Here is a 57,318-nt window from a genome sequence, read left to right on the forward strand (position 1 = left end):
GGCAGCAACGACTACTTCGCTCCGAAACCGAAGAACCCACTGAGCTACATCTTCAACAAGGACAAGCGCATCACCGGGGATCCCCTCCCCTGGGGCGATCTGCGGGCCGCGTTCACCGAACGTGGATGGCTGGACATGACCCACGTGCGCCGTGAACTCGAAGTGGCCGGTATTCGCATCGCAGCCGCCGGAGTCGACGATCCGCACCTGAAGCGTGATCGCTACGACACCGTCGCCGGAACACCCAATCCCGTCGCCCAGCTCAAGCTCGGTCTGACGCACTCGCCCGAACCTCGAGTTCTCGATCGGTTCGCCGACGACGGTTACGACCTTGTGCTCGCCGGCCACACGCACGGTGGTCAGCTGTGCCTTCCGTTCTACGGCGCGTTGGTCACCAACTGCCAGATCGATCGATCCCGGGTCAAGGGGCCGTCGAAGTGGGGCGCGCACACCCAGCTGCACGTCTCAGCAGGCATCGGCACTTCGCCGTGGGCTCCGGCGCGCTTCTGCTGCCGCCCCGAGGCAACTCTGTTGACTCTGGTTCCGGCCACCAGGCGCGAACCGGAGCACGTCTCCGCACACAGTTCCGCAGAGTCTCCAGCGTCGGTTCTACGCAACTGACCTGCGGATTTAATGTCAGTCGACTCGGTAATGTAAGCTAACCGAGGTTCGACACGGGGTGTGGCGCAGCTTGGTAGCGCGCTTCGTTCGGGACGAAGAGGTCGTGGGTTCAAATCCCGCCACCCCGACAGTGAAGAACAGTAATCGAGGCCCTTCCGCTCACGCGGGAGGGCCTCGATTGCGTTGACGATAAGGTGAAGCCGTGGCATCCCAACCAGACTTTGCGCACAACGACATGGCGAGCCGTAGCCGACGCGAGAAAGCCGTCGGCCTGGCCAAGTTCGCCTGGGATCGCGATATCAGTAGCACCGAGTTGCTAGAGATGCCCGACGATCGACTGCGCAAACTCGCACGTGCGGCCGGCGCCAATCCGCCGAGCACGCGGGAGACCTGGACCATCGCGGCCGGACTGCTCGACGAGAAAGCTGTGTGGGCAGCCGCTAACCCTGACCGTCCCGAAGCTCGGCGTGAGCATCCGGGCGAGAAGATCATGTGGGTGAAGAAGCCGATCGAGCCCTGGCTGTGACAGCCGAATTGAGCGCAGCTGTGACAGCCGAATTCAGCACAGTTGTGACAGCCGAATTCAGCGGAGCTGTGAAGCGGTGATCGGGCAGGTTGATGAGGTGGTCGTCGACTGCTCGTCTCCTATCGCACTGGCGAAATTCTGGGCCGGAATCCTCGGCGGACAACCAGTGGAGCGAAACACCGCGTGGGCGTTTGTCGACCCTCCAGGATGGACCCGCCTCGCGTTCCAGCGCGTACCGGAATCCAAGCTGACGAAGAATCGTCTACACATCGACGTCAGCGTGGATGACGTCGTCGCTGCAACCGAGGCCGCCGAGCGCCTCGGCGCAACTCGGGTCGGTACTGTCCAGCAGGACCCGGCCGGTACCTTTCAGGTGCTGCTGGATCCAGAGGGAAACGAGTGGTGCGTCGTCCGAAGTATCGGAAGGTGATTCACACTCCCGCTACGGTTTCGCGAGCCCAACGGTAGTCGGCCTTCCCACTGGGTGAGCGGAGGATGCTGGGTACCAGCACGATCGACCGGGGGATCTTGTACCCAGCCACGTGGGTGCGGCAGTGCTCCGACAATGATTCCGTCGCAACATCTTCGAACCCCGGCCGAACCTGCACGACAGCGGCAACCTTCTCACCGAATCGTGCGTCGGGCGCGCCCGCTACCAAGGCGTCGAAAACTGCCGGGTGAGTTTTGAGCGCCTGCTCCACTTCTTCGGGGTAGACCTTCTCGCCGCCGGAGTTGATGCACATCGAACCGCGCCCGAGCAGCACGATGGTTCCGTCGGCTTCCATCGTGCCCATGTCCCCGAGTACCGCCAGCCGCACCCCGTCGACGACAGGAAAAGTTGCAGCAGTCTTGGCGGGGTCGTCGAAGTAGGCCACGGGGACATGGCCGGCCCTGGCGATGAACCCGGTTGTGCCCGAGCCTGGTTCGATGCGACGAAATTCGTCGTCGACAAGAATCATGTTGGGGTTGGATCGAATTCGCTTTGAACCGTCCTCACCGAATTCGACGACGCCGTCGTTGCCGGATTCCGAAGCACCGAAGGCATCCTTGATCACCAGTCCCGGTAATCGGGTTGTCAGTTCTGCCTTCAGGTTCGGGGAGAACAATGCGCCACCCGACCCGATCAGCTTGAGAGTCGAAAGGTCGTAGCGGCCTTCGCTTGCGGCGATGGCGTCGGCGATCGGCCGAGCAATCGCATCGCCGACGACCGTGATTCCGGTGATCTTCTCGGCCTCGACCAGTCGCAACACTTCCATCGGATCGAAGCTGCGGGTCAGTACTCGGGGCGCTCCCATGAGGAAAGCCGTGAGCAGTGAATAGATCGCGGCTCCATGCATGAGCGGCGGGATGAGTAGCAGCACAGTTGGATTGGTGTTCGCCACGGCCGCATCCACAACCTCTTCGAGGCTCCGACGCGGCGGCCCGCTGAGGTTCGCTCCGGACAGCGCGGCGAAGAAGAAGTCCTCGTGCCGCCACACCACGCCCTTGGGCATTCCGGTTGTACCGCCGGTGTAGATGATGAAATGGTCGTCGTTGCTTCGCGGGCCGAAGTCGCGAGCATCAGTCTGCGCGGCAAGGGCGTTCTCATAGTCGTCGCCGACGATCAGCACGTGGGAGATCTCCGGACACTGCGGAACCACGGCCAATGCCGTCGGCGCGAATTCCTCTTCGACGAGTAATGCCACCATTTGAGAGTTGGTGTAGATGTACAGGAGTTCTGCATCGGTATAGCGGAAGTTGACGTTGATCGGCACCGCTCTGATCTTCAAGCAAGCCAGGAGCGCTTCGACGTACTCGACGCAGTTACGCATGTGAATACCGACGTGCTGCCCCGGCTCGACGCCGACGGACTGCAGATGATGTGCGAGTCGGTTCGATCGCAGTTCGAGTTCGGCGTAGCTCAACCGCGAATCTTCCAGAATCAAGGGAACCCGATCGGGGATCGCATCGGCAACGGCCTCGAACAGATCGGCAATGTTCAGGGTCATCGAAATCCTCACTACACGCGTCTTCGCTTACCAGTACAGGTCTTTCGCGAAGCTAACACGTTGGTCGCACCCTGTAGTCCGAATTGCGTAGCGGTCCCGCTGAGCGAGACCTGACGCGCTGCTCACCTGATATCAACGGTGCGGATACCTCTCTGACCAAGCCCGATAGCCGGAAGGTAGGGTAGCCTAATGCATTCACGCACCACTCTCCGGAGCCGCACGTCGGTCCGGGTCGCCATGGTTGCCCTGGCGACTGTTTTTGCCGCTACGGCCTGCGGTTCTTCCGACGCCGGCGGCAACGCAAACGGCAACACCGATGTCGCAACCGGCGGCAAGCTGTTCAGCACCGCCGACACGGAAACCGCGAAGCTCGGCAGCGATGCTGCGCCCGGCGAGTTCCCACGCACCATCACCCATGCTCTGGGCGAGACCACCCTCGAGGCCAAGCCGACCCGTGTCGTCGTCCTCGACAGCGGCGAACTCGACGAGGTCCTCTCGCTCGGGATCACCCCGGTCGGCATCGCCAGCCCGGAAAGTGCCGCCGGTCAGCCGTCGTACCTGGCTGACAAATTGGTCGGCGTCCCCGATGTCGGCACGACCAACAACCTCAACCTCGAGGCGATCACCGCACTGCAGCCAGATCTGATCCTCGGCAGCAAGTTGCGCCAGGACAAGCTTTACCCGCAGCTCGCGGCAATCGCGCCGACGGTCTTCAGCATCCGCCCCGGCTTCCCGTGGAAGGAGAACTTCCTCCTTGCCGGTGACGCACTCGGCGAGGAGACCAAGGCCGAGCAGGTTCTCAACGACTACCAGGCGCACGCGGATCAGGTCCGTGAGTCGATCGACGGTTCGCCGACTATCTCGCTGGTTCGCTTCATGTCCGGGAAGCTGCGCCTGTACGGCAACCTGTCGTTCATCGGCGTCATCTTGAAGGATGTCGGCCTGCCACGCCCGGCGATCCAGGACATCAACGAGTTGGCCGTCGAGGTCAGCCCGGAAACGATCACCGAGGCAGAGGGTGACCGAATCTTCTACTCCAGCTACGGAAATCCCGCAGACACCGGTCAGACCACCGTTGTCGCCGGTCCGCTGTGGGCAAGCATGGACGCAGTCAAGGAAGGCCGCGCCACCGAGGTGAGTGACGAGACCTGGTTCCTGGGCCTCGGCCCGACAGGCGCAGGCCTGGTTCTCGACGACCTGCAGGCCAAGCTCGGCAAGTAGCCGTCACCGACACAAAAAAGCCGCCCGACTCTCCGGAGTCGGGCGGCTTTTTTGTTCAGCGGTTGTCTTGCTCGAGGTGTTCGTTCATCGTCGAGTGCAGGTCGACGAGAAATTCCTCGAATCGACTGAGCAGTTCGGGCGGGTATTTCTCCATCATGGCGTCGAGTCGCACGGCAAGTGGACCGAAGAACTCGTCCGCGAGGTCCTGCACATGCGCACTGCTGTGCAGCGTGACCACGCGACGGTCTGCATTCTCACGGGTCCGGACGATATGTCCCGCCTTCTCCAGGCGGTTGAGCAACGCGGTGGTTGCGCCCGACGTCAGCGAGATCCGCTCTCCGAGGCGGGCGGGCGAGAGCGGCGTCCCCTTCTCCTCGGCAGCTGTGATTTCCATCAAGGCAGTCGCGTCGGTGGAATGCAGGCCGAGCCACGACGCGAATCGATGACTGAATTCGGTGAACGTCCCACCGTACGCGCGGAATTCGTCCATCAGCCGCTCCCGCTCCACGGAGATGTCGCGCGGTGCTTCCACCCCGTGATCCCACCTTTCCTGTGCCAGACGGCGGCCGGTCGAGCCCAGCGCGCACGTTGACAACTTACCGCCTCAAATATACCTTCACTGTGAAGTTACTTCACAATGGAGGTTTATTCGTGAACATCTCACCCACCACTCGCAAGTGGTTGGGCCTGATCGCCATCGCACTCGGCGTGGCACTGATCGTCGTCGACACCACTATCGTCAACGTCATAGTTCCCTCGATCATCGAAGATCTCGGGATCAACTCCGTTCAGGCTCAATGGATCCAAGAGTCCTACGCAATCGTGTTCGCGGCGCTCCTGCTATTGGTCGGCAGAGTTGCGGACCTGGTCGGCGCCCGTCGCATCTTCATCGCCGGTGTCGTCGTGTTCGGCGCAACGAGCCTACTGGCCGGACTGGCACCGAACGGCGGCCTGCTCATCCTGGCGCGATTCCTGCAGGGCGCCGGCGCGGCCATGATCCTGCCCACCTCACTGTCACTTCTGAACGCGATGTTCACCGGCAAAGCCCGCGGCCAGGCCTTCGCAGTCTGGGGTTCCACCATCGGTGCAGCCTCCGCTCTCGGCCCATTGCTCGGCGGCTGGCTTGCCGAACATGCCTCATGGCGTTGGGCATTCGGCATCAATATTCCGCTTGCTGCGCTCATTCTGATCGGCGCAGTGCTGTTCATCGCGCCCTCACCCCGCACCGCTGGACGCATCGACGCCACCGGAGCGGCACTGTCCATCGCCGGCCTGGGCCTGCTCGCCTTCGGCCTCGTCGAGGGACGTACGTATGGGTGGCTGACGACGAAGGAACCCTTCGATCTGTTCGGCCTGTCATGGTCCAGCGGACCGTCGCCGGTTCTGGTGGCATTGGTTCTCGCCGTTCTGTCGCTCGGTGCGTTCGCCTACCGCCAAACCATGCTCACCCGCAGCGACGATCCGTCGCGGGCGCTGATGGACGTACGACTGTTCTCCATCTCGTCGTTCCGCAACGGCAACATCGCGACGCTGATCATCGGACTCGGTGAGTTCGGAATCGTTGCGGTGCTTCCTCTCTGGCTTCAGTTCACGCTCGGGTACAGCGCACTCCAGGCAGGGCTCGCGCTGGTTCCCATTGCCATCGGCAGCTTCGTCGCCAGTGGTGCGAGCTTCGGAATGGCGTCGAAGGTCTCGCCGTTGGGCTTGGTCCGTATCGGTTTGGCCCTCGAAGCGCTCGGTCTCGCCGGTCTCGGATTCATCGCGGCGACAGACAGCCCCTGGTGGACTATCGCCGCAGTGCTCTTCTTCTACGGCATCGGTGTCGGTTTTGCGACTGCGCAGGTGACCAACGTCGTGCTCGAGGAGATTCCCGAGCAGAGCGCCGGTCAAGGCTCCGGCATTCAGAGTGCGTTCCGCCAACTCGGATCCGCACTGGGCATCGCTGTCCTCACCACGGTCTTCTTCAGCACTCTCAATTCCACGCTGAACAACGACCTCACCGAATCCGGTGTCGACCAAGCTCAGGCTGATCAGTTGACGCGTGCTGTCACCGACAGCGCGGGCGCCGCCATCGACTCGCTGGCCGGGTCACCGAGCACCGCTTTCGTCGCCGACGCTGCACAGTCTGCAATGACTCACGGGATCACACTCGGCGGATACCTTGCGGCCGGATTTGTCGTGGTCGGCCTGATCGCCACCGCGCTCATCCCGAACAAGCCTGCCCCGTCGACCGAGGAGGAAACAAAGGCAGCAGCCGACGCCTGACGGCCGGATCGGTGCAGTACGGTGCCGGTATGCGATTGCCCTGGTCACGGTCAGCACAGTCACGTCGGTCAGCACGGTCACGTCAGCCTGCAACGGTGCTCAGCGCGGCCGACATCGTGGCCGTCCGTGAGCAAGCACGCGAATTGGTAGTCCCCGGGTTCGCGACGTTCGACGCAATCTGCGAAGCCGCCCGAGACTGTGTCGAGGGCGGTTTCGAGAACGATGAACTCGGCAGACAGATCGACGCAGTAGTGCGTGAGGTCTGGGACCGAAGGCTCGGGGAGCAGACCCAGTGGACGGGTCCCGGCGACTTCGAGCGCGTATCCGCCGCCTTCGCAGAACTCGAGCGCAGCGGCATCGTGGCCCGCATGAACTTCACCTGCTGCATGCAGTGCGGCACTACCGAAATCGACGACGAACGCACGCCGTCCGAACCGGACGAGAACGGGTATCCCTTTGCTCAGTGGGCGTACACGTTCTTCCACATGCAAGATGCGGAGCGTCTCGGCGACGAGCCGTCCGATCTCTACTTGTCCTACAGTGCGTTTCGTCCGGCCCACGATCTCGATCCCGCGCTGGTCTCCGCCGCGTTCGGCGGCGACGAAACCGCCAAGGCACAGATGATCGCGCACACCGATCAGACCGTCGGGCGCCAGGTAGCCGACGCACTCCGAGCCCAGGGACTGAGCGTCGACTGGAACGGTGACAACAATCAGCGCATCCGCATCTCCGACGTGCGCTGGCGCAAACCACTACCGCAGTAGGAGATTCAGCTGGGTGGCAAGACGCGGTCGATGAACGTATTGCTGAAGACGCGGTGCGGGTCGTGTTCGTCCAGAGTGGCGAGAGCGAAGTCCCAGTTCCCGTCGCCACCGGCACGGAAGGTGGCAGGCACTGTGCTGGTGAGGAATTCGTCGTCCTGGTACGCAGCTTGATCGGTGAATGCCCATCCCTTGGACCACTCCGGACGGAAAGTCGCGTAATCGCCGGAGTAGTTCGCGACCATCCACCGTTCCATCTCGCGAAGGAACGCGGGCAATCCCGCGGTGCCGGGAATCGAGACCACGTTCATCCAGATCGCCGTATCCCAGTCCTGACGATCCGCCCGGGGCCGCACCGCTGACAGATCCGGCACGCCGGCGCTGTCGACAAGGACTTCGCCACTGTCATCGACACCACAGAGACGCACTTCGAACGGCATGTTGACGGGATACTGCCCCCGCGACGCGTAGTGCGTCATTCGCTCGTTCAACCAACTCGTCATCTCGTGGACGACTCGGCCGATGTTGGACCGCTTGGTGATCACCGCGCCGCCGCCCGCTACTACGCGCAACGTCGTGTGCCGCAGGTAGAACAGAACATCTTTTGACCAGCCCCACAGATCGTCGGTGTCGGTCAGCGCCAATCCTGCTGCTACAGCTCCGAACTGAGAGGCGCCGAACAGCGGTGTCGCAGCTTGAAGGCCCTGCGCCACCATCCCCAACGGGGTGGTGACTTCTTCGGGAATCGCGTCGGAGAAGAAGTAGTTGTACGGCCCGCTCACCTCTCGGGACTCCGGTGGTTTGACCGGGGTCGGCGTCCAGACCTTGAGCCACGGTGTTTGCGTGAACGGGAACCAGATCGCCTCCACCCGTCCGGATTTCTCGACAAAACTCTCGTAGGTACGCCCTGGCGAACCGGGAGCAGCAAAGAGTTCTTGCCACGGAATGTCGGTGAAACTCTGGCACCGCAGCCGATAATTCTCCCCGGCTTGCAGCGTCACGGAGGTGACGAAGGTTCGGCCCAGGTGAGTCAGGAAAGCCGTGATCTCGTCATCTGATCGGTGAAAAGTCTTCAGCCCGTATCGATTGCGGCCTTCGTCCCACGCCACCACCGTGATCTCGGTGATCAGATTGCTCAGCGAACCATACGATTGACCAGGGGTGATCGTCTCCCCCACCGCCGGATAGGTTGCCCCGTGAGCGCCGATCGCCAGCGCGCCGGCGATGGACAGCTCACCGATCGCCGGAGCGTTGGCCCAGCCGAGCCCCTCGCGCTCGAGCGCTGTCAGAATCGCTTCGATACTGGCGCCGGCGCCCGCCGTGACTGTTGCGGGCGTGCCGTGCTGCACCACAACCGAATTCAAGTTCGCCATCGTATCGACCAGCAGAACTCGATCCGAAGGCGCGCCGGGCACCACCGTCAACGGACTCCACCCGTGCATCGTTCCCTTCGCACGCACTGTGTACCCGTTGTCGAACGCCCAGTTGGCGAGGGTGACGACGTCGTCGCTATGACGTGCCGTCGCCGTCCACACACTCTCGAGCATGATTTCTCGCGACCAGTTCGCGTATGCCTGCTGCGACAACGGAATGTCCGACGGAAATCCGGGCGGTGGCGCGATGGTCGATGCCGAGCCCCAGGGAACAGCTCCCGCCGGTGCCCAGGAAATACCCGCGAGAGCAGCTGCGCCGACACTCGCTGCGAGAAATCCGCGCCGGCTCACACCGTCTTCTCTCGAGCTGTGCTCCGCCTTGCGCTCTGCTTGATGCACCACTGCTCACTCCGTCAGCCGACTCGGTTCATGTCAGGGACGAACGTAGAACAAATATGATTACGATGCCAGTGGTTCCGTAATAAAAGATTTAGATGCTCACTGCACCATCGGAGCGAAGACGGCGTAGATCGCTTCCGGGGCGCCGTCGAAAGCACTGATGATCAACCAGGCAGTCAGGACCGTCAGCGCCGGCCCGATTAGAATCTTCTCGAGGTTCCCACCTGCGCGGATGGACAGAAATGACGGCAGCCGTTGTTCCCACCACCGCTTGCCGCCGAGCGGAATCAGGGGCGCGAGAAACGGCACCCCTTCCTTGGTGATCGCATCGCCGAGACAGTGTGTGGCGCAGCCCAGTGCCACTGCAACACCTAGCCCGGTGGATCCGGCCTCACTCGGATACCACTGCCAGGTGAGGGCCGAGAGCACCAACGCAACGGCGGAGACGGCGAGCCAACCCTTCTCCTTGGCCAATTCACCCGCCAATCCTCGGATCGCCAACCCGAGGCAGAAGAACAGCGTGATGATGATGGCGGGCTTCCCGAACTGAACAACCAGCGCCGAGACCCCGGCACCAAGACCGGCGGCAAACAGTGCGGTGTGCGTGAGCGTCCGATGCCCACCACGACGCTTGCCGTCCTTCTTGCCTCTGGTGATGCGGTAGAAGGTCACCGAAATTGCGTCGATACCTTTGGCCAGCGCTTTGCTGAGCGGACCGAATGATCGGGAAACCGTCGACTGACCGGTATCGAGGTCGGGAAGCAAGGCGGCTCCCGCGCACACACCGGCAAAGGTCAAGGTTTCAGCGGTGGATGTGGGCCCTCCCCAATCGAGAGGCAACAACTCTGCAACCACCAACCCCACAGCAGCACCGGACATCGCGTGGGTGGGGCCCATGACCATGAAACACAACACCTTTCGAAACGCGCCCCGCATCAGGCCGTACCGCACCCTCTGCAAGACACCACACACATGACGCCGTCGGCGACGGTCTCGGCATGCTCGCCGAGACCGCCCCGAACGTAGCAAGTGCTACCGACAGGGTTGACCAACCTCCGGACCTGGTTGAGTACGGCCGTACCGTTCCAGGTCAAAGCGGTTCATGCGGAGCTTTTTTCGCTCGTCAGCCCGCAGCAACCGCGCATGACAGGGCAACGCCTTCCTCCAGCGGAGCGACGCCTGCCATGTTGAGCACCTCTGCCGGAACACCCTCGATCGCCGGAGCCCATTCGACGGTCGGCAACGCCGGCACCCCTTCACGCGCAATGAATGTCGCGGCGTCGCCAGGGACTTCGATCGTGATTGCGGCTGTGCCCGCCTCCTCGGCGCGCACAACCTTGCCCTCGTCGATGAGCTTCTGCAGCTCCTCGTCGGAAATCGGCGTCGCGGCACCACACGCTACTTCCGGAGCCACACCCGCCTCTGACGGAGCGGTCGCGATCGATCGCACCGCCACCGGCGACCCGTCGGAAATCGGGTTGGAAGCCCAGGCGATTCCCGGCGCCACGGCCATACCGAGGACCGCCACCGACGCCACCACCACACCGGTCCGGCTGGCCCGCTTGCCGTTCACTTTCAATCGCGTCATCGTTGTTCTCCTTGATCGAACGTTCTCGAATTCTCGGCGCGGTCGCATCCGAGAAACCCGAGGTTATGAAGCCAACACTGCAGATCTGTTGTCGGTTTCTTAGGAGTTGATGAGAATGCGGCGGCCCTCGCTCCGAGCGAGGCCCCAGGTCGCAATCCGATGGCACCATGGCTGGAGTGAGTACACGCGAGCGCATCCTGATCGTTGACGACGACGCGAAGGTTCTGAATTCGCTCGAACGTGGACTCCGATTGTCGGGCTTCGACACGGCAACTGCCGTCGACGGACGATCGGCTTTGTCATCGGTGAACAAGCAATGCCCGGCCGCACTCGTTCTCGACGTCAACATGCCCGGCCTCGACGGCGTCGGAGTGGTAACCGCCCTGCGCGCGATCGGCAACGAGGTTCCGATCTGCGTACTCAGCGCCCGAAGTTCCGTGGGTGACCGCATCGCGGGGCTGGAGGCGGGCGCCGACGACTACCTCACCAAGCCCTTCGAATTGGCCGAGCTCGTCGCCAGACTGCGCGCATTGCTACGACGCACGACGCGAGCCACTCCGTCGGTCGACCATCCGATCACGGTGGGACCGCTGACGGTCGATCTCCGTGGCCATCGAGCACACATCGACGGTAGGCGAATCGAACTCACCAAAAGAGAATTCGACCTGTTGTCGGTACTCGCCGAGCATGCCGGTGTCGTACTCAGTCGCGCACAACTCCTGCGACTCGTCTGGGGTTACGACTTCGCTGCCGACACCAATGTCGTCGACGTCTTCGTCACCTACCTACGCAAGAAACTCGAAGTCGACGGGGCGCCCCGCGTGATCCACACGGTGCGCGGAGTGGGCTTCGTCCTGAGGGCCGAACGATGAAGCGGCCGCTGTCACTTCAGACCCGGGTAGCCATCGCGTCGGGCCTGGCCGCCGGAATCGTGATTGCCGCGATCGGAATTGCGTTCGCGGTCTTCCTGCGCGTCAACGGATCCGAACAACTCGAACGCACTCTCGATTCCGTCACCCTGGGCGTCGCAGCGAGTGCGCCGAGCCCCCTATTCATCGAAACACCAACTGCAACCACAGAACCATTCGTGGTCAGCCCTGGATTCAACGCCACGACCGTCAGCGCCTTGGCTACCACCGATGTTCGCAGTCGGGATGTTCTCGTGCCCGGCGACAGCGGCGCCGCACTGGCCGTCAGCATCCCCGAAGACCCACTGACCCAGGCAATCCGTGAGCAGCAGTTCCAAGTGGCCGCTGCGGCAGTGGTCGCCATCCTTGCCGCGGCCGGGCTCGGCTGGTTCCTCACAGGCCGAGCCGTCCGGCCTCTACAGCAATTGACCGAGACCACCAGTTCGATCGGCAACAACCTCGACGTCGAAGGACTCTCGCGCCGGGCACCGTCGGTTCGTGGAACGCGCGAAGCCGAAGAACTGTCGGAGGCAATCCACAGCATGCTCAGTCGCATCGAAACCGATAGAAGCCGCACCGAAGAGGCGTTGGAGTCGGCACGCGATTTCGCTCGCGTCTCCGCCCACGAACTACGCACACCTCTCACGTCGATGCGTACCGATCTCGAAGTTCTCGCAACACTGGATCTCACGGAAAGCCAACGCCGCGAACTGTCCGGCGAGTTGTTGGAGGCGCAGCGCCAGATCGAGCGCACCCTGACCGATCTCGAGACGCTCGCCCTGGGTGAAGTGGCCGATCCGGAGGATTGTGCCGACGTCGATCTCGTGGAGGTTGCCGATCGCGCCGTCGCTGACGCCGGCCGTCTGCACCCTCAGGTCGACGTTCGTTTGAAAGCACCGGAAGAACTTTCGGTTCAGGCCTTTCCCGCGGGCATCCGTCTGGTGTTGACCAACGCCGTCACCAACTCCGTTCGGCACGGCAATGCCGACGAAGTCGAGATCACCGTCCGATCAGGGGCTGCCACCGGTTCGGCGACGGTATTCGTCGACGACAACGGCACCGTGATCGCGCCGTCGGAACGCGAAGCGATGTTCGAACGATTTGTTCGTGGTACCGGCGCCGGCGACGCCGGAAGCGGTTTGGGGTTGGCCCTCGTCGCGCAGCAGGCGCGACTGCACGGCGGTAGCGCGCGACTCGACGCGAGCCCACTAGGCGGAACTCGATTGATATTCTCGATCAACCCAATTCGACATGCAGAGCCTCGAGCAGCGGCTTGGCTGCCTCGTCGAAGAATCGGTCTTGGGTATCTCCACCGATCTGTACCAGCGCCACATCGGTGAACCCGGCATCCGTGTACGCCTTGACTGCCTCCACGATGACATCGAGATCAGGGCCACACGGAATACTTTCCGCCACATCCTCTTTGCGCACGAACTGAGTCGCACCTGCGAAACTCGCCGGTGTGGGTAGTTCGGAGTTCACAGACCACCCTCCACCGAACCACCGGAACTGCTGATGAGCGCGAGCGATCGCCGTGTCGCGATCAGGATCCCACGAGATCGGAATCTGACCGATGGTCCGGCCTGCTGGAGCCAACCCGTACGCCCGGCCGTGAACATGCTTCCACTGGTGCACCAGATCCGAATCCGGTTGCACGGCAATCAGGTCATCGGCCATCGGACCGAAACGCTCGACGGACTTGTCGCCGGACATGGCCAGCGCCAGGGGAACCGGGTTCTCCGGGAGATCCCAGATCCGCGCGGACTGAACGTCGAAGTACTCCCCCTTCCAGCTCACCAGATCCCCGGCAAGCAGTGCACGAATGATGCTCACTGCCTCCTGCAGCATGTCGTGCCGGGTGTCGACGGACGGCCACCCCTCGCCGACCACATGCTCGTTCAGGCTCTCGCCACTTCCCAATCCCAGTGTGAAGCGCCCGTCCGCGAGGATCTGGATCGTCGCGGCTTTCTGCGCGACCACGGCAGGGTGGTACCTGACGGTCGGACAAGTCACATACGTCATCAACCCGACTCGCTCGGTGGCATGGGCAACTGCTCCCAGCACCGACCAGGCGTAAGGCGCATGCCCCTGCTCGGTCAGCCACGGCGAGTAATGATCACTCATCACTTCGAAGTCGAAGCCGACTTCTTCGGCCCGAACTGCATGGCGGACCAGTTCTTTCGGGCCGGCCTGTTCGGTCATCAAGGTATAGCCGAATCGTGCCATCACTGATCAACTCCCGGTATCTTGGCCTGAAACGAGTTCGGAAATCACACTGCCGTCGAGGTGGTCGAGAAGGTCGCGGGCGTCGTCGTACACCTCCGCCGCACCCGCGCCGTCGAGTTCGTCGGTCGACATGCCGCCGCTGCGCACTCCCACAGCCACAACGCCTGCCGATGTCGCCGCCTTCATGTCCCAGACGGCGTCTCCGACCATGACCGCATCGCCCGCGTCGACACCTGCCTTCGCGAGCGCGATTTCGATCAGGTCCGGATCAGGCTTGGCCTCGTCGACGGATTCCGAAGAGGTCGCGGCGTAGATCATTTCGTCGATGTCGAGCGTCTGGCGCAACAACTCCAGTTCGTCGTCGGGCGCCGAGGTAGCGAGCACGACGTGCAGTCCGAGCGAGTGAACTCGGCGGATCAACTCTCGCGCTCCCGGCAGTACTCGGAGACGGTCAGCCGACTGCCGGTAGTACTTGGTGTGAAGTTCCTTGGCCCGAGGCCCGCACCCGTCGATGTCTTCGCCGAGCAACGTCTCCAGTAGTTGGTCTCCGTCCATGCCGATGCAGCGGTGCACCCGCCACGCGTCAACCGGGCGACCCACCTCGAAGAAGGCTCGCGACCACGCTTCTACATGCAGATAGTTGGAATCGACGAGCGTTCCGTCGATGTCGAAGAGAACTGCACCTGTTGCCATGGGAATTGACTGCCCAACACCTCGGTTCGCGAAACTTGTGCCCCGAGCATTCTCCGCTCGAGAAGCGGATCATGGAGAGTGCGGACAGCAGAAGTGCACGTCGAACAGGGGTGTCGTCATGGAGTCAGTGGTTGTGTTCCTTCTCGCATGCTTCGTCTACTGGTTCGCACTGCTGTAGTTGGGCAGACAAAAACGGACCGCTGCCGGGAAGTGATTTCCCTTGCAGCGGTCCGCATTCGGTAAACCTAGGCGATGCTCATGTCAGCGGGTCACTGACCTGCGCGTACACCTTCTTCGACGCGCTTGCCCAAATCTGCGTCGACGTTCTTCCAGTACTCGAAGACACGCAGTAGAACTTCTTCGCTGACGCCGGCAAGGGCGTGGCCGACGATGTTGCTCACCAGGCGCTCACGAGCTGCGTCGTCGAGAACTTCACGGACCAGCGTTCCGGCCTGCGTGAAGTCGCCGTCCTCGGCGTGCTCGATGTATCCGGCGCGCACTGCCTTGCCGTCGAACGACCACAGGCCTTCGTCACCGGCAACAGACGGATCGGCGTGAGGTCCGCCGTACGAGTTGGGTGCGTACACCGGCGTCGACGGGGAATTGAAGCTGTAACGCATGGCGCCCTCCTTGGAGTAGGAGTTCACCTCGTTCTTCGGCGCGTTGACCGGCAGGTCGGCGTAGTTGGTGCCGATGCGGTAACGATGTGCGTCGGCGTAGGAGAAGACGCGGCCCAGAAGCATCTTGTCCGGGCTGAATCCGATGCCGGGCACCACGTTCGACGGCTCGAAGGATGCCTGCTCGATCTGCGCGAAGAAGTTCTCCGGATTACGGTTCAGCGTCCACTTGCCGACCTCGATCAGCGGGTAGTCCTTCTGGGACCAGACCTTGGTGAGGTCGAACGGGTTGAAGCGGTAGCCTTCGGCCTCGTCGACCGGCATGATCTGAACCTTGAGGGTCCAGCTCGGGAAATTACCGGCTTCGATGGCGTTGTACAGATCCGCGCGGTGGTAGTCGGGATCGCTACCGGCGAGGCTGTCTGCTTCTGCCTGCGTCAGGAACTCGATGCCCTGATCGGTCTTGAAGTGGTACTTCACCCAGAAGCGTTCACCCGCAGCGTTGACCCACTGGTAGGTGTGCGATCCGAAGCCGTCCATGTTGCGCCAGGTCTTCGGGATACCGCGGTCACCCATCAACCAGGTCACCTGGTGAGCCGTTTCGGGACGCAGAGTCCAGAAGTCCCACTGCATGTCGTGGTCACGAAGACCGGAGCCTGGCAGTCGCTTCTGCGAACGGATGAAGTCGGGGAACTTGATGGCGTCCTTGATGAAGAACACCGGGGTGTTGTTGCCGACGAGGTCGTAGTTTCCCTCTTCGGTGTAGAACTTCATCGCGAAACCGCGCGGATCGCGCCAGGTGTCCGGGCTGCCCTGCTCACCGGCGACGGTGGAGAAGCGGACGAGCGACTCGGTCTTCTTACCCGGCTGCAGGAACGCGGCCTTGGTGTACTTGCTGACGTCGTGTGTGATGACGAGTTCACCGAAAGCGCCGCCGCCCTTGGCGTGGACGATGCGCTCCGGGACACGCTCGCGGTTGAACTGCGCGAGCTTCTCGATCAGGTAGTGGTCGTGAAGGAGCACCGGCCCCTGAATACCCGCGGTCAGCGATTCGTCATCACTTGCGACCGCGATACCGAAATTGTTGGTGGTGGGCTTGGTCATGGCGAAGCCTCCTAGCGTTGTGGGCTGGGCGTCAGAGGAGCGGGGCTGCATCCGAGCCGAACGCATGGGCTGCATGCGAAGGGGCTGGCTCGGAGGTTCTGGACGCATCAATTCGATTCTGCGAGACCGTGTCCGACGCGATGTCGGATTCGGCAGAATTCTTCAGGCAATCTTCGCAACGGCCCCAGAACACGACCTCGGCTTCGTCGATTTCGAAGCCGTGATTATCGGAAGGTTCGAGGCAGGGAGCTTGGCCGACAACACAATCGACGTCGACGACCTTGCCGCAGCCGCGACAGACGAGATGATGGTGGTTGTCACCAGTTCTCGTCTCGAACCGTGCGGGTGAACCCGCCGGCTCGATGCGTCGCAGCAATCCTGCGTTCACGCATGCCTTGAGCACGTCGTAAACGGCCTGTGTGGATACCGATCCGAGCTGCTGCCGCACGAGCGCTGCAACAGAATCGGCGTCTGAATGCGGTTGGGCTGTAACCGCATCCAGCACGGCGAGGCGCGGAGCAGTGATCCTCAACCCGACGGCGCGCAGTTGCGCTCGGGGGTCGAAGTCATGCTCTCCGTCTCGCATGTTTCCCAGTATGCCGCTTTTCTGGAATTAGTCAAGAAAAGGATTGCCTAAGTTGAATCGAGACCGGCGTCACACCCGGTGACATCACATCCAATACGTCGCACGCAGCGACTCACCCCAGGACGAACCAGATCGCCTTGACCGTCTGATCTGTCTCGTTGCGCAATCGGTGAGGAACATTCCCGACCAGGTGGATCGCTTCGCCCGACTTGAGCAGCCGACGCATTCCGTCGATGTCGATAGTCAGAGTCCCTTCCAGCACGTACCCGTAGTCGTCACCCGAGTGGGTCTGCGGTGCGTCGCCCGGCGCAGAGTCGGCGCCGGGCTCGTACTCCGTGAGGAGGAACTGGACGTGATGGTTCTCAGGAGTATTCGCCAACCGTTGCCAGCGGACACCCGATCGGAATGTGAGGCAGTCGGAAATGCGCGGCTCGTGGGTCTTCGATTCGGACTCGGATTCACGTTCCGGATCGACGCTGTTGCCGAGCAATACGTCCAACGACAGGTTGAGTTCGGTCGCGATCGCAAAAAGCGTGTTGACCGCCGCCTGACTCTGTCCCAGTTCGAACTGGGACAGGAACGACGGTGATACGCCGAGTCGCCTCGCCAGTTCGCGAACCGGGATTCCCTGTCGCGTGCGTTCGGCACGAACCGTCTTACCTACCGACGTCCCCAAACCGTTGTCCTCCGCCTTCTGTTTGCGCGCCGCCGCCTTGGTCGGCGCCGTCTTCTTCTGGGCCGTCGTCTTTTGGGGAGTCGTCTTGCGCGGTTGCGATTTCTTCGATGCAGCCGCTGTCGACTCAGCCGCCTTACGAGGTGGCTTTGCGCCGGTTGCCGTCATGTCCGAACTCGCTTCCGTAGGTCTCGGGGACCGCCTGTGCGGAGCCCAAGCCTAACGCTCGACGCAGGAGAAACTTCTGAACCTTCCCACTCTCCGTCCGAGGAAGCGACGCAACGGTCTCGACTCTCTCCGGAGCCTTCTGAACAGCAAATCCTTCGGACAGCAGGAAGATCCGCAGGTCTCGAACGCTTGGTGGTTCACCGTGCGGAACGACAAAGGCGCACGCGCGCTCCCCCAGTTCCTCGTCCGGATACCCGACCACTGCCACCTCTGCCACATTCGGATGAGCCTCGAGGACCCACTCGATGTCGGCAGCACTGAATTTCTCCCCTCCCCGGTTGATGATGTCCTTGATCCGCGAAGTGATCCGGATCTGACCTGGCCCGTCCACGGTGGCAACGTCGCCAGTCCGGAAATAGCCGTCCTCGGTAAATGATTCCGCGTTGATCGAGCTGTCGACGTAGCCGACGAACAGTTCCGGACCACGCACCAACAGCTCGTCGTCTTCGCCGAGCCGGAACTCGTTTCCGCCGATCACAGCTCCTTCGTCCTCGGCCTGCAGACCGATGTCACCGAAAGGATCACCCATCACGAGGGTCGGAAGTTCCGTCGATCCGTAGGTACGAACAACCGCTGTCCCCATCACGCGGTGGGCTCGACGTACCAGCTCGGGCGGAATCCCGGCCCCACCACACACGAATCGAGTCAGATGGGATCGTCGATATCCGTCCTCCCCGTAGGCGTCGGCAAGACCGCGGAGAAACGGTGTCGCGCTCACGGTGAACGTGCATTGTTCGCGCTCGATCAACGCAACTGCCTCCGCGGGATTCCAGCGTTGCATCAGAACCGTCGAGCAGGCTGCCGCTGCGGGAAGAACGACCGCATACGACATTCCGGTGATGTGGGGCAACGGCGAAGGCATGAAGATTCGGTCCTGCGAATCCACGCCGCAATGCGCGATCATGCTCGAACTCTCGGCCATCAGGGTCCGATGAGTGTGCAGAACGCCTTTCGGAGCCGAAGTGGTTCCCGACGTGTAGAGAACGAGGGCGACGTCGTCGGGATCCGCGCGGTGGTCGGGCCGGTTCGCCTCCATCCCGAAGTCCAGAAAGTCGTCGAACGTGGTGCGCCGCAACCCACCTTCGCCTCGAGCCTCCACCAGAAGAACCTCTCGGCCCAGATCACGGAGCACAGTCCCGAGTTGCTCGACGTGACGATATCCGCGGTATTCCTGCGGGGCGACGATCACCGACGGCTCAGCTTGCTCGATGATGAAGGACAGCTCGTGTGCGCGGTAAATCGGGACCACCGGCAGGAGAATGCCGCCGGCAAGCCACGTGCCCCAGGCCGCAACCACGGATTCCCACCAGTTCGGCAGCTGAACGAGTACCACTTCTCCAGGCTCGAATCCCGATTTATGCAGTGCGCCTGCAAAGCTCGTTGCAGCGTCCACCAATTCCTGGTAAGTCCACCGCACACTCTCGTCGACAAGGGCCAGTGCTTCGGGATCTCGACGCAGTGCGTCGAGAAGCATCTCGGGCAGCACCCCGCCACCGGTCATTGCCCGCGGACGGGTAGCGCTCAGCACGACATCACCCGCCGAACGGCTGCAACGATGTCGTCAGGTCCGACTTCCCACTCACGTTCGAGCACCGGCGCATAGGGCGCGGGCGCGTACCGTGCTCCCACCCGCACCACCGGCGCGTCCAGAGAATAGAAACCGGAATCCACCGCCATGGCTGCGATCTCGGCTCCGACACCGAAGTCCACCACCGCTTCCTGGGCGACGACCATCCTGTTGGTCCGACCGAAGGATTCGAGAATCGTCTCCCGATCGAGCGGAGCAATCGTTCGTAGATCGATGACCTCCGCATCGATCCCTTCCTCTGTCAACGTCTGCGCCGCAACCAAAGCGTGCATTGCCATACGCGACCACGAGACGATGGTGACGTCCGAACCTGGTCTCGTCACCGCTGCCTTTCCGATCGGAACCCGAAAATCCTTGCTCGGCAACGAACTTTTCTTCTCGTACAGCAGTCGATGCTCGATGAACATGACCGGGTTGTCGTCCTCGATCGCTGCCCGCAACAACCCGTATGCATCCGCGCCCGAACTCGGCATGAGCACAGTCAGTCCCGGTATGTGCGCCAACAGCGCCTCGAGACTCTGCGAATGCTGCCCACCCGACGATCTGCCGGAACCGAACTGCGTCCGCACCACCAACGGCAGACTCACTGCGCCGCCCGTCATGAACCGAAGTTTTGCCGCCTGATTCATCAACTGATCCAGGCACACCCCGAGGAAGTCGAGGTACATCAGTTCCACGACGGGCCTACGGCCCGCCATCGCGGAGCCGACGGCAAGACCCATGATTGCCGATTCGGAGATCGGCGTATCGAGCACTCGACCCGGATACTCCGCGGCCAATCCCCTGGTCAGACCGAAAACATTTCCGCCGGCAACGTCGATGCCAGCAAGAAACACATCCGGATCGGCTGCCAGAGAGTCGTCGAGCGCCGCTTTGATGATCTTGGACTGGGACACCGCCGCACCACCCGCGTCGACACTCACGTCGAGGTGGCCCGGCGGATAGACACGTCGCGGTGAATAGATGTACTCCATCACGCTCGACGCCTCCGGTTGCGGCGACGCCCGCGCGAAACGCTCCGCCTCGTCGACCACCGCCCTCACCCGCTTGTCCACCAGATCGAGGACATCGTCCCCGATGCCTCGCTCCCGGAGTCGGCCCCGCGTCACCGTCAGTGGATCGGCCGCGAGAATGTCTCGGGTCATCTCGTCCTTGTCGCGGTACACCTGCGGATCGCCCTCGTAGTGCCCGTGCACCCGCAGGGTCGTGACCTCGACGAACACCGGACCACTGCCGCCTCGCACCTGCGCGTACACCGGCCGAATACCGTCGGCGACTGCCTCGACGTCGTTGCCTGCCAGCGTGATCGATTCCATTCCGTATCCCGCTGCGCGCGCAGAGATCGGAACCGGATGCTGATCCACCGTCGAGGAGAACTCCGAGAATCCGTTGTTCTCGCACAGGAAAATGATCGGAAGTTTCCACAGCGCAGCCAAGTTCATCGCCTCGTGGAACGCGCCGGTCGCGATCGCCCCGTCACCGAAGAACGCCACCACCAGATCGCCCTCACCGCGATCCTTGGCAGCGAAGGCAGCACCGACGGCGATCGGCAACCCCGCGCCCACGATCCCGTTCGCGCCGAAGATCCCCAGGCGGGGATCGGCGACGTGCATCGAACCACCCCGGCCGTTGTTGGCCCCGGTAACCTTGCCCATCAACTCGGCCATCATCCGATCGGGCTCGAGGCCTTTGGCGAGAACGTGGCCGTGCCCGCGGTGCGTCGAGGTGATGACGTCACTGACCCGCGCATGAGTGAGAGCCCCCACCGCGCATGCCTCTTGACCTATCGAGGTGTGAACGAATCCGGGAATGATGTCGCCCTTGTAGAGCGCCGAGATGCGCTCCTCCATCACACGGATCAACAACATCTTTTCGTAGGCACACAGAACTTCTTCGCCGTTCACGAGCCGGAACACCTCCAATAATGCTGCGCTCGTTACGAATACATGCGCAGTGGGTGAGCAGGACTATACCGACGGATTTTCCTTGCTGTCCAGTGACACTTGACAAAGGCTGTGAGGTGACTCACGATTACGGGGTACTTCGGATCCGCGACGATCCGCTCGGGGCAGTTGACACGAGCGAACCGCGTCGATGCCGTAATACGCACGGCGACAAGACCGTCCGTTTTCTTTCGCACCTACTTCCATTCAGCTTTCACTCGTTACATGAGGAGTCGCGCAATGCGCCGTGAAGATGTCGAATTCTCCAGCGACGGAGTCACCGTCCGCGGTTGGCTGTACCGACCCGACACCGACGAAGACGTACCGGCCGTCGTACTGGCAGGCGGTTGGTGCTACGTCCGTGAGTTGGTCATGCCCTATTACGCCGAGGCCTTCGTAACGGCCGGTATGGCTGCGCTGGTCTTCGACTACCGCAACCTGGGCGTGTCGGACGGTGAACCCCGTCAACACCTGGACCCGAAGCAACAGATTCGTGATTATCAGAACGCGCTCAGCTTTCTCGAGCGCACTCCCGGCATCGACAACGACCGTCTCGGAGCCTGGGGCATCTCCTACTCCGGCGGCCACGTAATGATTCTCGCCGCGACCGATCCTCGGGTGAAGGCCATCGTGTCTCAGATTCCGGTGATCGACGGGTTCCGCAACATGCGTCGGATCCACGGGACCATGGGTTATCGAAAGCTGTGGGACGCGATCCTCGAAGATCGCCGACTCCGCTTCGACGATCCGGATCAGCGACTGCACATCGCTCACGCCAGTGAGAATCCCGAGGAAGAACTGTCTTCCTGGCCGTTCCCCGAGACGAAGACGACCTTCGCAGCTCTTCAAGCCACCGAAGCTCCTCTCTACCAAAACAGTTCGACTATGGAATCCGTCGATCTCCTGCTCGACTACGACGTCAACTATTTCGTGCCCAGGATCCTCGACACACCGTCGATGATGATCGTCGCCGAAGGTGACGACCTCACGTTGTGGGACTTGGAGATCGAGAGTTACAACAGCATCCCGACTCCGAAGAAAGAACTTGTCGTCCTGCCGCACACGTCGCACATGACGCTCTACAGCGACCAGTCCAAGCTCGCAGTGGCGGCCGAACACGCTTCCCGTTGGTTCACAACGCATCTGCTGGCGAAGTAGCGAAATCTCCCGTTTTCCCACATCTCGAGAAGACCTCTCGAGAACCTACTCTTGCGAGACCAAGGATGTGATCATGCCTTCGATCGAATCGAAGATCGTGGACGTCGCGCGGAACGCGACGTTCTCTCATCCACTGACCCGACGTTCCTTCTTCGCCGCAATGGGCGCAGCAGGCATCGCCCTCGGCGCAGTGGCCTGCGGAGCAGGCGGCAGTTCCACCAGTACCGCTGCCGGCGGTGGCGCCGGCGCGGGCAAAGTCCAGGAAAAGACCCTCTGCCAGGTGACAACACTCTCCAACGACTACTTCGTTGCCTTCTCGGACGGCGGCAAGCAGGCGATGGACGCGTTGGGCGTCAGCATGTCCTCGGTGGAGGATCAGGGCAACGTCAACACCGCACTGGGACAGGTAGGCAACGTCCGCGCTTCGGGCGGCAAGTCGATCTTCGGCACTCCCGCCACCGAAGCTCAGGCGGCAGCCGTCACGAAAGCCTGTCAGGCGGCCGGGATTCTGTATGCCAGCTCGTACACGGCACCCGCCTGGTACACACCGGCCGACGCGGACAAGTGGGTCCGTTTCATCACGCCGCCCTCCACCAAGATCGCCGTCGCAACCGCCAAGGCTCTTTTCGACAAGGTCGGCGGCAGCGGAACCATCATTCATGTTCCGGGACAGAAGGGTTCGTCCTCCGACGATCAACGGACAGCTGGCCTGAACGCCGCGGCCAAGGACTACCCGGGAATCAAGATCGTCACCGCCTCGCCCGGCAACTGGACTTCCGAAGACGCGAGAAAGGCATTCACGAACATCCTGCCTTCGGTGCCGGACTTCGTCGGAGTCTTCGCGCAGAACGACAGTCAAGCCGCCGGAGTCATTGCGGCACTGGACGCCGCGAAGATCACGGGCAAGATCGTGGTCGGATTCGACGGTAACAAGCAGAACGTCGAATACATCGCGCAGGGAAAGCAATACCTGACCAGTGCAACGGTCGGCGGACTCACGGCAGGAATTCTCGGTGTCACCATCTTCGATCAGCTCAACGGCGTCGACCTGTCTCTGCCGGAGCGCTTCCTTTCGCAGGGAGCACTCCTGGTGACTCCGGAGATCGCCGACGACGTACTGAAAACTGTGTACGCGCCCACACTTCCGTTCGACTGGGCAAAAATGAGCAAGGCCCTGCATCCTGACGACTGGGACCCGCAGACCGTACTCAACCCGATCGACCCGCGGGAGTACTACGCCGGTGTATCGCAGGACCAGTACACGCTGAACAGCGCCTGGAACTCTGCAGACATCACCGGAGTACGCACCGAGTACGCCTCCGCGTTCCGCTCGGGCCCGTTGCTGCAGTACAAAGATCAACTCGTGGCCTGAGAATGAGTCATACGAAGGTGAGCGACACAGCAACCATCAGCTTGCGCGGGGTCTGCAAGAGCTACGGCCCCGTTCACGCCCTCCAGGACGTTTCACTCGACGTCAGCAGAGGTGATGTTCTCGGCTTGATCGGCGAGAACGGTGCCGGAAAGTCAACGCTGATCGGTGTTTTGACGGGAACGGTACGTCCCGATGCCGGCAGCCTCGACGTAAACGGAACTCACGTCGAACTCGGCGACTCGCGCACTCTCCGCGAACTCGGAATCTCCGTGGTGGTCCAGGAGCAGTCGTTGGTCGATGCACTGCGCGTGTACGAGAACATTTATCTCGGACGTGAGGGCGAGATAGGTGGTTGGGGCCCCGGCCGGCGTCGGAGAATGCGCGACGCCGCCCAATCCCTCCTCGACACACTCGGCATCGAGGGGTTGCGCGCCGATGCCGTCGTCGCCGAATTGACGTACCCACAAAGGCAACTGGTCGAGATTGCGCGCGCCTTCTCGCGGATCACCGACGCCACCGAAGCTCCGGTGATCCTGCTCGACGAGCCGACCAGCGCGTTGACCGAGACCGAGGTGGAAATTCTCTTCGCGTTGATCGAAGGGTGGCGCGATCGGGTGTCGTTCATCTTCGTGTCCCACATCCTGCAGGACGTCTTGCGGATCAGCACACGGCTCCTCGTACTGCGCGACGGGAGGTCCATCGAAACCCTCTCCGCCGACGGCGTCACTGCGGAGCGACTGCACGAGTTGATGGTGGGTAGCGAGCGTAGCGCCGACTACTACCGAGAAGGAGAACAGACCGGAGCGTTGTCTCCGAAGCCTTTGATCGAACTCCGAGATGCAAGCAGCGCAGGCGAGTTCGAGTCGGTCGATCTGGTTGTCCGACCGGGCGAGGTAGTCGGATTGGCCGGAGTCATCGGTTCGGGGAAAGCATCGGTGGCTGCAGCAGTCGCGGGTGCGGAGTCGTTGTCGACGGGTTCGATTCACGTCGACGGTACTGCGCACGAGCACTGGTCGGTTCCCGCCGCCGTGGCAGCCGGAGTCCTGTACGTCCCACCGGAGCGTGCCCAGGACTCCCTGTTCCGCAGCGCGTCCATCAGAAACAACATCTCGATCGGCTTCCTCGATCTCCTCCGCCACCCGTGGACGCGGCTACTGCGTTTACGGACCGAAAGGGAGCGGACGACGCAGTTGGCCCGCGCGCTGCAGGTCAAAGCCCCGTCGTTGTCGACGCCTATCGGGGAACTCAGTGGCGGAAACCAACAGAAGGCGATCTTCGCTCGGTGGCAAGGTCGCGAATGCAAAGTGCTGGTCCTCAGCGATCCGACGCGTGGAATCGACGTCGGAACGCGAGAGGAGATCTACGGTTTGGTCCGATCGATGGCTGCGTCAGGGGTCGGTGTGCTGCTGTGCGCCGAATCCCTCGAAGAAGTGATCGGAATGTCCGACCGAATCGTGGTCATGAAGGACGGGGTCATCAGCGCAGAGTTGGCGGCCCCTGCAGAGCGCAAGCCCGCCGAAGTCGACGTGATCAAGCACATGATGTGAGGAATGCAGTGACCCAGACACTCTCGAAGCAATCGCCGGCCAGCGATGCCGCAGCGCCGTCAGGCGCGCGCGGTCTGCTGAGTCGACTCGATCAGCACCGCAACATAGTTGTTCCGACGGTTGCGGTGCTGATACTGATCATCTATTTCCAGTGGCGCACGGAAAGTTTCATCACTGCGACGTCCGCGCAGAACATTCTCAACCAGATGGCTTTCCTGACCGTGCTTGCGCTCGCCGGCACGTTTGTCATCCTGATCGGCGGTATCGATCTGTCGGTCGCGGCGACGGCCACTCTCGCCGGAATTCTGATCGCCACATGGATCGACAAATTCGGTGGCCCGTTGGCGATAGTCATGGTGATCGTCGCGGGGGCGGTTGTCGGACTGGTCAACGGGTTGATCACGACAATGCTCAAGGTGCCGTCGTTCCTCGTGACGCTGGGAATGATGTCCGTACTCGACGGCATTTCCAATACCGTCTCCAAAGGCGGTCCTGTTTCCTACAATTCGAATCTTCTCCAGAGCCTGGTGAACGAGTCGATGATTCCCAACGTCCCCAACGGGGCACTGATCGCAATCCTGCTGACCATCGGCGCGACGGTCCTTGCCTTCGGTACGTCATTCGGTCGCCACATGTACGCGGTCGGTGGCAACGAGCGCGCCGCAGCCCTCGTCGGTGTCCGCGTACGACGGACCAAACTTGCTGTCTTCGCCGTAGCCGGAGCCGTCGCTGCGATCGCCGGAATCATCTTCACCGGCCAGGCCAGCACCGGAGTCCCGATGGGCGCAGGTCCCAGCCTGCTCAATTCCATCGCGGCCGTGGTTGTCGGCGGCACCGCGCTGTCCGGTGGCGTCGGTGGCCCACATCGCACGATCCTCGGTGCACTCGTGATCGTGTTGCTGAGCGCCGGAATGGACCTGACGTCCGTCGACCCCTACACACAACTCGTCATCAAGGGCATCGTGGTGATTGCCGCAGTTGCACTGACCATCGACCGACGCCGATACGGAGTGATCAAGTGACCACCACAGCACGCACCACCGGAAGGGTTTCGGGCAAGGTCGCGTTCGTCACCGGCGCAGCACGCGGCCAGGGCCGGGCACATGCGATCCGCTTGGCCGAGGAAGGCGCAGACATCATCGCGCTCGACATCTGCTCCGACATCGGAGGTGTTCCGTACTCGCTGGCAAGCGAAGCCGACCTCGCCGAGACCGTCCGGTCGGTCGAGGCCGTCGGCGGGCGAATTCTGGCCGAGGTGGCCGATGTTCGCGACTTCACCGCGGTCAAGGGTGTCCTGGACCGCGGGGTCGTCCAGTTCGGTCATGTCGACATCGTCTGCGCCAACGTCGGTATCAACATCCCCTCACCTACACACGAACTCACCGAAAGCCAATGGGGCACTGTCGTCGACATCGATCTCAGCGGCACGTGGCGAACCGCCAAAGCCGCGATCCCCTACCTCATCGAACAAGGGGGCGGGGGCGCAATCATCCTGACCAGTTCGGCGGCGGGGCTCAAGGGATACGGCAACATCGCGCACTACACAGCCGCGAAACACGGCGTCAACGGATTGATGAAAACTCTCGCGCAGGAACTGGCTCCCCACCGAATCCGCGTGAATACCGTGAACCCCACCCAGGTCGACACTCCGATGATCATGAACGACGCGATGTACAGGTTGTTCTGTCCCGACATCGACGAACCGACTCGTGAGGACTTCGCCCCGCTGTCGCAAGCGATGAATGCGCTACCTATCCCGTGGGTCGAATCCGTCGACGTCAGCAATGCCGTGCTTTTCCTCGCGTCCGACGAAGCCAGGTACATCACCGGCGTCGCACTGCCCGTCGACGCAGGCGTACTCGTCAAATAGCTCTCCGATCACCCACGTACACAACAATTTCAGCAACAGGAGGATCCCCATGACCGGACGATTCGAAGGCAAGGTCGCATTCATCACGGGTGCTGCTCGCGGGCAAGGGCGTAATCACGCATTGCGGCTGGCGCAGGAGGGCGCGAACATCATCGCTCTCGACTCCGTCAAGGACAACGACACCGTGCCGTACCCCTTGGCCACGGAGGACGACGTCCAGGAAACAATCCGCCTCGTCGAAGAAGCAGACGGCAAGATCATCTTCTCGCACGCCGACGTGCGCAACTTCGACTCGGTCAAGCTGGCCCTCGAAGCCGGGCTCGATCGCTTCGGCCACGTCGACATCGTCATCGCAAACGCGGGCATCCTCTCCTTCGGCAACGCGCACGAATTGGACGAGGAGAAGTGGGGCGAAATGATCGACGTCAACCTCAGCGGCGTGTGGCGCACCGTCAAGGCCGCGATCCCCCACATGATCGAACAGGGCACCGGCGGCGCGATCGTCCTCACCGCCTCCGTTGCCGGTCTGCGCGCGTACACGGGTGTCGGACACTATGTTTCGGCCAAGCACGGCGTCGTGGGATTGATGAAGACCCTCGCCCAGGAACTCGCTCCGCATCGCATTCGCGTCAATACCGTGAACCCGACGCAGGTCGACACCGAGATGGTGCAGAACCAGGCGATGTACAACCAATTCGTTCCCGGCACCGACAATCCGGGTCGCGACGACTTCGCCAAGGCCTCCGGCGACATGATCCTCTACCCGATCCCGTGGGTAGAAAACGACGACGTCACCAACGCCGTCAAATTCCTCGCCTCCGACGAAGCGCGTTACATCACCGGCGTCGCGCTGCCCGTGGACGGCGGCGTCCTGGTCATGTGAGTGCCCGACCAGTTCAGGGGACTCTCGTGAACCGAGTGACGAAGATGCCACCTCAGCTCTGTGGAGCGACGAGCGTCGCAAACACCCACGAATGCCAGGTTCGACGCGCCAAACGCTCGCGAAATCGTGGATCGTACGCGGACGACCTCGTCGACTTCGCAATCCTGTGGCGACCGTGGAACGGTGCCACTGCCGAGGACATCTTCGTCACTTTCGGTCTGTCGCCGCGGACGTATTACAACCGATTGCGATCAGCTCTGAGTGGGCCGGCGGGATCGGATCTGTGTGTGGGACTGAAAAAGGAACTCGCCCATCTCGGCCCTGCCTGAACTCGTCGGCCCTGCTGGAATTCGCTGCACACCCTGTCGGAAACTACTTGGCGATCCCCGGGAACAAATCCGGGGAGACCACCGTTGAACACCCTGTCGGCGTCCGAACAAGCCCCGGGCCCCACCCCTTTTGTCGCTGCGAGCGACCACCCGCCGAGAGGCGCCTGTGGGACGTCGACACCTAACTTTTTACACAACACAAGCAAGGCCGCCCAATCACTGACGGGCGGCCTTGCTCGTTCTTTCGCAGGTCAACCCCCTGCTACCTGTGCTTGGCTGCTCCCGTAGTCATTTTTCCGCCCAGAATCACGGCGCCATGATGAGTGCCCGATGCCAACCAGTTCGGCAGTGTCGGCCCCTCTGCCTCGACGCTCACGCGCGCATATCGGAACGACCCCGTCAGCCTGGCCGACGCGATCGCCAGACCTCCACCGGATTCCGGCTGCGCAAATCCCAACGCCCCGGCAATCGGCAGACGCGGCCCGAGCATCCGCGTGTCCGAACGCACCTGCCATCCGTCGCCGGTTGCAGTGAATTTCTGCTGCACGTCTCCGTCGAACTCGGCCAGGACCTTGGGTAGTTGCCAGTGGAACCGTCCGCCGTGCACCGACGGTTCCGAATCCACCGCGATGAAAGGGACCGCCATCCGCGGCATAGGCCCGATCCGTTTCCCTGGCGCATGCAAGACCGGACTGGCGAGGATCTCGCGATACGGGCCGACCGGCGAATCGAGGTAGTCCACCATCATTGCCACCGTCACCGGAATCGTTCGACCGTCTGGCCCGAGTTCCCGCGCCGCCGGCGTACTGCGGTGCCACCACAGTGTTGCGCGAACGGAAGCAGGCCACGGCGGCGGATCGCTCACCGGCCAGTCGACGCGGTCACTTGTCGATTCAGGCACGCTCCACATCGGACACCTTCTCAGCTCGAACGGTCAGGGGAAGCCGCAAAGCACCTGGTGCATGCGTCGGCACCACCGGGTTGGACGGCAACGTCGGATCGATACGTACGTATGGTTCGCCGGTCTTCGGGCGGGCGTCTGCGGCACCTTTGTTCGGCCACATCGCGCACGCTCGTTCCGCCTGCGCAGTGATGGTCAGGGAAGGATTCACGCCGAGATTCGCGCTCACCACCGAACCGTCCATGACGTGCAGGCCGGCATGTCCGTAAGCACGGAGATACGGATCCACGACGCCACTCGCCGCGCTGTCACCGATTGCGCAGCCACCCAGAAAGTGCGCCGTCATCGGGATATTCACGATCTCGGCGATGGAACCGCCCGGGTCGCCGTCGATCTTCTCGGCGACCTTGCGAATAGCTGTATGGCCCTGCGGAATCCACTGGGGAGGTGGATCACCCGGTCCCGGCCTACTGGTGAGGGAACGCCCGAATCGTTTGGTGTTCTTGGAAAGCTCGAGGGAGTTGTCGTCGGTCTGCATCACCAGCGCGATGACGGTTCGCTCGGACCAGTTCCGTACCGACAAGGACCGGAAGAACGCACCTGGGTGCCGTGCCGCGACCGCCAGAGTCTTCAGCACCCGGGGAGTTCGCCCGCCGCCGTCACTCAGGACGGTCTGCAGAAGTCCTATTGCATTGCTGCCCTTGCCGTATCGCACCGGCTCGATGTGCGTGTGATCATCCGGATGAAAGGACGATGTGATCGCTACGCCCTGCGTGAAGTTCCGTCGACGCGACTTCGACGTTGCGGCCAGTACGGCTTCGGAATTGGTACGTACTACGGTGCCGAGAGTGTCCGACAGGTCAGGCAGTGCACCGGATTCCTTCATCCCGAGCAGCAGTCTCGCCGTTCCATAGGTTCCGGCGGCTACCACCACCTGATCGGCGGTGAACCGAACTTCTCGCCGACGGACGCCGTCCGTTCGCCTCGCGAGCAGGTGATAACCACCGCTTGCGCTCGGCTGAAGGTCGGTGACGGTCGTGAGCGGATGAACCCTGGCGCCCGCTTGCTCGGCGAGATGGAGGTAGTTCTTGACCAGCGTGTTCTTCGCCCCGACTCGGCACCCGGTCATGCATCCCCCGCATTCGGTGCAGCCGGTGCGTTCGGGCCCTTTTCCGCCGAAGAACGGGTCCGGCACGGAAACTCCTGCCTCCCCGAAGAAAACACCGACGGGGGTGGACGTGAAGGTCTCCCCCACGCCCATCTCTTCGGCTACGTCTTTCATCACCGCATCGGCCGGAGTGAAGGACGGATTGGTGCGAACACCCAACATCCGTTTGGCCTGGTCGTAGTACGGCGCCAGTTCGTCGTGCCAGTCCGTGATGTGCGCCCACTGACGGTCTTCGAAGAACCGCTTGGGTGGCTGATACAACGTGTTGGCGTAGTTCAACGATCCGCCCCCGACGCCGGCTCCCGCCATCACGAGTACGTCCGGAAGAAGGTGGATACGCTGAACCCCATAACATCCGATCCACGGCGCCCACAGGTACTTTCGCATCCGCCAACTGGTTTCGGGCAACTCGTCGTCGGCAAACCGTCGACCGGCTTCGAGCACCCCGACACGGTAGCCCTTCTCCGTCAGGCGAAGAGCGGCGACACTGCCACCGAATCCCGATCCGATTACCACCACGTCGTAGTGCGTCGTGGTCATGCCTGGACGCTTTCGATCTTGCGAGCGGAGTAGTTCTCACGATCGAAATGTTCCAGCAGCGAACGGAATTTGAATGTGAACGTCGGCCACTGCACCGAGTTGCGCCCCTCCGGATCGATGTACCAACTCGAGCATCCGCCCTTGTTCCACACCGTGTGCTGCAACTCGTGCTGAATTCCCTTGTTGTAGTGCACCTGTACCGACTCGTTGACATCAAGAGCGTCCAGTCGCTCACGTTTCATGGTGTTCAACGCGTCGTTGACGTACTCGGCCTGGGACTCGAGCATGTACACGATCGAACTGTGTCCGAGGTTGGTGTTCGGACCGTACATGAGGAACAGATTCGGGAACCCGCTGACCGCAGTGCCCTTGTAGGCATTGGGGCTACCGTTCCAATGCGCGGCCAGCGTTTCGCCACGTTTTCCGGTGATCAGATGCGCCACAGGCGGTTCCGTCGGCGTGAACCCCGTGGCGAAGATGATGGTGTCGACCTTGTGCTCGACTCCGTGCCCGTCGACCACCCCGCCCTCGGTGACCGAGACGAGCCCGCTGTCGACCAGGCTCACGTCCGCGCGGTCGAGGGTGCGCAACCAGTCGTTGGACAGAAGCATGCGCTTGCAACCGATCGTGAAATCGGGAGTCAGTTTCCGGCGCAACTCCGGATCTTTCACCTGTCTGCGCAGATGGAGGCGCGCGGCCGCCTCGAAGGCCGGCAGGACCCACGTCGCATGTGACATCGCGGCACCGAGCAACTCGCGAAAACCGTAAACCGCTCCGCGAACAACTTTCTGCGTAGCGGGAATCCGCGAGTAGACGGCCTTCTGCGCCGCAGGCAGGGTGCGATCCATTCGCGGAATCACCCAGGCCGGAGTTCTCTGGAACACGGTGACATGGGCAGCAGGGTCGGCAATTTCGGGAACGAACTGAACCGCCGACGCTCCCGTTCCGATCACGGCTACGCGCTCACCACGCAGTTCGTGTTCGTGGTTCCACGTCGCCGAATGGAAAGTGGTACCGGAGAATTGGTCGAGACCGGGAAAATCCGGGATCTTGGGTGTCGACAACGCCCCGGTCGCAGCGACCAGCGTCTTGGCCGTCAATGCCCCTCGGGATGTCCGAACACGCCACAGCGCCGCATCCTCGTCCCACACAGCAGCTTCGAGTTCGCAGTTCAGGACTACGCGATCCACGATGCCGGTGTCTGCCGCCACCTTCTTCAGATAGTCGTAGATCTCGGGCTGACGAGCGAAGGTATGACTCCAATCGGCGCTCGGCGCAAAAGAATACGAGTACAGCGCCGTCGGCACGTCACAGGCGCACCCTGGGTAGGTGTTGTCGCGCCAAGTGCCGCCGATGTCAGCTCCGCGCTCGATCAACACGACGTCCGCCGCGCGATTGTCGCGAAGCATTCTGGCTGCCAAGCCCATACCGGCGAATCCGGCACCGACGATCAGCGTTTCGACATGTTCGGGAAGCTTCACTTCTTCTCCACTCGGGATTGCCAGGCCGGCAACAGTCGCGCTCTGAGCGCGTCGTCGGCTTCGGGTGTACGGAAAAGGGCTGAGACTGCAAGACCGCGGACGAGTTCGATGGTGAGTTCGACCGACTCGGAATCGAATCGATCGCCGAACAACTCGGCGCTACCGAACTCGAGTGCCTCACTGACCTTGCGTTCGAGGGGCACCGTCGCCGCATGCAGAACAGGATCGGTTCGCGCCGCGACCCACAATTCGAGCGCAGCGTAGAACAGCGGCCCGGAGAACGCGTCCGCCAGGACCTCGAGACCTCGGCCGCGATCCACTTCAGCGGTGAGGATTTCTTCCAGTCGCTTGTCGACCAGGTACTCGACGGCCGCAACGACCAGCGATTCCTTGGTCGGAAAATGATGCAGTTGCGTACCTCGCGAGACCCCTGCGCGGCGGGCGATCTCCTGGGTGCTGGTCCGGGCGTAGCCCAGTTCGACAAGCGATTCGACAGCGGCGTCGAGCAGGCGCCCACGCATCGCGGCAGTTCGTTCGGCCTGCGTACGGCTTACTTTCGCATCGGAAGTGGTCTCGGTCACAAGACAACTGTAGAGCCGAAACATAAAACAGTCCAGGCTGACTTCAAATCTTGATACGTAACATACCGATCAGTCAGCTCTGCCTGATAACGTCCTCGCATCGAGCGGAGGGAAACAATCGCTATGCCAGAGCAAACTGCATTTCCACACCGCCGTGTCGGACTGGTGGAAGACCACGAGTCGGTGGCTATCGGCTTGTCCGTGATGCTGAAGGACGAGCCAGATATCGAGTTGGTGTGCATCGCGACCACTGTGTCCGAGATGCTCGCTCAGAACGTCAGCTTGGATCTGGCAATTCTCGACCTCCGACTGGCCGACGGTTCATCGCCCAAGAGCAACGTCGAGGAACTGCGGGCCGCGGGGCTCGAGACATTGATCTTCACCGGGGCGGAAAACCCGTTCCTCGTTCGCTCGGCCGCCCGTGCCGGCGTACTGGGCGTTGTGCGCAAGTCCGAACCGACTGCCGTCGTGATTGATGCAATACGCGCCGCCGCGTCGGGAAGGCAGGTTGTGACGACAGAGTGGGCTGCCGCAATCGACGGGGATCCAGGTCTCGACGAGGTGGGTCTGAGCCCTCGACAACTCGAGGTCCTCGAACTTTACGCATCCGGAGAGAAGGCAGATCGGGTTGCGCGACTCACCGGTTTGGCGCCGCAGACGGTCAACGATTATCTCCAACGCATCAGGCAGAAATATGCGGCTGCCGGACGGCCGGCCCCCACAAAGACAGATCTGTACAAACGCGCGGTCGAGGACGGGGTGCTACCGATTCCGGAACGCAGAAATCTCGGTAGAAATCTGACCTTGACTAACAATGACCTTCAGTAATGAAAAAGTTCGGTAACGATTGCTTTCGCTAAGGCTGCCCCTGGAAATATGGGCAGAGGAATTGATGTCTGGGAAAAATGGCCAACTTCGACTTACATTCACCTGGTAAGAAGACGGCACTGTCGGGGAGTCTGTCATTCCGCTAGACGAAAGAAAGACGAAACTCATGACCGTCACTGTGGAAAACTGCATGACACAAGAGCCTGTCGGACCGCACCTTTCGGAGCGCGAAGTCGAGGTTCTCAGGGAATGGCTACTGAGTGATTCGAAGTCACGCGTCGCTCAAAACCTCTACATAAGCGTGGGAACGGTGGGAACCCACCTGTCCCGGATTCGCGAGAAGTATGCCGACGTTGGAAGGAACGCACCGACGAAATGCGAACTACTCGTGCGAGCGATACAAGATCAGATAGTGACGATCGACGAACTCTGATCGACAAAGTTGCTTTCGACAAAACAGCCACTGCTTCTGACGAAATTCTCAGGCTCTTCGGCCGTTTCATCGGCGCAGGCTATGTCTGCTATCTGATATTGCTCGCCCCTGCCATTGCCGAAGCCACTGCGATGTCCGCGTCTTGGTGGACCCCGCTGGCAGTGGTCGCAACTTTCGGTAGTGGACTGGTATTGGGAGCATCGACGTTTCACGCAGACACCCGGTGGGTGAAACGAGCCGCGAGTGCAAATGCGCTCCTCTACGTCGTGGTCATCCTCCTGTGGTGGCCGGCCTGGAATGGTGAGCACGTCACGGATTTCACCTTGTGGATTTCCAATTTCCCCGGCGTCGCCAGCCTTGCGGCAGCTGCGGCTTGGCGACCGGCCGCTGCCGTCGTGCACCTTTTCGTGGCGGCAACACTCGCGCAGTTGACCAATCACATAATCCGGACGAGTCCCACGACGCACCTACTTGTTCCCGACCTCGCCTTCGCCTGGACATTTTGCGCGGTATTCGTCGCAGCGGCCGTCATGGCCTTGCGTACCGGTCGAGTGCTGGATGCAACTATCGCCACCACTCATGCCGCTGCGGCAGGCGCCGCCGCGGCCGAGGCCAAGTCCGTCGAACGCGAGAGATTCGACGCACTCATCCACGACACCGTGATGTCCACCCTGCTCGCTGCTTCGAGAAACGATGCCGATCCCTCGGTCATCGCTCAGGCACGAAGGACTGTCGAGAGGCTTGACGAACTCCGCTCCGGAACCGATCACGAGACGAGTTTCGACTTCGACGGAATCCTCGCTCAGTTGCGTTCAGCCGCTTCGGAAGTGGACGAAAACATCACGTTCGAGACCGCCCTCTCAGTCGGGTCCGATCCGAGCGGATACGCGCCCGACTCGATTCGTGCGATGGCCGGTGCGATGGCCGAGGCGCTGCGCAACAGCGTCAAGCACGCCGGAAGCAGTGCACGGCGTTCGGTCACGGTCACGGCAACCGCCACCCACCTCGAAGTAGTCGTCGCGGACGACGGCGTCGGCTTCGATCCGAGCTCCGTCGAGACGCATCGCCTCGGAATCACTGTCAGCATCCGCGGCAGAATGCGCCAACTCGACGGCGGATCGGCAACCATTCGATCGTCACCCGGCCGCGGCACTTCGGTGACTCTGACCCTGAGCTTGCCCGCAGCGGTGATGGCATGACCAGACCGGACGGACGAGATGTCCGCGATCTCCTCGGTATGCACAGCCGTGCTGCTCGATTCATGGCTGCATGCTTCGCGCTCACCTGCGTGATCTCGGTCGCGTACACCTCCTCCGACGTCCGCGCAGTCTGGCCGATGGTCTTGGCAATTATCGTGTGCTCAACTGCGGCTTTCACACTCGTTCTGAGCCGAGGCGACCCAATGCCGCTGGGGCAGAGCGTTCTGGTGTCTCTGACTGGCGCCGTCACGAGTGGCCTTGTGTTGTCAGTGGTTCCAGTGCCCGTCAACGACATGACTCAATTGTGGATGTTCGGGATGTCTACGGCCGTTTTCACCTTCATGTGCGTTCGTGGGCGTACAGCACTCGCGTGGCTCGGGCTTGGGCTCATGGTGTTGGTGACCGCCATCTGGTCCTCCACTACCGGCCAGGGGGCCATGTACGGAGTGTCGTTGACGGTCATCAACGCGGGCCCTGTTCTGATGTCGACCTTCTTCGCGTACACCATCCGTCCTCAAGCCAGGGTTATCTACGAACTTCGGGAGCAGTCCACCCAACGAATTGCCTCCGCATCCGCTAGCGCTGCGATTCTCGAGGAACGCGACGCGCAACTCGACAGGCTCGATCTACTTGCGCGCCCACTCCTCGAACGGGTCGCTTCCGGGATTCCGCTGACAACCGCCGAGCGGCAAGAATGCGAACTCCTCGAGGCGCAACTCCGAGATTCGCTGAGGGCGCCTGGCTTACAACAGACAGATGTCATCGATGCTGTGCATGCCACTCGAAACCGCGGCGTCGAGGTAGTCCTGCTCGACGACCACGGAATGGATGGTGCTGACCCCGCCGTGCGCGACCGAATCCACGCGAGCATCGTCCGGGAACTCACCGCGATCACGCGAGGCAAAGTGACCATTCGGATCCTTCCACCTCGGCGCACCGCAATGGCCACGATGCTGGTCGACACTGAAGACGTTCGACGAATCGAGTTCGATCACAACGGAATGCAGCTGTTACGGCAGGGAGATCAGAGGGAACTCGGCGCCTCGTCCATGTCCGTCGATCCGACTACAGACAGCGCCGTCTATCCCGAATAGCTTTCGAGGAGAGTGAGATTCACCGCGTCGATCACCAGGAGAAATGAATGATCTTCGAACTGCGTCCAGCACATGTTGCACGCGCCCTTGCCGCACTGTGTGCCCTTCCGATTCTGTGGACCTTCGCAGTCGAGGGAATCACCACGACAACGGAATACGACTACAGCACGGGCGAAGTATCCTCATCGAGCGACCTGGGCTCTCAGATCGGAAGCGTAGCGATCTGGATCGTCCTCGCGATCGCATGTGCCGCCGGTGCATGGTATCTGGAGAAACAGCGCATCGGTTGGCCGCCGGCGGCACACGAGCAGCTGGTCAAACTGCAGCTGGCATCACCCAACCGAGAAGAGTAAAGGGCCCTATCGCTTCCGATCGCCGGCGCGGAGAAGATTACTGGGAACCGTATGGCCCACTATCTCCTCTGCAACGGCAGCGGCACGAATGCTCGCATCCAGGTCGATACCTGTCGCAATGCCCATGTCTTCGAGCATGTAGACCAGTTCCTCAGTCGCGATATTGCCACTGGCACCAGGAGCAAACGGGCAACCGCCCAGGCCACCGGTGGACGCATCCAGGTTTCGAACTCCGTGCTGCACAGCCGCCAACGCACTGGCAAGACCAGCGCCACGCGTGTTGTGGAAGTGCACACCCAAGCCGAAGTCACCCACTCTTTCGCCGACAGCGTCGATCAACCGTCCGACGCGTCCCGGTGTGGCAGTGCCGATGGTATCCGCGATCGAGAACTGATCAGCGCCGAACTCTTTGGCCTGCTCCGCAATCCGCAGAACACGGTCCGGATCGGTTGGACCGTCGAACGGACAGTCCCAGGCCGTGGCCACGATGACCTCCACCCGTCCACCAGCCTCGTGGACGATCCGGACGACCTCTCCGATACGTTCGGTCGCTTGCTCCGTCGTCGACCGAGTATTGGCCTCGCTGTGGCTATTCGATGCCGACACCACATATTCGACGGTTTGCATTCCTGCAGCAACGGCCCGTTTCGCTCCACCGATTCCGGCGACCAATGCCGAGAACTCGATGCCTGGCCACTGGTGCAACTCTGCGGCAAACAACTCCGCGTCGGCCAGTGCCGGCACCGCACGCGGTGACACGAACGACGTCGCCTCGATGCGCGAAACACCTGTCGCAGCCAGAGCTTCGACAAGACGAAGTTTCTCCGCCAGCGAGACCGGGTCTTCGATCTGCAACCCATCCCGTGGCCCGACTTCACGAATGCTGACCGCGGGAACACCTGCTTCAGGTACCGACACGTCAGATCACGCCCTTCTTCTTCAGTTCTGTCTGCTCAACGCCCGAGAGTCCGAGGAGCCCACCCCAGACCGAAGCGTTGTCGTACCCCGGTGACGCTGCTCCCGCGTTGCGAACAGATCCGGGTGTCTCACTGAATGTAGGCACGACGCCCAGACCGAGGACGTTTTCCCCGATCCGCTCGTCGTAGTGGTCGACGAGCATCCCCCGTTCGATCAGCTGCGGATCCTTGACCACATCTTCAACCGTATTGATCGGCCCGGCAACAACTCCCACTTCGGTGAGGCGTTCCACGAGACTGGTGGGATCTTGGAGCGCAACCCAGGCGCTGATCAATTCGTCGAGCTCGTCCTGATGTTTGCCACGCGCAACATGATTGGAGAATCGGTCGTCTTGCGCTAGTTCCGGTCGACCCATGATGGTGCACAGACGCACGAAGAGCGTGTCCTGATTGGCCGCGATCACCACCCAGTTTCCTTCAGAGGTCTGGTAGATGTTGGACGGCGCGATACCCTCCAACCTCGTTCCCGAGGGCTGCCGGATGATCCCACCCCGATCGTAATCCGGGATCGTGGATTCCTGCACCGCCAGACAGGATTCCGTGAGGGCAACGTCGACCACCTGACCACGGCCGGTTCGCTCTCGCGAGAGCAACGCCGCCAGCACTCCCTGAACGGCGAACATCCCACCGAGAGAATCTCCGAGTGAAAGGGCAATACGCGGGGGTGCCTGCCCTGGATAACCGTTCAGATGCCGAAATCCGCTGACTGCTTCGGCAACCGAGGCGTAGCCGGCGCTCTTGGCTTGCGGTCCACTCTGCCCGTAGCCGGATACCCTGGCCAACACCAACTTCGGATTGCGCGCGCTGAGCACGTCGAATCCCAGACCCCACTTCTCGAGGGTGCCCGGCCGGAAGTTCTCGACCACCACGTCGGCATGTTCGATCAGATTCAGAAACAGGTCTCGGCCCGCGTCGACGCGAAGGTCCAACGTCACACACCGCTTGTTGCGGGCGTGAACCGTCCAGAAGAATCGATGACCGTCCTGCTCTGCCTGACCCCAGGTACGAAGCGGGTCTGGACGGTCCGGTGATTCGATCTTGATCACGTCGGCTCCCATGTCGCCGAGCAATTTCCCGGCGAAGGGCCCGGCGATCAAGGTTCCGAGTTCAATCACCCGATATCCGTCCAGGGGCCCGGTGGGCGCACCTTCCGACACAGCTGCCTCCTCTGGGAACTTTTCTCCCTTTGAAGGCTACGTCACCACCCGGTATCGCAACATCATGTCGTGGTCTTCGTGATCGAGCATGTGACAGTGCCAGACGTACCCCTGCAAGTCCCCCATGCCAGCTTCTCCGTGCGCCGAGTGATCTGCCATGGAACCTCTCGCGAAAGTTGCATCCGGATCGAAGCCCAACTCGTCGGCCGTCGGAAAGCGCACGATCACGCGGGTGATCGAGTTGGCATCCACGATGACCGTGTCCTTCTCCCCCGTTTCCCACACTTCGGGAGGCCGCAGCGAAGAGGTCACGAATTCCTCCGCCGACGGCGTCCACCGGACCCCCAAGTCAGGCACCGGATACCGCTGCGTCAGTGCTGCAGTGTCGAGGCTCTGGCGTCCCACAACGCGGAACGCCACCAGGTGCAGATGAATCGGATGTGGTTCCGTGGTGATGTTGATCAGATTCCATTGCTCGACGGCTCCCTGACGTGGCAGTTCGATATCCGAATCGGTGAACCTCAAATTGTTGAGCGACATAGTGATCGACGGGTAATCCGACGGACGCGACAGCTGCATGATCGTGAGATTTCGCACCACATCCGGGGACGCCGGTTCGGCGGCAACGGAATTCAGCTGCTGCGGGATCGAGCCGGTGAATCCCTTTGCGCTGCCCACGTCGAACCGACAGAACACCGGCATCACCTGCGTGCCGCGTTGAGCCACCGCAAGCGGTACCGGTTCGTCGTTGCGCAATTCCACCGTTGTGCCCGGCTCGAGCATACTGAAGTCGACCAGCAGATCAGCGCGCTCACCCGGACTCAACCGGACGTGATCCGTCGGCGCCGGAGCGGCCAGTAAACCGCCTTCGGACCCGATCACCCAGAACCGCATACGATTTGCGAAATGCAGATTCCACACCGAATAGGTTGCGGCGTTGAGCAGTCGCAATCGATACAGGCCGCGGGCAACCTCCACTTTCGGCCACACGACGCCGTTCACCACGCCAACGTCACCGGGGGTCGCCGGATCCCATGAACCTTGCGGAGTGAGCCACGTGGAACGGACACTCTGCTGACCGTCGGAAGTGAATACCTTGTCCTGCAGAATCATCGGGAGTTCGAACTCACCGGTCGGCAGGCCGAGAGAATTCCCGGCGGCGCCCGTGTCAACGTCGTCACGGAGAAAATACATCCCGACCAATCCGGCGTAGACGTTGAGGCGCGTCATTCCCATGGCGTGATCGTGGTACCAGAGATTGCCGGCGGCACGACCATTCGTGTATTCGTGGACCAAACCTTCGCCCGGACGCTGGATCAACTCCGGATGTCCGTCGAACTGTGGTGCAGTAACTCCTCCGTGCAGGTGAAGCGAGGTGGGGACCTGTGTGCGGTCGAGGTCGCTGACGCCGTGCAGACCCGGATCGACATCCGCGGCAAGCGGATACGCAGAAATGTCATTGGCATATCGGACTGTGACGAGCTGATCGACGTGAGCTTCGATGGTGGGGCCCAGATAATCCATTCCGCCGTAACCCAGCGACGGCGACGACGGTAGGTCCGGATGGAAACGGTGCATCGACGAAGCCGCGTGAAGCTCCAGGTTGCCACCCGAAATGCCCGGCAGGACAGGAAGGGTCTCCCGAAACGGTTCCAGCCGGGGTGACGGAAGTTGGAATGGGCGTAGCGGATCGATGTCAGGGGGTCGAGCTGTCGCTGATCCAGCGGACAATGCACTCAGGCCGGCCAGCAAGCCAAGCCCTTGAACAAACGATCGTCGACGGATCTTGTGTGACTCGTCCACTCACGGCCCCCTCACGCTGACGGCATCCGGAGCGGGTTACCCGTGTGCTCGCACGGTCAAACACCGACCACCTTCTCCAACCAAGGTTTGAGAATGGGTAGAACATGAGCCGGTTGCATTGCCTGCGTGTGATCCAGACCGTCTAGTACCTCGATATCCCACCCTGCTGACCGAGCGGCGTCGAGGTCGAGATCGGCCGGCGCGACCCGTACCCCACCCCATCGGTCACCGTATTCGATGACGTCTTGCGAACCGACGAAACACATTCGCGGACAGAGGATGCGCCCTTGAATTGTTCGATCGTCGAATTCACCAAGTGCGCGGTACAGCGTCACGAACTGCCGGGTCTGCGCTCCGGTCAACGCAATGTCGATGGAGTTCCAATCGAACTCGTCTGATGATGCCGTGGGTTGTGATGTGTGCTGGGGCGGTTCACTCGTCATGCGGTGTGTAGCTTCGGTAACCTGGAGCATCGCCTTGTACGGCCCATCCACCGGCGGGAAACCACCCATGACCAGTGTGGTCAGACGATCGGTGCGCAGCGCCAACTGCAATCCGCACAGAGCCAGCCAGGAGTATCCGTAGTAGGCGAACTGGTCGATCCCAGCCGAATTCGCCACAGCCAGAATGTCGGACGTGATGTTGTCGGGAGTGAGCGTGTCCGGAGCGGGCGACGCCATCCGGTGCCCTTCGTAGTCGAAGGCAACCACAGTGAAGTTCGACGCCAACCCTTCCATGAACGTTCGACCGAGCGAGGGGTCAACGCCCCAGGCGAGCAGTTCGTCAGCCTTGATGCCGGTAGCCGAAATCGGATTCACGGGCATCAGCACGGCGGGGCCATGTCCGAGAACCTCGACATCGATAGTTGTCCCGTCGTGAAGTCTTGCCTCAACCATGCCCACTCCCAAATCTTTACACTGTAAAGTAATTAAGAATAGCGCGACTCCACGAAAGCGACAAGATGAACAAACAGGCAGGCCGACGCGATATCGCACGCACGATTTCACTTCTGTGGCGTCAACCCGAGACGCCTTCCGGCCGCCGAGGACCGAAGCCCGCGCTGTCCACGGACTCAGTCGTTGACGCCGCGATCGAAGTCGCCGACGCCAACCCCACGACACCGTTGTCGATGCGCATGATCGGCGACCACCTCGGCCGCACTGCGATGTCTCTGTACACCTACATACCGGGAAAGGACGAACTACTGGACCTGATGTACGACCGGGTGCATGCCGAGCTACCGCCGATCGCAGACACCGGCGACTGGCGCATGGCACTGTCCGACTGGGCCGCCGCACTCTTCGCCCTACATACACGCCATCCGTGGACATTGGATGTCTCGTTGGCGCGCCCCGTCCTGGGTCCGCACGAGCAGGCAGGACTCGAATCACTCCTGTCCATTCTCTACTCCACGGGTCTCAATGCTCCGATCATCCGCAGATCGGTGAGCATGATTTTCCATTTCATCCGGGGGTCCGCGCGGACCCTAGCTGAGGTCCGGAGCGCCTCGACCATCGGAGATTCCGAATTTCATTGGTGGGCAGAGTCTTCTGCTGCACTGGCCGATGCTGCACCGGATTTCGCGGACGACTTCCCCCACACGATGCAGTTGGGTCGGGAGGCCCCACCGGTACCGGGCGGCGACTTCTATCTCGAACGAGAAACCGAAGAGTCATTTACTCAGGGCCTACAGATCCTCCTTGACGGGATCGAATCGAGGATTCGAAAACACTCTTGACTCGAACACATGTTCGAGTATTCTTGTGTGTAGGGGATCGGGGGATTCAATGAGTGTCTTGTTGTCGGATGTGGTGTCTGGTTCTGCGGTGGGGTTGCGCGGACGTCTGTGGCAGTTGTCTGCTTCTGAGTTGCGTGCTGCTGCTATCGAGGCGAGTGCGGAGATTCTTCGTCTCGAGGCTGTTCGTGTGGCGGTGGTGGACGAACTCTCGATGCGTCCTGATGATCAGGTGATTGCCAGCCGCGGGGTGGGGTGCTGGTTGGCGGCGAACACGATGCTGCAAATCCGGGACGGGAAGAAGATCGCCGCCCTCGGTGCAGCGCTACGCCCGTTTCCAGCAGTGGCGGCCCGATTCGATGACGGGGACTGCTCCTTCGATCATGCCGTGTTGATCGTGGCGTTCTGCGAATCACCACCAAAGGGCATGCCTGACGAAGCGCTACCGAAGTGCATCGATTTGTTGTTGGCTGCCGCTTCCGGAGTGGAGGCGACGACCACGAAGGTGCGGAGTGTTATCGCGACCTTGGAGCGAATCTTCGAGTCCGATGAGATTCCACCCGCCGAGGATGTGGATCGGAATGAGTTGCGGATCGCGTCGACGTTGAATGGTCGGGTGGTGGTGCGCGGGGATTTCGATGCTCTCACCGGGGAAATGTTGTTGTCGGCGTTGTCGAATCTGACGATGCCCACCCCGGCACCCGATGGAACCCCGGATTCTCGGTCCGCAGCGAAGCGGACCGCGGACGGGTTCACCGAACTGATCCGCCGGTATTTGGACTGCGCCAAGACCGGTACGGATGGTGGTCAGCGGCCGCACGTGAACGTGCACATCAACGCCCGCCATCTGGCGGAGCACCGGGACTGCGCCGCAACATCCGCTGCTCCTGGTGGTGGAGTGGCTGTGGCTGTGTCGGATCTCGATGTCGGGCACATGCCGTGGCTCGGACCACTGTCCGTCTCGCAGACCAGACTCCTCGGCTGCGACTGCTTCCTGTCCACCGTACTGCTCGATGATCACGGCGCACCGCTCGATGCGAAACCCGGGAAACGATTAGTGTCCGCGGAGCAGCGAGTGGCGTTGATCGCGAGAGACAAAGGCTGCGCGTTCCCCGGCTGCACATGCGTGCCCGCGTGGACCGATGCACACCACATCCGGCACTGGGCCAACGGCGGCCCGACCGTGATGAACAACCTTGTCCTACTGTGCCGTTCACATCACCGGCTGATGCACCGGAAAACCGGGTTCGTCGGGAAATGGGTGATCCGGATCGGGGTCGACAACAAACCGTGGTTCATCCCACCACCCTCGATCGACCCGCAACAGCACCCCCGACCGGCCAACACCACATTCAAAACCTGAGGTAGTACTCCTCGGGCACAACAGAACACGGCCGAGCACCGCATCGAGCAGATCTCGATGCGGTGCCAAAAGCCGTGAATTCCGTCAGACCGCCTGCGGAACTTTGGTGGCGCGTGGGAAGCGCTCCCGAATCTCCGCTGGGGTGACAACTCTCGGGTCGAGGGGTTGCTCGTCACGCAGGTGGCGCTCCAACACCTTGCCAGTCATCGGCGCGATGACCTTCAGAGCAGTGGTCATGTTCTTCGGTGAACTGCCGACCCGGACCGCAGTTCGCACCGCGGGCGCAATTGCCCTGTCCAACAAAGCGGGTTGATAGAAGCCGCCCATGGTTCGCATCCAGCCAGGCAATGTTGCGATAGTGGCCGGCGCGACCAATCGGCTGAACGCCGCGAACTTCGTCTTCCCCTGTGCTCTTGGTGTTCTCAGCAAGTAGTGCATCGCCCGGTTGGCACGTTCGGAGGTACACAATCTGGGCCTGACTTCAGCGAAGTACTCCCGTACCTCGTCTCGCGAGCGCGGAACGTCGGACGCTTTGCATGTCTGCAGTTCGGCAGCGATCACGCATTCTTCCCAGTACCGCTGCTCTTCGACGGCGGAGAGTGGGCCCGGCCCGTACATCTCGTAGCACTTGAGCACCGAATGCCAACCGGTCACGTGGATCCACAGTTGTGACGCCGGATTGTTTGCACTGTAACGAGTTCCGGTGATCGGTTCGATACCCGTGGCCTGAGCGTGAACCGTCATGAGATGGTCGGACAACGCCAGCGCCGTCCGCCCGTCGGCAGTGGCGACGGTCAGGAAGTACGCCAAGGTTCGGTCGAGTCGCCCGGCGGGATCGCTGTAGATCCCGCTCATATCTGCCACCGCGGCAGCAAGGAAGGGGTCGAAGTGCTCGAGCACCACTGACCGCTGGAAACCGATCAATGCTGTCGGGGCCGCCCAGATCTTCCAACTGGGTGATCCTGGGCCGAAGAAGCCGTAATCCTCACGCGGTCGATTCATCGTCAGTTCAGACATTTCATTCCTCCCCGTTCGTTGACCCTGCACCGTTCATTTCGTAGGCACCAGACAAGGTGACTACTTGCTGCCAGAGGTACTCGAATCGCTCGGCCGCGAACGCGGGGCGCCGAATAGATGCGAGTGCCAACCGCTGCTGATCTTCACTGGCGCTGGGTTTTCCGTACAACTCCACCGCTGCAGCACTGAAGTCGCGGACCAGGACGTCGAAGATCTGATCCAGCACCCCATCGCTCCGCTGCCCCTCGTCCAATCCCAAGATCTCGGCTTGTTCGAGGATCAACTGGCCGTAGACGACGAGGGTGAAGAGTTCGGTGATCGCCAGGCCGAAGTCCAAGTCGACCTGCTGCGCCGCATCCGGTGCAGCTTCGGCCAGAAGGGTCACGAGCGCTTCTGCCTGCTCCACGAACAGTGCGACGTTGGGAACATCCGCAAACTTCGCATACACCGCTCGCCAGTCGTCGAATCGAACCTTGGACAACCCCCGTGCCGGGCCCTGACGGAACAGGAACTCGTCGTCGGCTGCGTCGTTACGCGTCGGAATCGCCGGAAATGACTCGGGGGTAAAGAGGTACGCCGGCATGAACTTGGCGATCAGGGCGAGATTGACGGCGACGGTCCCCTCGAGCTTGGGCAGCCCGTCGACATCCATCTTGGCCACCGCGAGGTAGCTATCCTTCTCGAAGCCCTTTGCCGCAGCGATGTCGGAGAGCAGTCCGATCACCTTCTGTGCCTCGGTTGTCACCTTCATCTTGGTGACAGGATTGAACAAGAGGTAGCGGCGGTCCTCGGGCGATGCGGTGCGGAAGTAGTCCACCGCACGATCCGAGAAGAGCCTCATCGCCAGCAGGCGCGCGTACGCGTCGACGAATTCACGTCGTACGTGTGGGAACGCCGTGACGGGATTGCCGAACAGGATTCGATTGTGCGCGTGGGTAATCGTCTCGTACAAGGCATGAGTCGACATACCGATTCCGCCGAAACACAGGTTGAATTTTCCGATGTTCACGGTGTTGAGTGCGGCACTGAATGCTGCCTCGCCGGTATGCAGGATATCCTCTGCCGCAACGGGATAGTCGGCGAGTGAGAACTCCGCTACGTACATCTGCGCCGGAACGATGTTCTTCACCACGGTAAATGCCGGATGGTCCGAGTCGGCGTAGAAGAAGACGTACTGATCGGCGCCCTCCACTCCGTCGACGCGACCGAAGACAGAGACCGTGTTGGCGCAGTTGCCATTTCCGATGTAGTACTTCGAACCGCTGGCCAGGTACCCGCCGCTGCCGTTCGGCGTCAAGACCATGTCGGTGGAGTAGACGTCGGCGCCGTGCTCTTTCTCGGACAATCCGAATGCCGCAACGCCTCCGGAATCCAAAGCGGAAGCTGCTCGCGCCCTTGCAGTCTCGTTGCCGCTCTGCCACACCGGCCCCAGGCCGAGAATGGTCACCTGCCACGGGTACCAGTAGTTGAGTCCGTAGAAACCGAGGATCTCGGACAGCGCGGCGATACGGCTGGTATCCCAGCGCTTGTCGGAGTCACCGCCGCTGTCGCGGGCGGGGGTCAGGAAAGTCGCGAACAGGCCTTCCTTTGCCGCGAAGTCGAGGAAGTCGGAGTAAAAGGTCTTGTCGTGATAGTCGGCCAGAAGTCGATTCTTTCCACGCGCCTCGAACCAGTCGACGGTCGCGCCCAGCAGTCTCCGCGTGGTCGCGTCGAATTCCGGCCGATCGTAAGTGGAGGGATGGAGCAACAGATCATTCGGCACTAAAGAGGTCGACGCTGTCATCGCGGTTGTTCTCCTAGAGATCTCGGCAGAGGCGCCTCACTGACCGCCTCTTCGAATACAACGCCACCGTAACAATTGATGACGACGAATACAACGGTTGCGTATGATTCACGAAGAATTGGCAGGCAGATTAGGGTGGGAGCGGAGGTGAGGCACACGATGACCAGGTCACAAGCTGACGCAACGGATACACCGCGACGCAAATACGCCCCTCGTATGGCGCCCGAGCAACGACGCGAACAGCTGCTCGACGCAGCATTCGAGGTCACCGGCCGCGTAGGCCTGCACAACCTCAGCATGGAATCCGTCGCTGCCGAAGCCGGCGTCGGCAAGCCCGTCCTCTACACGATTTTCGATACCAGGACCGATCTCGTCGCCGCACTCCTGCGCCGCGAGCACGAGCGAGCCATCACTCAGGTGCTCGAAACCATGCCGACGGATCTGAGCGAACTCGGCCCAGCGGCGTCATACACCGGAACCGTTGGCGCCTTCGTCGACGCCGTACTGGAGAACCCGACGCGCTGGCGCCTGATTCTGACGTCTGTCGAGAACGCCCCCAGCGAGTATCACGGCTTGCTGAAGCTCTCTCGCGGAGCTGTCTTCGCCCGCGCCGAAGAACTGGCGCGTGCCGGGATTGCCCTCGAACCGAAGCTCGAAGGCCTTGATCCGGTTCTCCTCGCACACACCATGATGTCGTTTGCCGAAATGCTCGGACGACTGGCCGTCAGCGACCCCGAAACCTATACCCGAGAAAGACTTTCCAGTTTTGCCGTTGCGCTCGCTCAGTCGGTCGGGCGTTAGCAGACCACTGAAACCTGTCGGTCGGATCTGCTTCAATACACGCATGACATCACCATCGATCGAACCGCTACAGCTTTTCGAAACGTCTCCGGGCAACTGGTCACTGATGCTCACCGACCAGCATTTCGGCAAGGTAGCAGCGGTATTCGAGCAGGTAGAGGGTTTCGAAGGCTCCGGCTACGACTGGGCGTCGGTGGCCCATGCGGTGGTGGGTCGCGACGCTCCCCATCTGGACGGCCGCTTCGGCACCGATCCCGAGGCCGGCATGTTTGTTGCGTACGGCGGCGACCACGAAGCTCTTGGTGAACTCGGTGTGCTTCTCGCCAAGGCGTATTCGGATGCCGAGTACCTCGGCGGACTCGTCGCTATTTCCGAACTCGACTAGAACTCCCTATCGAAACGACATCGGCCCCACACCTAGGTGCGGGGCCGATACCGAACGAAAGATCTAGCCGACCAGCAGCTCGGCAATCTGAATCGTGTTGAGCGCGGCACCCTTACGCAGGTTGTCGCCCGAGACGAAGAGCGCGAGTCCGCGGCCTTCGGGGACACCCTCGTCCTGACGGATGCGACCGACCAGCGACGCGTTGCCACCGGCGGCGGCGAGCGGCGTCGGAACCTCGACCAGCTCGACGCCCGGAGCGTCGGCCAGCAGTTCCTTGGCGCGAGCAACCGAGAGCGGGTTGGCGAATTCCGCGTTGATCGCGAGCGAGTGCCCGGTCACGACGGGTACGCGCACGCAGGTGCCCGAAACCAACAGATCGGGAAGCCCGAGGATCTTGCGGCTCTCGTTGCGGAGCTTCTGATCCTCGTCGGTCTCGCCGCTGCCGTCATCGACCAGCGAACCTGCCAGCGGCAGGACGTTGAACGCGATGGGGGCGACGTAGTTGTTCGGGGCCGGGAACTCGACGGCGCTGCCGTCGTGAACCAGCTTCTCGGCGTCACCGACAACGGCGCGCACCTGGCCGAGGAGTTCCTCGACGCCGGCGATCCCGCTACCGGACACAGCCTGGTAGCTGGAGACGATCAGACGCTGCAGACCGGCTTCGTCGTGCAGAACCTTCAGCACCGGCATCGCTGCCATGGTGGTGCAGTTGGGGTTCGCGATGATGCCCTTGACCAGGTTCTTCGTGTCCTGCGGGTTGACCTCGCTGACCACGAGGGGAACCTCGGGATCCTTGCGCCATGCGGAAGAGTTGTCGACAACCGTCGCACCGGCCGCGGCAAAGCGCGGAGCCTGCGCACGAGACAGCGTCGCACCGGCGGAGAAGAGGGCGATGTCGATGCCCTTCAGATCCTCGTCGGACGTTGCTTCGGCATCCTCGACAACGATCTCTTCGCCGCGGAACGTCAGCTTCTTACCGGCGGAGCGTGCCGATGCAAAGAACCGCACCTTGTCCGCGGGGAAGTTACGTTCTTCGAGCAGAGTGCGCATGACGATGCCGACCTGACCGGTCGCACCGACAACAGCGATTGTTGTCATCAGAAATTACCGTCCTGTTCCTGCGTGTACTACGGCTTCTTCGTCGCCGCCGAGACCGAAAGCGGCGTGGATAACGCGCACGGCGTCGTCGAGTTCGGTGTCCTTGACCAGCACGGAGATGCGGATCTCGGAGGTCGAGATGAGATCGATGTTGATGTCGGCCTTGGCCAGTGCCTCACAGAACGTGGCCGTGACGCCCGGGTGGCTCCGCATTCCGGCACCGACCAGGGAAACCTTGCCGATGTGGTCGTCGAACAAGATCTGTGTGAAGCCGATGTCTTCCTGACGCTTGGTCAGGATCTCGACGGCGCGGGGGCCGTCGGCGGTCGGCAGCGTGAAGGTGATGTCCGTCTTGTTGGTCTCCACCTTGGAGATGTTCTGCAGCACCATGTCGATGTTGATCTCGGCATCGGAGACAGCGCGGAACACCTTGGCAGCATGTCCCGGTGTGTCCGGCAATCCGACAACGGTGATCTTGGCTTCGCCGCGATCGTGCGCGACTCCGGTGATCAGGGCCTCTTCCACAGGAATGTCCTCCATCGATCCGGACACGATTGTTCCGGGCTTGGTGGTGTATGACGAACGGACGTGCACAGGCACGTTGTAACGACGGGCGTACTCGACGCACCGGAGCATGAGCACCTTGGCACCACACGCTGCGAGTTCGAGCATTTCCTCGAAGGAAACCGTCTCGAGGCGGTGAGCGTCGGGGACGATGCGAGGATCGGCGGAGAAGACGCCGTCGACGTCGGTGTAGATCTCGCAGACGTCAGCGTTGAGTGCAGCTGCCAACGCCACGGCGGTGGTGTCGGAGCCACCGCGTCCGAGCGTCGTGATGTCCTTGCTGTCCTGGCTGACGCCTTGGAATCCGGCGACCAGAACGATCGAGCCTTCGTCGAGGGCGGTGCGAACACGGCCCGGCGTGACGTCGATGATCTTGGCGTTTCCGTGGCTGCCGGTCGTGATGACTCCGGCTTGTGAGCCCGAGAACGAACGAGCTTCGGCGCCGAGGGAGTGAATTGCCATCGCTACCAAGGAGTTGGAGATGCGCTCACCCGAGGTCAGCAGCATGTCCATTTCACGGGCCGGCGGGGAAGGGCACACCTGCTGAGCCAGGTCGAGCAGCTCATCGGTGGTATCGCCCATCGCTGACACCACGACGACGACATCATTGCCGGCCTTCTTGGTCTCGACGATCCGTTCAGCGACTCGTCGGATGCGCTCGGCGGTTGCCACCGAGGATCCGCCGTACTTCTGGACGACGAGAGCCACGCGTTTCTACCTCCAGGTCGAAATTGTTTACAGATACCAGAGGTCGAGCTTACCGAGGTGGTCCTGGGACTTCCCGATGCGTACTGCTGTTCGCCTCAGATCCGCGCGGGATCAGTTGCGAGATCCGCGCTCGCATCAACGTCGCAGAACGCGAACCACCGGCAACGTAACCGACCACCGCGACGGCAACTCCGCAGGCGAGAAGCACGCGGATACTGCTGACCAGGGAAACTGCCAGCGCGTCGTACACCGCCACAGCCGCCTCGGACGACGGTATGTCTGAATTCTGTAAATAGACCCGGCGCACGACGGCCAGCGCCACCAGCAGGGCGATCATCGCCACCGCCGTCGCCAGCCCGACCAGGGACAGCGCGCGCATGCGCCCCGGTGCAACTACGACGGCCGCAATCGCGCAGGCCACCGACGCCCACGGCAACCAGGTCGCTGCTCGGTCGAGAGTGTTCGAGAAATCCTGGGCCCGCACCAACTCGTCGGATTGCAGGATCTCGAACTGCGGATCGAGCGCCGGGAGGCGATCGATCACGGTGAATCCGCGATCGCGCAGGTTCGTCCTCAGTTCCGTCATGACCGGTTCGAGGGAGACGGTGACCGTTCCGCTGTCGTCGGCCCGAACTATGCCGTCGGCGGCTCGGCCGGTCACCATCGCGGCAAGTTGCGCGTGCGCTCGACGGTTGGCCGCGGTCCAGAGCGTCGCAAACTGGTCGCTCGAGACCAACGACTGAGCGGCCTCACGAACAAGTCTCTCGGCCTGTCTCGTCACCACCTGCGGAAACTCGTCCAACCGCTGCGTCAATTCCTCGGTCAGCCGATCAACGACCGCCGATTGGACAGCGGGGTCGGCAGCCAGCGGGGCAACGGACTCGACATAGCTGTCGGTGTCGTTCACCTGGGTGTGGACGAACAGCGCGAGCACCGAGCCGGCAAAACCGAGACCAGCGAGAACGATCAGCAGTGAACAGACGATCCAGCGGATCGAGCGCATCACGTGTGCTTGGCGCGCGCCGGTCGAATCTTCGCGGTGATGTGGTGAATGCGGTGATCGTCAGCGGGTATCCGGAAGGTCTCGGTAACCCGAACGGTCATCAGGTTGCGCCCGAACAACCCGGCGTCAAGGAGGTAGTCAGCCGTCAGGTCGTCCCCGTCGACCGTCCACTCCACCTCACGAATGTCGCGGATCACGCGATACTGAGGACCTCCGGAAAGGCTGCGCCGCAAATGATTCCCCGAAAATCCGGTCTTCAACCCGACCTCGTGACGTACCGCGTCCGGAGCCAGCGGTACGGAACTGCCATCGTGACTACGGAGCGCGTCGAGGTACGTGCTCGCCACGGCGATTCGGGGATCCATGGACGACAGTCCACCATTTTCGAGGCCGAAACGGCAGCACAATTCGGCGACAAATTGGACATGAGGGCGAACCCCACCGATTTCTCGCGAAATCCAGGAGTAGAGTGCTGTGCATGCAGCGCGCACTCCTTCTTGGTTGCCGCGACGGGGTCTGATCCAGACTGGCCTCCCGCCGCGGGGTTTTTGTGCGCCGGTCGACCAAGCCTTCCGGACTCATGGTCTTGACCAACAGGTCATCAGGCCAGGTCCACAATCCTGGAGATCACACCAATGTCCCCCGCTGACGCATTCACCACCGGCACTCGCACCATTACCCCACCCACGAAGCCGGCACCTTCCGACCAGCCTGCGTGGAACACGCAGAAGAACTCGTCGATGCCGACGTTCCGCTACCGCCCGTTCGCCGAAGAGGTCGAGACGGTCACGCTGCCCGACCGCACCTGGCCGGACAAGATCATCGACCGAGCACCCCAGTGGTGTGCCGTTGACCTGCGCGACGGCAACCAGGCGCTGATCGATCCGATGAGCCCGGCGCGCAAGCGTCGTATGTTCGATCTCCTGGTCCGTATGGGCTACAAGGAGATCGAGGTCGGATTCCCGTCCGCGAGCCAGACCGACTTCGACTTCGTTCGCGAGATCATCGAGGACGGCGCGATCCCGTCCGATGTCACCATCCAGGTGCTGACGCAGTCGCGTCCCGAACTGATCAAGCGCACATTCGAGGCGTGCGAAGGTGCCGAGAACGCGATCGTGCACTTCTACAACTCCACCTCGATTCTGCAGCGCCGCGTCGTGTTCCGCGCCGACAAGGACACGATCAAGAAGATCGCCACCGACGCCGCCGAACTGGTCCTGGCCGAGTCGAAGAAGTACCCGGACACGAACTGGCGCTGGGAATACTCGCCCGAGTCCTACACCGGCACCGAACTCGAGTACGCCAAGGAAGTATGTGACGCCGTCACCGAAACCCTGGGTGCGACGCCTGCCAACCCGGTCATCCTGAACCTGCCCGCCACCGTCGAGATGGCGACACCCAACGTGTACGCCGACTCCATCGAGTGGATGCACCGCAACCTGGCCCGCCGCGATTCGGTCATCCTGTCGCTGCACCCCCACAACGACCGCGGCACCGGCGTCGCTGCAGCCGAGCTGGGCTACCAGGCCGGCGCAGACCGCATCGAAGGCTGCCTGTTCGGTAACGGTGAGCGCACCGGCAACGTCTGCCTGGTCACCCTCGCGCTGAACATGTTCACGCGCGGCGTCGACCCGCAGATCGATTTCTCGAACATCGACGAGATCCGTCGCACGGTCGAGTACTGCAACCAACTGCCCGTCCACGAGCGTCATCCGTACGGCGGCGACCTGGTCTACACCGCGTTCTCCGGCAGCCACCAGGACGCGATCAACAAGGGCCTCGACGCCATGAAGGTCGACGCCGACAACCAGGACTCGGACGTCGACGACATTCTCTGGCAGGTCCCCTACCTGCCGATCGACCCCAAGGACGTCGGCCGCAGCTACGAGGCCGTCATCCGCGTGAACTCGCAGTCCGGCAAGGGCGGCGTCGCGTACATCATGAAGGCCGATCACGGTCTGGTGCTGCCGCGTCGTCTGCAGGTCGAGTTCTCGCAGTCGGTCCAGAAGATCACCGACGGCGAAGGCGGCGAGGTCTCGCCGAAGGAAATGTGGGACGTCTTCCACGAGGAGTACCTCGCCCCCGTCACCCCGCTCGAGCGCATGAAGCAGAAGGTCACCGCCTCCGAGGAGGACGGCGGCACCGACGCCATCACCGCCATCGTCAAGGCGAACGGCAAGGAGCAGGAGATCTCGGGAACCGGTAACGGCCCGCTCGCTGCCTTCGTCGACGCGCTGGGAAGCATCAACTTCGACGTTCGTGTCCTCGACTACTCCGAGCACGCAATGTCCGCCGGCGACGACGCCCAAGCGGCGGCCTACGTCGAGTGCGCAGTGACTGGCCCGGACGGTCAGAGCACCGTCGTCTGGGGTGTGGGTATCGCCACGTCGATCACGACGGCGTCGCTGCGCGCCGTGGTTTCGGCAGTGAACCGCGCGAGCTGACACTCACGCAATACGAACCCGGCTCTTGAACAAACCCTGGTCTCACCTGATTTTCGGGTGAGACCAGGGTTGTTTTCACGGCACAGAAGTTCTTCGGTCCGTGTTTTCGCTTCGGCATGACATAGGTCCCGAAAGAGTCGCTTAGCGAAGTTAACAAACAGGATTCACCCATCGAGGATGATGCAGCCGACCCCGGCACGTGAGATAGTCACCTCAGACAAATCCGACTTGTGAAATGGGGCTCGACAATGGATTCCTTTTGGGACTTCCTCTGGCTGATCATCATCAGCTTCGCGTTCATCGCGTACCTGATCCTGCTCTTCTCGATCATCACCGACCTATTCCGCGATCACAAGACTTCCGGCTGGGTAAAGGCAATCTGGATCGTCTTCCTGTTCTTCATTCCGCTGCTCACCTCGCTCGTCTATCTGATCGTCCGAAGCGACGGAATGGCCCAGCGCTCCATGGAGGCTGCTCAGCAGGTCAAGAATGCACAGGACAGCTACATCCGTGAGGTTGCCGGAAAGTCCCCGGCCGAGTCCATCGCAGATGCAAAGGCGCTTCTCGACGCCGGCACCATCAGCGAAGAAGAATTCGCAGCGCTGAAGGCCAAGGCCCTCGCCTGATTCAGGCCCTCACTAATCAGTGAGGATTGCACTACCGAAACGGGAGCGACACTAATCGTGTCGCTCCCGTTTCGTATTCATTCACCAACCGCCGTTCATGCACCGACAGCCGTTCATTCACCAACAGCCGTTCATTCACCGACCGCCCGGGCGACGTCGCGAAAAGCGTCGAGAACCACTCCGATAGCCGGGCTGCGGTCGATGTGTAATCGAGTTGCCAATTCATAAACGCGTGCAGCGCGCACGCCTGCCACCGGTTTCCTCGACACTCCAGGATGTGTGATCGCGTAACGCGGCATCAAAGCCACACCGTGGCCCGCCGCCACCAACTCTTCGATAACTCGGAAATCGTTTATCCGATGAGCGACTCGAGGTTGGACCCCGGTGACGGACGCAACGGACAACAGAACGTCGTCGACCGGAAACCCGCCGCGCACGCTGATCCAGTTCTCGTCGGCCAATTGTTCCAACCGGACCGAATCCTGCTCGGCGAGTGGATGATCAGGCCGCAGCACCAGGTCGATCGGTTCACGCATCAGCGGTTGCACGCTGACCCGGGGAAACGAGGTCTCGGCGCCGCGTTCGTCACGGTGAGTGAGGATCACGTCGTGATCGGCCAACAGTCCAGGGACGGCCGACGCCGGTTTGTCGACGTCGTGGGCGTCGATGTCCACGTCCGAGTTCTTCAGCGCCGTCAGGACGCCGGGCAGCAGGAGAGCTGCTCCGGAGGGAAAGAACGCGACTCGCACCTTGCCGCGCGGCGAGCCTCGGTACGACGCCATCTCGTCCGCTGCCCGGTCGAGCGCCGCCACCACGTCGTCGGCGCGGAGCACCAGCGCTCGACCAGCGTCGGTGAGGCGCAGCGTGCGCCCGTCCGGTTCGAGGAGCGAGACCCCCGCCTCTCGGCCGAGGATCTTGAGTTGTTGCGAGACGGCGGACGGTGTCATCGAGAGAGCGAGAGCAGTAGCGCCGACGGTTCCTCGGTCGGCGAGCTCACGGAGGATCCGCAAGCGCGTGGCATCCATACGGTGACGAATATCCATGTAGCAAAACTACATGGATAGTGCATCTATATTCGCTTGTTCTGATGCTTCGTACGGCTCACGATTAACGTCATGACTCCCCGCGACCGTCTCCTCGGCCTGACCGTGATCGTCTTGTGGGGTCTGAACTTCCTGGCCATTCGCGTCGGCCTGGATCATTTCCCGCCGTTCTTCTTCGCTGCACTCCGGTTTCTGATCATCGCGATTCCGGTGGTCATCTTCGTGCCGCGTCCGCAGGTACCGCTCCGTTGGTTGCTGCTCTACGGATTCGGTTTCGGATTCGGCCAGTTCGTCTTCCTCTTCTGGGCGATGCATTCGGGGATGCCGACGGGTCTCGCATCACTGGTCCTGCAGTCGTCCGCGCCGTTCACCGTCCTACTCGGCGCGTTCCTGCTCCGCGAGAAGCTCAGCGTCTGGCAGGTCTCCGGGATCGCCGTCGCCGTAGTCGGTATGTCGTTGATCGGCTGGGACCGTTCACACCACGCGGCACTGCTGCCCGTGATCCTCACGCTCCTCGGCGGCCTGTCCTGGGCGTTCGGCAATCTCGGCAGCCGCTTGGCCGCGGCGAACACCGTCGGCGAGCCCGCACCGATGCGCTTGATGCTGTGGATGTGCGTCATCCCGCCGTTGCCGATGCTCGCCCTGTCAGCGGTGGTCGAAGGCCCCACCGCCGGATGGCACGCGCTCGGCACCGCGTTCAGCGCCGACGCCTGGCCGTCACTGGTCGGGCTGGCCTACATCATTCTGCTAGGCACCATCGCCGGATCCGGGCTCTGGACGATGCTCATGGGCCGCTATCCCGCCGGCATGGTGGCGCCGCTCTCCTTGCTGGTACCGGTAGTGGGAATCGGCGCATCCTGGCTGTTCCTGCACGAGGATCCGAGCCCGTTGTCCCTGGTCGGGGCAGTCATCGTGATCGCCGGAGCGAGTGCCGCACAGATGAGGCGCAAGCCCGCGAACACTGTTTTCTCGGACACACCTGCAGCCTCACCACCGGCGCGACTCGGCGTCTGACGATGCCCTGTGCCAAACTCGGGCCGTGGGAACTGGACTATCGATCACAGTGCGCGGAAAGCTCGCCATGCGAGCTGCCGCAGCAGCATCTTGGGCATCGCAGAAGGCCGGTCGCGGCAAGGGTTCGATGATCGGCGGGTTGATCGCCCTCAAGATCGACCCGACGCTCATGACTCAGCTCGGACGCGGCAAGCGCACCGTCGTGGTCACGGGCACCAACGGCAAGTCGACGACCACGCGTATGACCGCCGCAGCGCTCGCGACACTCGGTGACGTCGCCACGCAGGCCGACGGCGCCAACATGGATGCCGGGATCGTGGCCGCTCTGGCCGCGCGTACGGACGCAACGCTGGCAGCACTCGAGGTCGACGAACTGCACGTCCCCCACGTAGCCGACGCCGTGAACCCGGAAGTGATCGTGCTGCTCAATCTCAGCCGCGATCAGCTCGACCGGGTCGGCGAGATCAACATGATCGAGCGGAAGCTCCGCGCGTGCGTCAATGCGCATCCGAACGCGGTGATCGTCGCCAACTGCGATGACGTACTGGTCACCTCCGTGGCATACGACGCCACCAACGTCGTGTGGGTTGCTGCCGGCGGCGGCTGGGCCGGCGATTCCGTCAGCTGCCCGCGCACCGGTGAACCCATCGTGTGGGAGGGAAAGCACTGGCGCAGTACCGGTTCCGACTTCGCGCGGCCCGAGCCGACATGGTGGCTCGACGACGACAATCTCTACGGCCCCGACGGCCTGA

At 62.0% G+C, this 57,318-nt stretch carries 55 protein-coding genes and 1 tRNA gene (2 of these 56 running past the window's edge); 29 read left to right on the forward strand and 27 right to left on the reverse strand.

Annotated features, from left to right (window positions below):
• The 4 genes from RE4_RS20310 to RE4_RS20325 form a co-directional block, all read left to right on the forward strand.
• Window positions 1-621, forward strand: partial view of a metallophosphoesterase gene (locus tag RE4_RS20310; protein ID WP_003943461.1) — the 3' portion only. 348 nt of this gene lie to the left of the window's left edge; only the last 621 of its 969 coding nucleotides appear in the window; its start codon lies beyond the left edge, outside the window; the stop codon is at window positions 619-621.
• Window positions 622-675: 54 nt separating this feature from the next.
• Window positions 676-749: transfer RNA gene (locus RE4_RS20315), tRNA-Pro, on the forward strand.
• Window positions 750-823: 74 nt separating this feature from the next.
• Window positions 824-1,147, forward strand: a complete 324-nt coding sequence (locus RE4_RS20320) for a hypothetical protein (protein WP_060939227.1) — start codon at window positions 824-826, stop codon at window positions 1,145-1,147.
• Between the two features lie 76 nt (window positions 1,148-1,223).
• Complete coding sequence (locus tag RE4_RS20325; protein WP_029254326.1) at window positions 1,224-1,577, forward strand: VOC family protein; 354 nt, start codon at window positions 1,224-1,226, stop codon at window positions 1,575-1,577.
• A gap of 1 nt (window position 1,578) precedes the next feature.
• Here the strand turns inward: RE4_RS20325 and RE4_RS20330 are convergent, their stop codons facing one another.
• Complete coding sequence (locus RE4_RS20330) at window positions 1,579-3,135, reverse strand: acyl-CoA synthetase (RefSeq protein ID WP_060939228.1); 1,557 nt, start codon at window positions 3,133-3,135, stop codon at window positions 1,579-1,581.
• 189 nt (window positions 3,136-3,324) lie between these two features.
• Here RE4_RS20330 and RE4_RS20335 point away from each other — a divergent pair, with 189 nt between their 5' ends.
• Window positions 3,325-4,356: an ABC transporter substrate-binding protein gene (locus tag RE4_RS20335; protein WP_060939229.1), complete on the forward strand. Its 1,032-nt coding sequence runs from the start codon at window positions 3,325-3,327 to the stop codon at window positions 4,354-4,356.
• A 55-nt stretch (window positions 4,357-4,411) separates the two neighbouring features.
• On the opposite strand, the gene RE4_RS20340 is transcribed toward RE4_RS20335, so the two are convergent.
• Window positions 4,412-4,888 carry a MarR family winged helix-turn-helix transcriptional regulator gene (locus RE4_RS20340; protein ID WP_020968249.1) on the reverse strand — a complete coding sequence of 159 codons (477 nt, stop codon included), beginning with the start codon at window positions 4,886-4,888 and terminating at the stop codon, window positions 4,412-4,414.
• Window positions 4,889-5,007: 119 nt separating this feature from the next.
• Here RE4_RS20340 and RE4_RS20345 point away from each other — a divergent pair, with 119 nt between their 5' ends.
• Both RE4_RS20345 and RE4_RS20350 read left to right on the forward strand, forming a co-directional pair.
• On the forward strand, window positions 5,008-6,621 hold the full coding sequence (locus tag RE4_RS20345) for a DHA2 family efflux MFS transporter permease subunit (protein WP_029254323.1): 1,614 nt from the start codon (window positions 5,008-5,010) through the stop codon (window positions 6,619-6,621).
• 95 nt (window positions 6,622-6,716) lie between these two features.
• On the forward strand, window positions 6,717-7,385 hold the full coding sequence (locus RE4_RS20350) for a DUF6891 domain-containing protein (protein WP_060939230.1): 669 nt from the start codon (window positions 6,717-6,719) through the stop codon (window positions 7,383-7,385).
• 5 nt (window positions 7,386-7,390) lie between these two features.
• On the opposite strand, the gene RE4_RS20355 is transcribed toward RE4_RS20350, so the two are convergent.
• The 3 genes from RE4_RS20355 to RE4_RS20365 form a co-directional block, all read right to left on the reverse strand.
• Window positions 7,391-9,157: a cholesterol oxidase substrate-binding domain-containing protein gene (locus RE4_RS20355; RefSeq protein ID WP_060939231.1), complete on the reverse strand. Its 1,767-nt coding sequence runs from the start codon at window positions 9,155-9,157 to the stop codon at window positions 7,391-7,393.
• A gap of 96 nt (window positions 9,158-9,253) precedes the next feature.
• Window positions 9,254-10,057: a metal-dependent hydrolase gene (locus RE4_RS20360; RefSeq protein ID WP_060939232.1), complete on the reverse strand. Its 804-nt coding sequence runs from the start codon at window positions 10,055-10,057 to the stop codon at window positions 9,254-9,256.
• 220 nt (window positions 10,058-10,277) lie between these two features.
• Window positions 10,278-10,742, reverse strand: coding sequence for a hypothetical protein (locus RE4_RS20365; protein WP_019746594.1), 465 nt, complete (start codon window positions 10,740-10,742; stop codon window positions 10,278-10,280).
• A 167-nt stretch (window positions 10,743-10,909) separates the two neighbouring features.
• Between RE4_RS20365 and RE4_RS20370 the strand changes: the two genes are divergently transcribed.
• Entirely contained in the window at window positions 10,910-11,614 is a 705-nt protein-coding gene (locus tag RE4_RS20370; protein WP_003943475.1) for a response regulator transcription factor, read from the forward strand.
• Window positions 11,611-12,990: a sensor histidine kinase gene (locus RE4_RS20375; RefSeq protein WP_060939233.1), complete on the forward strand. Its 1,380-nt coding sequence runs from the start codon at window positions 11,611-11,613 to the stop codon at window positions 12,988-12,990. The genes RE4_RS20370 and RE4_RS20375 overlap by 4 nt, the downstream gene beginning before the upstream one ends.
• Here RE4_RS20375 and RE4_RS30770 read toward each other — a convergent pair.
• From RE4_RS30770 to RE4_RS20410, 7 genes are all read right to left on the reverse strand, one after another.
• Window positions 12,887-13,876 carry an LLM class F420-dependent oxidoreductase gene (locus RE4_RS30770; RefSeq protein ID WP_020723628.1) on the reverse strand — a complete coding sequence of 330 codons (990 nt, stop codon included), beginning with the start codon at window positions 13,874-13,876 and terminating at the stop codon, window positions 12,887-12,889. The genes RE4_RS20375 and RE4_RS30770 overlap by 104 nt on opposite strands.
• Window positions 13,877-13,882: 6 nt before the next feature.
• Window positions 13,883-14,569 carry an HAD family hydrolase gene (locus RE4_RS20385; protein WP_030535692.1) on the reverse strand — a complete coding sequence of 229 codons (687 nt, stop codon included), beginning with the start codon at window positions 14,567-14,569 and terminating at the stop codon, window positions 13,883-13,885.
• A gap of 269 nt (window positions 14,570-14,838) precedes the next feature.
• Window positions 14,839-16,290, reverse strand: coding sequence for a catalase (locus RE4_RS20390; RefSeq protein ID WP_019746589.1), 1,452 nt, complete (start codon window positions 16,288-16,290; stop codon window positions 14,839-14,841).
• Window positions 16,291-16,321: 31 nt separating this feature from the next.
• On the reverse strand, window positions 16,322-16,876 hold the full coding sequence (locus tag RE4_RS20395) for a Fur family transcriptional regulator (protein ID WP_060939235.1): 555 nt from the start codon (window positions 16,874-16,876) through the stop codon (window positions 16,322-16,324).
• Window positions 16,877-16,988: 112 nt separating this feature from the next.
• Window positions 16,989-17,717, reverse strand: a complete 729-nt coding sequence (locus RE4_RS20400) for a helix-turn-helix domain-containing protein (protein WP_029254317.1) — start codon at window positions 17,715-17,717, stop codon at window positions 16,989-16,991.
• Entirely contained in the window at window positions 17,686-19,305 is a 1,620-nt protein-coding gene (locus RE4_RS20405; protein WP_127159960.1) for an AMP-binding protein, read from the reverse strand. The genes RE4_RS20400 and RE4_RS20405 overlap by 32 nt, the downstream gene beginning before the upstream one ends.
• The gene (locus RE4_RS20410; protein ID WP_029254315.1) at window positions 19,299-21,269 is read right to left on the reverse strand and encodes an alpha-ketoacid dehydrogenase subunit alpha/beta; all 1,971 of its coding nucleotides are present in this window, start codon (window positions 21,267-21,269) and stop codon (window positions 19,299-19,301) included. The genes RE4_RS20405 and RE4_RS20410 overlap by 7 nt, the downstream gene beginning before the upstream one ends.
• A 279-nt stretch (window positions 21,270-21,548) precedes the next feature.
• Here RE4_RS20410 and RE4_RS20415 point away from each other — a divergent pair, with 279 nt between their 5' ends.
• The 7 genes from RE4_RS20415 to RE4_RS20445 all read left to right on the forward strand — a co-directional run bounded on the left by RE4_RS20415 (window position 21,549) and on the right by RE4_RS20445 (window position 28,467).
• Window positions 21,549-22,466 (forward strand): alpha/beta hydrolase, encoded by a 918-nt coding sequence (locus RE4_RS20415; protein WP_020905944.1) that lies wholly within the window; start codon window positions 21,549-21,551, stop codon window positions 22,464-22,466.
• Window positions 22,467-22,539: 73 nt separating this feature from the next.
• The gene (locus RE4_RS20420) at window positions 22,540-23,838 is read left to right on the forward strand and encodes a sugar ABC transporter substrate-binding protein (protein ID WP_127159959.1); all 1,299 of its coding nucleotides are present in this window, start codon (window positions 22,540-22,542) and stop codon (window positions 23,836-23,838) included.
• Between the two features lie 17 nt (window positions 23,839-23,855).
• The gene (locus RE4_RS20425; RefSeq protein WP_024488271.1) at window positions 23,856-25,385 is read left to right on the forward strand and encodes a sugar ABC transporter ATP-binding protein; all 1,530 of its coding nucleotides are present in this window, start codon (window positions 23,856-23,858) and stop codon (window positions 25,383-25,385) included.
• Between the two features lie 8 nt (window positions 25,386-25,393).
• Entirely contained in the window at window positions 25,394-26,407 is a 1,014-nt protein-coding gene (locus RE4_RS31050) for an ABC transporter permease (RefSeq protein WP_169801348.1), read from the forward strand.
• Window positions 26,404-27,255 carry a mycofactocin-coupled SDR family oxidoreductase gene (locus RE4_RS31055; protein WP_020905940.1) on the forward strand — a complete coding sequence of 284 codons (852 nt, stop codon included), beginning with the start codon at window positions 26,404-26,406 and terminating at the stop codon, window positions 27,253-27,255. Before RE4_RS31050 ends, RE4_RS31055 begins: the two co-directional genes overlap by 4 nt.
• A 49-nt stretch (window positions 27,256-27,304) precedes the next feature.
• Complete coding sequence (locus tag RE4_RS20440; protein WP_060939237.1) at window positions 27,305-28,138, forward strand: mycofactocin-coupled SDR family oxidoreductase; 834 nt, start codon at window positions 27,305-27,307, stop codon at window positions 28,136-28,138.
• A gap of 26 nt (window positions 28,139-28,164) precedes the next feature.
• Window positions 28,165-28,467 carry a hypothetical protein gene (locus tag RE4_RS20445; RefSeq protein ID WP_042950475.1) on the forward strand — a complete coding sequence of 101 codons (303 nt, stop codon included), beginning with the start codon at window positions 28,165-28,167 and terminating at the stop codon, window positions 28,465-28,467.
• Between the two features lie 262 nt (window positions 28,468-28,729).
• Here the strand turns inward: RE4_RS20445 and RE4_RS20450 are convergent, their stop codons facing one another.
• From RE4_RS20450 to RE4_RS20465, 4 genes are read right to left on the reverse strand one after another with little or no spacing between them, the layout of a single operon-like run.
• Window positions 28,730-29,377 (reverse strand): acetoacetate decarboxylase family protein, encoded by a 648-nt coding sequence (locus tag RE4_RS20450; protein WP_060939238.1) that lies wholly within the window; start codon window positions 29,375-29,377, stop codon window positions 28,730-28,732.
• On the reverse strand, window positions 29,361-31,076 hold the full coding sequence (locus RE4_RS20455) for a GMC oxidoreductase (RefSeq protein ID WP_060939239.1): 1,716 nt from the start codon (window positions 31,074-31,076) through the stop codon (window positions 29,361-29,363). Before RE4_RS20455 ends, RE4_RS20450 begins: the two co-directional genes overlap by 17 nt.
• Window positions 31,073-32,557: a flavin-containing monooxygenase gene (locus tag RE4_RS20460; RefSeq protein ID WP_060939240.1), complete on the reverse strand. Its 1,485-nt coding sequence runs from the start codon at window positions 32,555-32,557 to the stop codon at window positions 31,073-31,075. Before RE4_RS20460 ends, RE4_RS20455 begins: the two co-directional genes overlap by 4 nt.
• Window positions 32,554-33,078, reverse strand: a complete 525-nt coding sequence (locus RE4_RS20465) for a TetR/AcrR family transcriptional regulator (protein ID WP_020968240.1) — start codon at window positions 33,076-33,078, stop codon at window positions 32,554-32,556. The genes RE4_RS20460 and RE4_RS20465 overlap by 4 nt, the downstream gene beginning before the upstream one ends.
• Before the next feature lie 183 nt (window positions 33,079-33,261).
• Between RE4_RS20465 and RE4_RS20470 the strand changes: the two genes are divergently transcribed.
• The 5 genes from RE4_RS20470 to RE4_RS20485 all read left to right on the forward strand — a co-directional run bounded on the left by RE4_RS20470 (window position 33,262) and on the right by RE4_RS20485 (window position 37,045).
• Entirely contained in the window at window positions 33,262-33,966 is a 705-nt protein-coding gene (locus tag RE4_RS20470; RefSeq protein ID WP_019746583.1) for a response regulator transcription factor, read from the forward strand.
• A 190-nt stretch (window positions 33,967-34,156) separates the two neighbouring features.
• A complete protein-coding gene (locus tag RE4_RS30780) occupies window positions 34,157-34,399 on the forward strand; it encodes a LuxR C-terminal-related transcriptional regulator (protein ID WP_029254309.1) in 243 nt (80 codons plus the stop codon).
• Window positions 34,400-34,530: 131 nt separating this feature from the next.
• Window positions 34,531-35,598: a sensor histidine kinase gene (locus RE4_RS20475; protein ID WP_060939273.1), complete on the forward strand. Its 1,068-nt coding sequence runs from the start codon at window positions 34,531-34,533 to the stop codon at window positions 35,596-35,598.
• Window positions 35,595-36,692 (forward strand): DUF8320 family protein, encoded by a 1,098-nt coding sequence (locus tag RE4_RS20480; RefSeq protein ID WP_021334222.1) that lies wholly within the window; start codon window positions 35,595-35,597, stop codon window positions 36,690-36,692. Before RE4_RS20475 ends, RE4_RS20480 begins: the two co-directional genes overlap by 4 nt.
• A gap of 47 nt (window positions 36,693-36,739) precedes the next feature.
• Complete coding sequence (locus RE4_RS20485) at window positions 36,740-37,045, forward strand: hypothetical protein (protein WP_019746579.1); 306 nt, start codon at window positions 36,740-36,742, stop codon at window positions 37,043-37,045.
• Between the two features lie 6 nt (window positions 37,046-37,051).
• On the opposite strand, the gene RE4_RS20490 is transcribed toward RE4_RS20485, so the two are convergent.
• From RE4_RS20490 to RE4_RS20505, 4 genes are read right to left on the reverse strand one after another with little or no spacing between them, the layout of a single operon-like run.
• Window positions 37,052-37,963, reverse strand: a complete 912-nt coding sequence (locus RE4_RS20490; protein WP_060939241.1) for a hydroxymethylglutaryl-CoA lyase — start codon at window positions 37,961-37,963, stop codon at window positions 37,052-37,054.
• 1 nt (window position 37,964) lies between these two features.
• On the reverse strand, window positions 37,965-39,179 hold the full coding sequence (locus tag RE4_RS20495) for a CaiB/BaiF CoA transferase family protein (protein ID WP_060939242.1): 1,215 nt from the start codon (window positions 39,177-39,179) through the stop codon (window positions 37,965-37,967).
• 36 nt (window positions 39,180-39,215) lie between these two features.
• Window positions 39,216-40,982 (reverse strand): multicopper oxidase family protein, encoded by a 1,767-nt coding sequence (locus RE4_RS20500; protein WP_060939243.1) that lies wholly within the window; start codon window positions 40,980-40,982, stop codon window positions 39,216-39,218.
• 56 nt (window positions 40,983-41,038) lie between these two features.
• Window positions 41,039-41,878, reverse strand: a complete 840-nt coding sequence (locus RE4_RS20505; protein WP_060939244.1) for an alpha/beta fold hydrolase — start codon at window positions 41,876-41,878, stop codon at window positions 41,039-41,041.
• A 65-nt stretch (window positions 41,879-41,943) separates the two neighbouring features.
• Between RE4_RS20505 and RE4_RS20510 the strand changes: the two genes are divergently transcribed.
• Together RE4_RS20510 and RE4_RS20515 are read left to right on the forward strand one after the other, a co-directional pair.
• The gene (locus RE4_RS20510) at window positions 41,944-42,720 is read left to right on the forward strand and encodes a TetR/AcrR family transcriptional regulator (protein ID WP_060939245.1); all 777 of its coding nucleotides are present in this window, start codon (window positions 41,944-41,946) and stop codon (window positions 42,718-42,720) included.
• A gap of 49 nt (window positions 42,721-42,769) precedes the next feature.
• Window positions 42,770-44,080, forward strand: a complete 1,311-nt coding sequence (locus tag RE4_RS20515; RefSeq protein ID WP_060939246.1) for an HNH endonuclease signature motif containing protein — start codon at window positions 42,770-42,772, stop codon at window positions 44,078-44,080.
• Window positions 44,081-44,164: 84 nt separating this feature from the next.
• Here RE4_RS20515 and RE4_RS20520 read toward each other — a convergent pair whose 3' ends face one another.
• Both RE4_RS20520 and RE4_RS20525 read right to left on the reverse strand, forming a co-directional pair.
• The gene (locus RE4_RS20520) at window positions 44,165-45,097 is read right to left on the reverse strand and encodes an oxygenase MpaB family protein (RefSeq protein ID WP_081098404.1); all 933 of its coding nucleotides are present in this window, start codon (window positions 45,095-45,097) and stop codon (window positions 44,165-44,167) included.
• Window position 45,098: 1 nt separating this feature from the next.
• Entirely contained in the window at window positions 45,099-46,880 is a 1,782-nt protein-coding gene (locus RE4_RS20525) for an acyl-CoA dehydrogenase family protein (RefSeq protein ID WP_060939247.1), read from the reverse strand.
• A 159-nt stretch (window positions 46,881-47,039) separates the two neighbouring features.
• Between RE4_RS20525 and RE4_RS20530 the strand changes: the two genes are divergently transcribed.
• Together RE4_RS20530 and RE4_RS20535 are read left to right on the forward strand one after the other, a co-directional pair.
• Window positions 47,040-47,681 (forward strand): TetR/AcrR family transcriptional regulator, encoded by a 642-nt coding sequence (locus RE4_RS20530; RefSeq protein ID WP_042950461.1) that lies wholly within the window; start codon window positions 47,040-47,042, stop codon window positions 47,679-47,681.
• 43 nt (window positions 47,682-47,724) lie between these two features.
• The gene (locus tag RE4_RS20535; protein ID WP_060939248.1) at window positions 47,725-48,066 is read left to right on the forward strand and encodes an Imm51 family immunity protein; all 342 of its coding nucleotides are present in this window, start codon (window positions 47,725-47,727) and stop codon (window positions 48,064-48,066) included.
• 63 nt (window positions 48,067-48,129) lie between these two features.
• Here RE4_RS20535 and RE4_RS20540 read toward each other — a convergent pair whose 3' ends face one another.
• Genes RE4_RS20540 through RE4_RS20555 form a run of 4 tightly spaced genes read right to left on the reverse strand, consistent with a single transcriptional unit; the run spans window position 48,130 to window position 51,804 of the window.
• Window positions 48,130-49,164: an aspartate-semialdehyde dehydrogenase gene (locus RE4_RS20540; RefSeq protein WP_060939249.1), complete on the reverse strand. Its 1,035-nt coding sequence runs from the start codon at window positions 49,162-49,164 to the stop codon at window positions 48,130-48,132.
• Between the two features lie 6 nt (window positions 49,165-49,170).
• Window positions 49,171-50,436, reverse strand: coding sequence for an aspartate kinase (locus RE4_RS20545; RefSeq protein WP_019746567.1), 1,266 nt, complete (start codon window positions 50,434-50,436; stop codon window positions 49,171-49,173).
• A gap of 49 nt (window positions 50,437-50,485) precedes the next feature.
• Complete coding sequence (locus tag RE4_RS20550; protein WP_046377823.1) at window positions 50,486-51,439, reverse strand: hypothetical protein; 954 nt, start codon at window positions 51,437-51,439, stop codon at window positions 50,486-50,488.
• The gene (locus RE4_RS20555) at window positions 51,439-51,804 is read right to left on the reverse strand and encodes a DUF8021 domain-containing protein (RefSeq protein ID WP_003943492.1); all 366 of its coding nucleotides are present in this window, start codon (window positions 51,802-51,804) and stop codon (window positions 51,439-51,441) included. The genes RE4_RS20550 and RE4_RS20555 overlap by 1 nt, the downstream gene beginning before the upstream one ends.
• Before the next feature lie 270 nt (window positions 51,805-52,074).
• Here RE4_RS20555 and leuA point away from each other — a divergent pair, with 270 nt between their 5' ends.
• Both leuA and RE4_RS20565 read left to right on the forward strand, forming a co-directional pair.
• Window positions 52,075-53,883: a 2-isopropylmalate synthase gene (gene leuA / locus RE4_RS20560; RefSeq protein ID WP_060939250.1), complete on the forward strand. Its 1,809-nt coding sequence runs from the start codon at window positions 52,075-52,077 to the stop codon at window positions 53,881-53,883.
• A gap of 248 nt (window positions 53,884-54,131) precedes the next feature.
• Complete coding sequence (locus RE4_RS20565; protein ID WP_020968226.1) at window positions 54,132-54,509, forward strand: PLDc N-terminal domain-containing protein; 378 nt, start codon at window positions 54,132-54,134, stop codon at window positions 54,507-54,509.
• Window positions 54,510-54,640: 131 nt separating this feature from the next.
• Here the strand turns inward: RE4_RS20565 and RE4_RS20570 are convergent, their stop codons facing one another.
• Window positions 54,641-55,534, reverse strand: coding sequence for a LysR family transcriptional regulator (locus RE4_RS20570; protein WP_020905920.1), 894 nt, complete (start codon window positions 55,532-55,534; stop codon window positions 54,641-54,643).
• A gap of 90 nt (window positions 55,535-55,624) precedes the next feature.
• Between RE4_RS20570 and RE4_RS20575 the strand changes: the two genes are divergently transcribed.
• On the forward strand, window positions 55,625-56,566 hold the full coding sequence (locus RE4_RS20575) for an EamA family transporter (RefSeq protein ID WP_020968225.1): 942 nt from the start codon (window positions 55,625-55,627) through the stop codon (window positions 56,564-56,566).
• A 25-nt stretch (window positions 56,567-56,591) separates the two neighbouring features.
• On the forward strand, window positions 56,592-57,318 hold the 5' portion of the coding sequence (locus RE4_RS20580) for a Mur ligase family protein (RefSeq protein ID WP_021332917.1). The gene runs 527 nt beyond the window's last position; the window shows 727 of its 1,254 coding nt (coding positions 1-727); it begins with the start codon at window positions 56,592-56,594; the stop codon falls past the right edge of the window.

This window comes from Rhodococcus erythropolis NBRC 15567 (genome assembly GCF_001552595.1).
Lineage (GTDB): Bacteria > Actinomycetota > Actinomycetes > Mycobacteriales > Mycobacteriaceae > Rhodococcus_F > Rhodococcus_F erythropolis.

Excerpts from the sequence above, each read along its gene's own strand:
- leuA (WP_060939250.1), top strand. The coding sequence starts at position 52,075 with ATGTCCCCCGCTGACGCATTCACCACCGGCACTCGCACCATTACCCCA.
- RE4_RS20400 (WP_029254317.1), bottom strand. The coding sequence starts at position 17,717 with ATGACGGCAACCGGCGCAAAGCCACCTCGTAAGGCGGCTGAGTCGACA.
- RE4_RS20520 (WP_081098404.1), bottom strand. The coding sequence starts at position 45,097 with ATGTCTGAACTGACGATGAATCGACCGCGTGAGGATTACGGCTTCTTC.
- RE4_RS20330 (WP_060939228.1), bottom strand. The coding sequence starts at position 3,135 with ATGACCCTGAACATTGCCGATCTGTTCGAGGCCGTTGCCGATGCGATC.
- RE4_RS20440 (WP_060939237.1), top strand. The coding sequence starts at position 27,305 with ATGACCGGACGATTCGAAGGCAAGGTCGCATTCATCACGGGTGCTGCT.
- RE4_RS20510 (WP_060939245.1), top strand. The coding sequence starts at position 41,944 with ATGAACAAACAGGCAGGCCGACGCGATATCGCACGCACGATTTCACTT.
- RE4_RS20365 (WP_019746594.1), bottom strand. The coding sequence starts at position 10,742 with ATGACGCGATTGAAAGTGAACGGCAAGCGGGCCAGCCGGACCGGTGTG.
- RE4_RS20565 (WP_020968226.1), top strand. The coding sequence starts at position 54,132 with ATGGATTCCTTTTGGGACTTCCTCTGGCTGATCATCATCAGCTTCGCG.
- RE4_RS20450 (WP_060939238.1), bottom strand. The coding sequence starts at position 29,377 with ATGTGGAGCGTGCCTGAATCGACAAGTGACCGCGTCGACTGGCCGGTG.
- RE4_RS20575 (WP_020968225.1), top strand. The coding sequence starts at position 55,625 with ATGACTCCCCGCGACCGTCTCCTCGGCCTGACCGTGATCGTCTTGTGG.
- RE4_RS20420 (WP_127159959.1), top strand. The coding sequence starts at position 22,540 with ATGCCTTCGATCGAATCGAAGATCGTGGACGTCGCGCGGAACGCGACG.
- RE4_RS20535 (WP_060939248.1), top strand. The coding sequence starts at position 47,725 with ATGACATCACCATCGATCGAACCGCTACAGCTTTTCGAAACGTCTCCG.
- RE4_RS20455 (WP_060939239.1), bottom strand. The coding sequence starts at position 31,076 with ATGACCACGACGCACTACGACGTGGTGGTAATCGGATCGGGATTCGGT.
- RE4_RS20505 (WP_060939244.1), bottom strand. The coding sequence starts at position 41,878 with ATGGTTGAGGCAAGACTTCACGACGGGACAACTATCGATGTCGAGGTT.
- RE4_RS20470 (WP_019746583.1), top strand. The coding sequence starts at position 33,262 with ATGCCAGAGCAAACTGCATTTCCACACCGCCGTGTCGGACTGGTGGAA.
- RE4_RS30780 (WP_029254309.1), top strand. The coding sequence starts at position 34,157 with ATGACACAAGAGCCTGTCGGACCGCACCTTTCGGAGCGCGAAGTCGAG.
- RE4_RS20335 (WP_060939229.1), top strand. The coding sequence starts at position 3,325 with ATGCATTCACGCACCACTCTCCGGAGCCGCACGTCGGTCCGGGTCGCC.
- RE4_RS20360 (WP_060939232.1), bottom strand. The coding sequence starts at position 10,057 with ATGGTCATGGGCCCCACCCACGCGATGTCCGGTGCTGCTGTGGGGTTG.
- RE4_RS20415 (WP_020905944.1), top strand. The coding sequence starts at position 21,549 with ATGCGCCGTGAAGATGTCGAATTCTCCAGCGACGGAGTCACCGTCCGC.
- RE4_RS30770 (WP_020723628.1), bottom strand. The coding sequence starts at position 13,876 with ATGGCACGATTCGGCTATACCTTGATGACCGAACAGGCCGGCCCGAAA.
- RE4_RS20475 (WP_060939273.1), top strand. The coding sequence starts at position 34,531 with ATGTCCGCGTCTTGGTGGACCCCGCTGGCAGTGGTCGCAACTTTCGGT.
- RE4_RS20480 (WP_021334222.1), top strand. The coding sequence starts at position 35,595 with ATGACCAGACCGGACGGACGAGATGTCCGCGATCTCCTCGGTATGCAC.
- RE4_RS20370 (WP_003943475.1), top strand. The coding sequence starts at position 10,910 with ATGGCTGGAGTGAGTACACGCGAGCGCATCCTGATCGTTGACGACGAC.
- RE4_RS20555 (WP_003943492.1), bottom strand. The coding sequence starts at position 51,804 with ATGGATCCCCGAATCGCCGTGGCGAGCACGTACCTCGACGCGCTCCGT.
- RE4_RS20540 (WP_060939249.1), bottom strand. The coding sequence starts at position 49,164 with ATGACAACAATCGCTGTTGTCGGTGCGACCGGTCAGGTCGGCATCGTC.
- RE4_RS20385 (WP_030535692.1), bottom strand. The coding sequence starts at position 14,569 with ATGGCAACAGGTGCAGTTCTCTTCGACATCGACGGAACGCTCGTCGAT.
- RE4_RS20550 (WP_046377823.1), bottom strand. The coding sequence starts at position 51,439 with ATGCGCTCGATCCGCTGGATCGTCTGTTCACTGCTGATCGTTCTCGCT.
- RE4_RS20530 (WP_042950461.1), top strand. The coding sequence starts at position 47,040 with ATGACCAGGTCACAAGCTGACGCAACGGATACACCGCGACGCAAATAC.
- RE4_RS20525 (WP_060939247.1), bottom strand. The coding sequence starts at position 46,880 with ATGACAGCGTCGACCTCTTTAGTGCCGAATGATCTGTTGCTCCATCCC.
- RE4_RS20375 (WP_060939233.1), top strand. The coding sequence starts at position 11,611 with ATGAAGCGGCCGCTGTCACTTCAGACCCGGGTAGCCATCGCGTCGGGC.
- RE4_RS20515 (WP_060939246.1), top strand. The coding sequence starts at position 42,770 with ATGAGTGTCTTGTTGTCGGATGTGGTGTCTGGTTCTGCGGTGGGGTTG.
- RE4_RS20570 (WP_020905920.1), bottom strand. The coding sequence starts at position 55,534 with ATGGATGCCACGCGCTTGCGGATCCTCCGTGAGCTCGCCGACCGAGGA.
- RE4_RS20485 (WP_019746579.1), top strand. The coding sequence starts at position 36,740 with ATGATCTTCGAACTGCGTCCAGCACATGTTGCACGCGCCCTTGCCGCA.
- RE4_RS20390 (WP_019746589.1), bottom strand. The coding sequence starts at position 16,290 with ATGACCAAGCCCACCACCAACAATTTCGGTATCGCGGTCGCAAGTGAT.
- RE4_RS20395 (WP_060939235.1), bottom strand. The coding sequence starts at position 16,876 with ATGCGAGACGGAGAGCATGACTTCGACCCCCGAGCGCAACTGCGCGCC.
- RE4_RS20465 (WP_020968240.1), bottom strand. The coding sequence starts at position 33,078 with ATGCGTGGGCGCCTGCTCGACGCCGCTGTCGAATCGCTTGTCGAACTG.